The organism is Klenkia sp. AC732, assembly GCF_979256525.1.
Genome location: NZ_CEEDOS010000030.1, coordinates 1 through 56,638, shown reverse-complemented (window position 1 = coordinate 56,638; position 56,638 = coordinate 1). Strand labels below are relative to the sequence as shown.

The following is a 56,638-nucleotide window of genomic DNA, read 5'->3' as shown; positions in this document are numbered from 1 at the left end:
CGGTGTCCTCCCCAGCATCCACGGGTCTCCCCACCCGGGTGGCGGGCGGTCAGCCGCCGGTGGTGCAGGGGGCGGGCGTGCCGCCGTCCCGGAAGACCTCCAGGGCGGTCAGCGCGTCGTCCAGCGTGGCCACCCGGGCCATGGTGAGGCCGGGCTGCGCGGCGCCCAGTGCCTCGGCGCAGTTGTCGGCCGGGACGAGGAAGAGCGTGGCGCCGATGTCCCGGGCCGCGACCAGCTTGAGCGGGATGCCGCCGATCGGGCCGACCGCGCCCGTGGCGTCGATGGTCCCGGTGCCGGCGATGACCGCGCCCTCGGTCAGGTCGGTGTCCCCGACCAGGTCGATGATCCCCAGGGTGAGCATCAGCCCGGCCGAGGGGCCGCCGACGTCGTCGACCCGGATGTCGACGTCGAAGGGCGCCGACGGCGCCTGTAGCACCGACACGCCCAGCAGGGCGCCCTCGCGCTGGTCCGACGAGGTCGAGGTGATCGTGGCGGTGCCCGGCTCGCCGAGGCGCGTGTAGGACACGGTGACGTCGTCCCCCGCGGGGATCGCGGTCAGCGCGGCGTCCAGTGCGGCCTGGTCGGGGGTCGCCGTCCCGTCGACGGCCTCGATCGCGTCGCCCTCCTCCAGCTGCCCCTCCGAGGGCGAGTCCTCCGGGACGTCGGCGACGACGACCTTCTCGGGGTAGCCGAGCTGGGTGAGTGCCGCGGCGTTGGCCGACTGCTCCGAGGTGAGGAAGGCCTGCCGGTTCTCCGCCTGGGTCTCCTCGACCGACTGGTCGGGGGGGTAGACGGTGTCGCGCGGGACCACCGACACCTCGCTGTCGAACCAGCCCTGCACCGCCCCGACCAGGGTCAGCGGCCGCTGCGGGACCCCGACCGTGGTCAGGTTCAGGTTGCCGCTGACCTCGTTGCGGTCCCGGCCCTCCACGGTGATGATCGGCGTCCCGTCGAGGTCGCCGAGGGTGTTGTAGGTCGGGCCGGGCACCTGGGCCACGTAGGGCACCGGCAACAGGGTGCCGACCAGACCGAAGCCCAGCAGCAGGACCACACCGGCCACGAGGACGGTCACGCGACGGCTCACGGACGACGACAGTAGGTGACCCGGACCGCCGGGGCCCGCTGCTGTGCGGCGCCCCTGACCTGCCCGGGTGTCCGCCCAGGGCGTAGCGGCGGCCCGCCGGGGCACCCCGGACGCGGTTACCGTGGGGTGCATGAGCGACGTGCCCTTCGGATTCGGCCTCCCCGACCGCGACCCGGAGCGCCGTGGCGACTCCGACCCGAACGACCCGTTCGGCTTCGGAGCCCTCTTCGGCGCCGGCGGCCTGGGCGGCGCCGGCGGCGGGTCCCCCGAGGACCTGCTGGGCAAGATGCCGCTGTTCGCCGAGCTGCAGAAGCTGATGACCTGGAAGGGCGGCCCGGTCAACTGGGACCTGGCCCGCCAGGGCGCGATCAGCCAGCTCGCCGCCGGCCACCAGCCCACCTCCGCCGCCGAGCGCAGCGAGGTCACCGAGGCCCTCCGGCTGGCCGACCTCTGGCTGGACCAGGCCACCGAGCTGCCCTCGGGCGTCGAGCGCACGCTGGCCTGGTCCCGGGTGGACTGGCTGGAGCAGACGCTGCCGGCCTGGGGCGCCCTGATCGACCCCCTCGCCGAGCGCGTGGTCGCGGCGATGACCTCCGCGCTGCCCGCCGAGGCGCAGGCGATGGCCGGTCCGCTGGCCGGGGTGATGGGCCAGATGGGCGGCGTCATGTTCGGCGCCCAGGTGGGCCAGGCGCTGGGCCGGCTGGCCGACGAGGTCGTCACCAGCACCGACGTCGGCCTGCCGCTGGCCCCCGCGGGCACCGCCGCGCTGGTCCCGCAGAACGTCGACGCGTTCCGGGAGGGCCTGGACCGTCCCGAGGAGGAGGTCCGCCTCTTCCTCGCCCTGCGCGAGGCCGCCCACCACCGGCTCTACGCGCACGTGCCGTGGCTGCGCCAGCAGCTGACCGACGCGGTGCACGCCTACGCCCGCGGCATCCACGTCGACGCCGACGCCCTCCAGCGGGGCCTCGAGGACGCGATGGGCGGCATGGAGGGCGGTTTCGACCCGCAGGACCCGGAGAAGCTGCAGCAGCTGCTGGGCTCGGGTGTGCTGGAGCCCGCGGAGACCCCCGAGCAGCAGATGGCGTTGCGTCGGCTGGAGACCCTGCTGGCCCTGGTCGAGGGCTGGGTCGACGTCGTCGTCGCCGAGGCCGCCGGCAAGCGGCTGCCCGGGCACGGCGCGCTGGCCGAGACCATGCGCCGCCGGCGCGCCTCGGGCGGTCCGGCCGAGCAGACCTTCGCCACCCTGGTGGGGCTGCAGCTGCGGCCCCGCCGGCTCCGGGACGCCGCGACCGTGTGGGCCGCCATGGGCGCCCAGCACGGCAGCGACGCCCGCGACGCGCTGTGGTCGCACCCGGACCTGCTGCCCACCTCCGAGGACCTCGACGAGCCGATGGACTTCGTCGGCCGGCAGGGCCGTGGCGGCGAGCGGGACGCCGAGGGCCGCGACGAGTTCGACCGGCTGACCGCCGGACTGACCTTCGACGACCCGGACGGGACCGACGCCGGGGACCAGACCCCCGGTGCTGACGGTCCCGGTGCTGACGGTTCCGGGGACGACGCCGGGTCCGACGGCCCGGACCCCCGCCCGGGCGCCTGAGCTCAGTCGGTGTCGTCCCCGTCCGCGGGGGCGGCACCGAGCCGGGACTCCACGCCCTCGAGGAAGCCCAGCGCCCGCTCCGCACGCGGGTAACGGCCCACCAGCGCCCAGAAGGCGTCGTCGTGGGCGGGCTCGAGCAGGTGCGCGAGTTCGTGGACGAGCACGTAGTCCACGACGTACTCGGGCATCCCGCGCAGCCGGCTGGAGAGCCGGATGGTGCGGTCGGCGGGGGTGCAGGAGCCCCACCGGCGGTTCTGGTTGTCCACCCACCGCACGCTGGCCGGCAGCACGCCGCTCAGGTGGGCCTGCGACAACACCCGGGCGCGGGCCATCAGGTCCTCGTCGCTGCCCAGCGTCCGGCGCCGGCGGTCCTCCCGGGTCTCCAGCTTGGCGACCATCTGGGCCACCCAGCGCCGCTCCTCGGCCGCGCTGAACGAGGCCGGGATGAGCACGATGGTCCGGCCCTCCTGGCGGTAGGCGGTGACCGTGCGGCGCCTGCGGTGGCTGCGGCGCACCTCCACGGCCGCGTGCCCCGGGTCCCCGGGGTGTGCCGGGCTGCCGTGCGCGCCCGCGCCGGCCCCCCGGGTGTCGCGCCGGCCGCTGGTGACCCCCGCGTCGGCACCGCGCAGGGCGGCGGGAGCCGTCGGCGGGACGGTGGAGGGCGAGGCGGGACCGGGGTGCACGCACGCACGGTAACCGCGGTCGGGCCGTGCGCCCACACGCTGGACACCCGGTCGTGTGCAGGTGCACACCGTCGGTGGACATTCGGCACCGGACCGGTCCGCTCATGGGTCGTCCACAGGCCCGGACGGGCGTCTGCCCCGGCCCAGCAGGGGGGCGGCCCCGGGCGGGGCCGGCGGGCGGGCCGTCGTCCCCGGGCCGTGCACAGCGCCACGCCGAGCACTCCCCACCGTGTCCACAGGCCCGTCCACAGGCTGTGGGTTCCCGGGGGCCCGGGAGACCCCGGTGCCGCGACCGCTCGCCGGAGCGTCGTCGACGATCCGCTCGGGCGATGTCACGCACCGTGGTCGTGCTGGCCGCCTGTGGACGACGGACCGGCCGATGCGCCCCCAGGTGCCACCCTCGCGGCGTGACCGACAGCGCCCACCCTCTCCTGCCGCCGACCACCCCCCTGCTGCGGCTGGACGGCGACTGCCTGCAGGTGGGCGGCGCGGACGGCGGGCCGGGCCTGCGGGTCGGCCCGGTCGACCCCGGCACGAGCGCCGGGCTGTCCCGGCTGCTGCGCTCCCTGGACGGGTCGCGGACGGTCCGCGCGGTGCACGCCGGGGCGCTGGCCGAGGGGCTGCCCGCCGACCTGGTGCACGACGTCCTGCACGAGCTGCGGGCCGCGGGACTCACCACCGAGGTGTCCCCCGCCGACCTCCTCGCCGCCGCACCCGGTCCCGCCGACCGGGCCCGTGCCCTGCTCGAGCTGCCGACGGCACTGGCGTCCCGGGGTGGCGGCCGGTGGCGTGACCGCGCGGGCGCCGTCGTGGTCGTCGAGGGCGCGACCCGGGTCGGCGTCCCGCTGGCCGGCCTGCTCGCCGCGGCCGGCGTCGGCCGCGTGCACGTGCGCGACCGGGGCACCGTGCGTGCCGAGGACGCGGGGGTCGGCGGGCTGGGCGCCGCCGACGAGGGCCGCCCGCGGGCCCTGGCGGCCGCCGACGCCGTCCGGCGGGTGGCACCGCACGCCGACCTGCGCCCCCCGCCCGCCGGGCGGGTGCCGGACCTGGTGGTGCTGTGCCACCCGTGGGCCGCCCTGGACCCGCTGCACGGGGTGCTGCAGCGCGACGGGGTGGCCCACCTGGTCGCGACGGTGCGCGGGGAGACCGGCGTGGTGGGCCCGCTCGTCGTGCCCGGCCTGACCGGCTGCCTGCGGTGCGCGGAGGCCACCCGGCGGGACGAGGACCCGGCCTGGTCCCGGGTGTCCGCCCAGCTCCGCGAGGGGCCCGCCGCCGGCCCGGACCGGTCACCGTCCCCGGGCAGCGGGTCCAGCGCGGCCTGCCTGGCGACGGCGCTGACCGCGGCGGGTCAGGTCCTCGCCCACCTGGACGGCGAGCCCGGCCCGGTCGTGGTGGACGCCGTCCTGGAGCTGCACGCCCCCGACCTGCTCCCCCACCGCCGCGCCTGGCCCCCGCACCCGGACTGCCCGTGCCGGCCCGCGCGGCGGTGACCGGGCGCCCCCCCGGCACCGCCGGACCGCACGCACCCGACACCGGACGTGCAGAACAGGGACACTGGGGGCGTGACGGACACCGGACGGGGAATCCCACGCGGCTCGGTGTCGCGGACCGCTCGACTGGCCTCGCTGCCCCTGGGTGCGGCGGGACGGGCGACGCTGGGCATCGGCAAGCGGCTCTCGGGCCAGTCGGCCGAGGAGGTCTCGGCCGAGCTGCAGCAGCGCACCGCCGAGCAGCTGTTCGCCGTGCTCGGCCAGCTCAAGGGCGGGGCGATGAAGCTGGGCCAGACGCTGTCGGTCTTCGAGGCCGCGGTGCCCGAGGAGATGGCCGCCCCCTACCGGGAGGCGCTGGTCAAGCTCCAGGAGGAGGCCCCGCCGATGCCGGTGCGGACCGTGCACGCGGTCCTCGCCCAGCAGCTGGGCGGCAGCTGGCGCAGCCGGTTCGCCCACTTCGACGACACCCCGGCCGCCGCGGCGAGCATCGGTCAGGTCCACCGGGCCACCTGGCGCGACGGCCGCGACGTCGCGGTGAAGATCCAGTACCCGGGTGCGGCCACCGCGCTGATGGCCGACCTGAACCAGCTCTCCCGCTTCGCCCGGATGTTCGGCGTGCTGTTCCCGGGGATGGACGTCAAGCCGCTCATCACCGAGCTCAAGGCCCGGGTGGTCGAGGAACTGGACTACGGCATGGAGGCCGACGCGCAGCGCGCCTTCGCCGCCGCCTACGCCGGTGACGAGCAGATCGCCGTCCCGCGGATCGTGGCCAGCGCCCCCAAGGTGATCGTCTCCGAGTGGATGGACGGCACCCCGCTGTCCAAGATCATCAACGGTGGCACCCGTGAGCAGCGCGACCGCGCGGGCGTGCTGATGTCTACGCTGCACTTCTCCGGGCCCCCGCGCGCCGGGCTGCTGCACGCCGACCCGCACCCGGGCAACTACCGGCTGCTGGACGACGGCCGGCTCGGTGTCATCGACTTCGGCGCCGTGGCCCGGTTGCCCGAGGGCTACCCCGAGCCGATCGGTCGACTGGTCCGCTGGGCGCTGGAGGGCAAGGCCGACGAGGTGCTGGCCGACCTGCGGGCCGAGGGGTTCGTCCGGCCCGGGGTCGACGTCGACGCGCAGAGCGTCCTGGACTACCTGCTGCCCCTGCTCGAGCCGGTCGGGAGCCACCGCTTCCGGTTCACCCGGGCGTGGATGCAGGAGCAGGCCACCAGGGTCGGCGACCCGCGCAGCGAGGTCAGCCGGCTGGGCCGCCAGCTCAACCTGCCGCCGTCCTACCTGCTCATCCACCGCGTGACGATCGGCTCCATCGGGGTGCTGTGCCAGCTCGACGCCGAGGGCGACTTCCGCAGCGTCATCGAGGAGTGGCTGCCCGGCTTCCGGGAGTGAGCACCCCGGCTCCTCGGTGACCGGTCCTGCTCACGGGTCGAGCCGGCACTCGATCTCGCGGACGTGCCGCCGGGCGCAGGCCGCGCACAGTGCCGTGACCACGCCGTCCCGGTCGGTCTCCCGTGACCAGCCCAGGGCCACCTCGGCCCGGGTGCCGTGTGCACCGCAGAGTCGACACGTCGACTCCTCGACCGCCATCCCGGCAGTGTGCCCGACCGGTGGGCCGCGGACACGGCACACGCGGCCCCACCGTCGTGGCCGACGGGTGGAGCCGCGTGTGGTGGTGCCGCGTGTGGTGGTGCCGCGTGTGGTCGTCCCGGGTGCCGGTCGTGCTGCGTTCCCGGGCCGGGCGCGGTCTCGCCGGGTCCGGTCGTGCCGGGAGTCCTCCGGCGCGCCGGTGTCGCCGGGGCCGGCGGGTCACCACGGGCTCACCGGACGGCCGCGCTGGCGCGCGCGGCGCGACGGGTCGCACGCTCGGCCCGGCGGGCCCAGCGCCGGGCGGCGACGACGCGGCGGGCGCGTGCCGCCGCGTCGGCGTCGGCCCACAGCGCGGCCTGGTGACGGCGCGCCAGGTACAGCGTGCCGTCCCAGGGGTCGGTGCGGTCGATCTCCACGGCTCCTCCTCTCGGTCCTACGTCCTCGGTGGTGCCGGTCCCCGGGCGGGTGCTGGCGGCGTCGGTCACGCGGCCACCTTGCGGGGACGACCCCGCGGGCGCTTGCGGGCGATGACGACCCCGTGGTCGAAGATCTCCCCGCCCCAGACGCCCCAGGGCTCGCCCCGGTCCAGGGCCCCCGCCAGGCAGGCCACCCGGAGCGGGCAGTCCGCGCACAGCGCCTTGGCCTCCTCCAGCCGGGCCGGTGCCTCGGCGAACCACAGCTCGGGGTCGGTGACCCGGCAGGGCAGTGCCGTCCGATCGGCCCGGTGAGCAGGACCCGGGGTCCTGCCGTCGGCTGGTGCGTGCGGTCCGTCGAGCCCGGGGCGCAGCCTGGGCGCCGGTCGCTCGATCGTGTGCTGCACGGCCGTTCCTCCTCGTCTCCGTCGTGCCGTGTCCGGTCGACGGAGGTCCCGCCGACCGGGAGGTCGGTGGGATCGGCGGCTCTGGCGCAACGACAGAGGCCGCGGATCCCGGGTGGTGCTCCGGGTTCCGCGGCCTCTGGGAGGGCCGTCCGAGCTAGTCGCTCGGCGGTCCTCCCGGGGGCAGGTCACCCGGGGTGGTGTTGGTGGTGGCGTTGCTGGTGGCGTCGTAGGCAGCGGCTTCGCCGGCGGTCTCGACGCCGATCGGCAGGCCGGTCATCGGGACACCCAGGGGGCGCAGCCGGAGGGCAGCGGGCAGACCGGTCCCGACGTGGGGGACTGCGGGGCATGCCGTGCCGGGCAGGAACCAGCTGACGACACCGCGGGCAGCGCGGGCGCCACGCACGACGAGGACCCCGGCCTGGAACGGGGTCTGCGACGTCATCACGGTCGACGTGTTCATCAGGGACCCCTCCTCTCGGGGCTCGGGGACCAGCCGGTGGGCCGGTCCCGGGTGCGGGTGCTGCTCGGACGGTGGTGCGTGCTCTCCGTCACCGGAGGGCGTGGACAGGAGGTTAGGGGGCGCCCCGCAGGGGGGTCAACGCAATTAACGCGGTGTTCTCCGGAGGCTCCGACCTCAGTCGTCGGAGCCGACCGCCGCGAGCACGTCCGGGCCGTACATCTCCAGCTTCCGGCTGCCGATCCCGGGCAGCGCGGCCAGCTCGGTGAGGGAGGAGGGCCGGGTCTCGGCGATGGCCTGCAGGGTGGCGTCGTTGAAGACCACGTAGGCCGGCACGGAGGCCGCCGCCGCGGTCTCCCCGCGCCAGGCCCTCAGCCGCTCCAGCAGCTCGCCCGCGGCGCCCTCCAGCGCGACGACGGCCCGCTGGACCGGCTTGTCCCGGCGTGCCGACACCTGCTCCGGGGCGATGCCGGTGAGGAAGCGGCTGCGCGGGCGGGACCGCCGTCCCCCCGGGTTGCGGGCCAGGGACCAGGACAGCGTCAGCTGCTCGCGGGCCCGGGTGATCGCGACGTAGAGCAGCCGGCGCTCCTCCTCCACGGCCTCCGGGCGGGCCAGCGACTGGGCGATCGGCAGCACCCCGTCGACCAGGCCGACGACGAAGACGGCATCCCACTCCAGGCCCTTGGCCGCGTGCATCGAGGCCAGCGTCACGCCCTGGACGGTGGGTGCGTGCTGGGCGTTGGCTCGTTCGGCCAGGTGCGTGACGAAGCCGGCCAGGTCCAGGGTGGGCTGCTCGGAGACCAGGTCCACGGCCAGGTCGACCAGCGCCGACAGCGACTGCCACCGGTCCCGGGCGGCCCCGCCGGGCGGCGGGCGGTGCTCCACCCAGCCGGTGGAGGCCAGCACGTCGCGCACGGTGGGGACCAGTGGGCCGTCGTCCCGGCCGGCGGCGGCACCGCGCAGCAGCAGGACCGCCTCGCGCACCTCGGGCCGCTCGAAGAACCGCTCGCCGCCCTTGAGCACGTAGGGCACGCCGGCATCGGCCAGCGCGGACTCGTACACCTGGGACTGGGCGTTGATCCGGAAGAGCACCGCGATCTCCGCGGCCGGCAGTCCCCCGTCGACCAGCTCGCGGCAGGCGGCGGCGACCGCGGCGGCCTCGGTGGGCTCGTCGGGGTGCTCCAGGAAGCGCGGCTCCGGGCCGGCGGCACGCTGGCCCAGCAGCCGGAGCCCGGGCAGGCCACGCCGCTTCGGCGCCATGCCGATGACCCGGTTGGCCAGCCCGACCACCTCCGGGGTGGAGCGGTAGTCGCGCTCCAGCTTCACCACCTCGGCGTCGGGGTAGCGGTCGGCGAAGCCGAGCAGGTGGTCGGGGTCGGCACCGGTGAAGGAGTAGATGGTCTGGTGCGGGTCGCCGACGACGCACAGCTCGGCGCGGCCCCCCAGCCAGGCGTCCAGCAGGCGCTGCTGCAGCGGGTTGACGTCCTGGTACTCGTCGACGACGAAGTGCCGGTACTGGCCGCGCACCTCCCGGGCGACGTCCCGGTGCTCCTCCAGGGCGTAGGCGGTCACCAGGAGCAGGTCCTCGAAGTCCAGCGCACCGTCCCGGCTCTTGGCCGACTCGTAGCTGGCGTAGACCGCGGCCACCGCGGCCGGCTCGAACGGCGCCTCGCGGCCGGCCGCCTTCGCCCGCGCCGGGTAGTCGTCCGGGGTGGCCAGCGTGGTCTTGGCCCACTCGATCTCACTCGCCAGGTCACGCAGCACCGTGCGGTCGGTGGACAGCTTGTGCCGGGTGGCGGCCGTGGCGACCAGCCGCAGCTTGTTCTCCACCAGCTCGGGCATGGGGCCACCGAGCACGCGGGGGGCGAAGTAGCGCAGCTGGCGCATCGCCGCGGCGTGGAAGGTCCGCGCCTGCACACCGCCCACGCCCAGGGCCGACAGCCGCCCACGCAGCTCGCCGGCGGCCCGGGCGGTGAACGTCACGGCCAGCACCTGCTCGGGCACGTAGACCCCGGCGTGCACGCCGTAGGCGATGCGGTGGGTGATCGTGCGGGTCTTGCCCGTCCCGGCGCCGGCCAGGATGCACACCGGCCCGGTCACCGCGGCCGCCGCAGCCCGCTGCTGCTCGTCCAGGCCCGCGAGGACCGCCTCCGCGCCCGTGGGCCCCTGCCGCTCGTCGGTCCCGACCACTCCTGCGCCACCCACGTGCGCAGTGTCCCAGTCGGGTCCGACAGGACGGGGAAGCATCCCCCGGGGGTGCACGTTGGTGCATGGGTGCGTCACCACGCACCCGCGAGGGCCCCGAGTGGCCGTCGTCCGCACCGACGTTGGAGGATCCCCCAGTGAGCGCAGCGACCGCAGCCGTGACGATGTACACCACCACCTGGTGTGGCTACTGCGTGCGGCTCAAGAAGCTCATGCAGCGCGAGGGCATCGAGTTCGCCGAGGTCAACATCGAGACCGACGAGGACGCCGCCGTGCTGGTCATGAAGGCCAACGGGGGCAACCAGACCGTGCCCACGCTGGTCTTCCGCGACGGCAGCGCCCTGACCAACCCGAGCATCGACCAGGTCAAGACCCAGTTGTCGGGGCTGTCCGGCGCGTGATCCCGCACCCACGGCCCTCCGCGGGCGATGATCGTCCCCGTGCGGGCCGTGGGGGACCCGTGCCCCCACGGCCACCCGGGTCGCGGAGACCCCAGGAGGACGTGGTGGCGAGCAGTCCGGTCGACCCCCAGCTGACCGGCGCCGCACCACCCGCGACGCCCGGCGCCACACCAGGCGGCCGGCACCCGGCACCCGGCGACGACGTCGTCCGGACGGCGGCCGGTGAGCCTGCCTTCGTGGTGACCCGGACGACCCGCGGCTGGGCGGTGCTGACCCCGGCCGGCGCCGAGGACACCGCGGACCTGGTCGAGGCGATGAGCCTGGCCGACCTGATCGCCGAGGACCTCGGCGCCTCCCCCGAGCCCGGCCGGGACGCCCGCCGCGCCGCTCGCGGGAGCACCGACGACGAGGCCGCCGACCCGCGTGACGCCCAGATCGCCGCGTTGCGGCGGACGGTCGGCCAGCTGGAGCACGCCCTGGCCACCCGGGTCTCCACCGAGCGGGCCATCGGGGTGCTGGCCGCCCGCAGCGGCAGCACACCGCGGGAGGCCTTCGAGGAGATGCGCCGGCAGGCCCGCTCCGAGGGTCGCGCCGTGCACGACCTGGCCCGCGAGGTCCTCGACAGCCTCACCGCAGCTCCCGCCGTGCCCGCCCCACCACTGCCCGGTGACGCCGTCGTGGCCCCGTCCGGGCGGTCCCGCCGGGTGGAGCGCAACCGCGGCCGGCACGTGGGCGCCGAGGGCGAGCGCTGACCAACCCGCTCCCGCTCACCCCCGACGCGCTGGCCGACCGGCTCGCCGTCCTGCTCGCCGACACCCCGGCCGAGGACGGCGCGGTGGCCCTGCGGGTGGCCCTGGACGGTCCCGACGTGGCCAGACCCCGTGACCTCGCCGAGGCCGTCGCCGGACGGCTGCCCGCGCTGGGCAGACCGTGCACCGTGGTCCCGGCCGAGGGCTTCCTGCGGCCGGCCTCGACCCGGCTGGAGCACGGGCGGACCGACTCCGACGCCCGCTACACCGACTGGCTGGACACCCGGGCGCTGGCCCGTGAGGTGCTGGACCGGGTGGGTCCCGGCGGTCCCGGTGACGTCCTCCCCCGCCTGTGGGACGCCGAGCGCGACCGGGCCACCCGGGCCGCCCGGGTGCCCGCGCGCGGGGTGGTGCTCGTGCCCGGGTCGCTGCTGCAGGGCGTGGGGCTGGCCTTCGACGTCGTGGTGCACCTGCGGGTGAGCGCGGCCGCGCGCCGGCGGCGGACCCCGCCCGAGCAGGCCTGGGAGCTGCCCGCCTTCGACCGCTACGACGACGAGGTGGACCCCACGGCGTGGGCCGACGCCGTCGTGCTGGCCGACCACGCCGACCGCCCGGCCCTGGTGCTCCAGGGCCGGTTCAGCGCCTGAGCGACCCCTCCGGGCGCCCCGGGACAAGCCGGCTCAGGAGAACTCGCCGGCCACCCAGCGGTCGACGATGTGGCGGGCGATCGAGACCGGCGGCGGCAGTGCCGCGGGGCCGGCACCCGAGCGCAGCTCGTCCCGGGTGAACCAGCGCGCCTCCTCGATCTCGTCGTGGTCGACCTGCAGGTCGGTGGTGACCGCGCGCGCGACGTAGCCCAGCATCAGCGACTGCGGGAAGGGCCAGGGCTGGCTGGAGACGTAGCGGACGTCGGTGACCTCCAGCCCCACCTCCTCGGCGACCTCCCGGGCGACCGCGGCCTCGGCGGACTCCCCAGGCTCCACGAACCCGGCCAGGATGGAGAACCGACCGGCCGGCCACACGGCCTGGCGGCCCAGCACGCACCGGTCACCGCCGTCGTGGACCAGCATGATCACCGCGGGGTCGGTGCGCGGGAAGACCTCCTGGCCGGTGGTGGGGTCGCGCTGGGTCCAGCCGGACTTCTCGATGGTGGTGGCGGCGCCGGTGTAGGGGCTGAACCGGTTGCGCTCGTGCCACTCGACGATGCCGACGGCCTGGGCCAGCAGGCCCGCGTCACGGTCGCCGAGGTCGGAGCCGACCTCGCGCAGCCCGGACCAGCTGTCCACCGGGGTGCCGCTGATGGTCAGCGAACGCGGCCCGCGGACCACGGCGTAGGGCACGTCGTCGGCGACCCCGAGGTAGATGCCGCCGGTGGGGAACTCCGGCTGGGTGTCCCAGAGCAGCTCGGGACCCCCGGCGCCCTCCCGGACCGGGACCTGGCGCTTCTCGTCGATGGTCAGCACCCGCACCGGGCGGCCCTTGGCCGGGTCGTCCAGCAGCCGGTCCAGGTGCCCGCGGTCGTGCGCCACCCGGGACAGCACCGGGCCCTCGGCGCCGGAGGAACCGGTCGAGGTCAGCCACACGGCGTCGTCGGCCGGGGTCTCGGTCGGCGGGTGCTCACCCAGGGCGGGAGTCGGGTTGTCCGCGGCGTCGCTGCCGCCGGGGGGCACGGTCACGAGGGCTCCGTCGACTCGGTGGTGGTGGCGCGCGTGGTGGTGGTCGGGCGCACGGCGGAGGCGGTGACCTCCACCGGGCCCAGCGCGCGCAGCTGCTCGGCGACCTGCTCGGCGTCGCCGACCACCACGGCGGTCAGCCCGGCCGGGTGCATGTGGCGGCGGGCCGCGGCTGCGACCTCCTCGAGGGTGACCCTGGCCAGCGCGGCCTGGTGCTCGGCCAGCCACTCCGCGGGCAGCCCGGCACCGATCAGCGCCGACAGCGTGCTGGCCAGCCCCGCGTGGGTCGCGGTGGCCAGGGCCATCGTGCCCAGCACGTAGCGGCGGGCCCCCTCGAGCTCGGCCTCGGTGACCGGCAGCAGTGCGATCCGGCCCAGCTCGTAGGTGGTCTCCAGCAGCGCCGGCCCGGTGACGCCGGTGGCGACGTCGGCCTCCACGACGAAGGAGGACCCCGCCGCCAGGTGGTCGACCGAGCTGCGCGGGCTGTAGGTGTACCCGCGGCGCTCGCGGATGTTCTCCACCAGCCGGGAGGAGAAGTACCCGCCGTAGACCATGTTGGCCAGCCGCAGCGCGGGCAGCTCGGGGTCGGTGCGGCCGGGTGCCGGACCGCCGAGGCGGATGTTGGACTGCACGGCGCCGGGTCGGTCCACCAGCTGCAGCGGGCCCACCCGCAGCTCGGTGAGCGGCGGGACCCCGGTCTGCCCGGCAGTACCGGTCCACTCGCCGAGGGCGTGTGCGACCGCCTCGACGGCACTCGCCGGGTCGACGTCGCCGACCAGGGTCAGCGTGCTGCCCGCGGGCAGCAGCCGCTCGCGGTGCAGCTTGCGCAGCGCGGCCGGGGTGACGGCGGAGACCAGCGCCGGGTCGGGCAGCTGCACCGCGTAGGGGTGCACGCCGTGCCGGCGGGTGGCCAGGGCCGTGCGGGCGACGACGCCTGGCTGGGACTTCGCGATGCCGATCCGCTCGACCACCCGGGCGCGCTCAGCAGCGACCTGGGCCTCGGGGTACGTGGCCCGGGTCAGCAGCTCGGCCAGGACGCCGAGCACAGCCGGCAGGCCGGCCGGGAGCATCGTCGTCCCCAGCAGGAGGCGGTCGGGGTCGGAGGAGACCGACAGCTCGGCGCCCTCGGCCTGCAGCAGCTGGGCGATCTGCACCTGGTCGTGGGCGGCGGTGCCCAGCAGCACCGCGCCGGACAGCACCGAGGTGCGGGCCACGTGGGTGCCGGCGGCCCGCGCGGTGGTGGCCGCGAACGGGATGCGCAGCCGCAGCTCGACCAGCGGGACGCCAGCGCGGGGCACGACGGCGACGCGGAGCCCGTTGGGCAGCGTCGTCTCGTGCACCTGCGGGACCGGCTGCGGGCGGGGCTCGCCCAGCGGCGGGACGAGGGAGAGGTCGAGCACGGGCGCGCTCACAGGTGTCCTCCGGTGGGGTGGGTGCGGGTCACGCGGCGCCGTCCCCGGTCCGCAGCTCGAGCACGGCGGCGGTGTCCGGGCGCAGCCCGCGGGCGGCGAGCTGGACGGCCTCGGGGGTGACGGCGGCCAGCCGGGCGGCCAGCTCGCCGGCGAGCTCGGCCCGGCCGTGCACCAGCTCGGCGGAGGCGAAGCCCAGGGTGCGGCCGAGCACGGAGTCGGCCTGCCGGAGCAGCTGGGCGCTGGTGCGGGCCTGGACCCGGGTCAGCTCCTCGCGCCCGACGCCGTCGACGGCGATCTTCTCGACCTCCTCGTGCACCGCGGCCAGCACCCGCTCGGGGGTGACGTCGGCCGGGTGGTGCACCTGGGTGGTGAGCGTGGTGGCGTCCCGGACGTCGAAGGGGTCCCCGAACAGGCCCACGTAGGAGGACTGGGCGACGGCCAGGTGGTCGCGGTGCACCAGCCGCAGCTCCAGCCGGGAGGCGTCGCCCTCGCTGAGCAGCTCGGACAGCAGCACCGTGCCCAGGTAGGTGTCCAGGTCCCCGACCGGGTCGGGCACCCGCCAGGCGACGGCGACCGCGGGGGCCGGGGCGAGCCGGTCGACGACCACGCCGTGCCGCGGCCCGGTCGGCGAGGGCTCCCCGGTGTAGGGCGTGGGCGGGGCCGGGCGGGCGGCCACCGGGTCGAACCAGCGGCGCACCAGCCGCTCGGTCTCGGCGACGTCGAGGTCACCGCCCAGGCACAGCACCGCGTTGGCCGGGGCGTAGTAGCGGTGGAAGAAGTCCTGCGCGTCCTCGACGGTGGAGGACTCCAGGTCGACGAAGGAGCCGTACCCGTCGTGGGTGTTGGCGAAGGACTCGAAGGCGATCTGCGGCAGCTGCAGCCACGGGAAGGCGCCGTAGGGCCGGTTGAGCACGTTGACCCGGATCTCCTCCTTCACCACGTCGATCTGGTTGCGGAGGTTCTCCTCGGTGATCGCCGGGGCGGCCATCCGGTCGGCCTCGAGGAACAGCGCGCGCTCGAGGGCCTCGGCGGGCAGTGCCTCGTAGTAGTTCGTGTAGTCCTGGTGGGTGGACCCGTTGAAGGAGCCGCCGGCGGCCTGCACCAGGCGGGCGTGCTCCATCTTCGGCACGTTCGCCGACCCCTGGAACATGACGTGCTCGAACAGGTGCGCGAAGCCGGTGCGGCCCTCGGGCTCCGAGCGCATCCCGACGTCGTAGAAGACGCTGACCGCGACGACCGGCACGCTCCGGTCGGGGGCGAGGACGACGCGCAGCCCGTTGTCGAGCGTGAACCGCTCCACCGGGTGCCGCAGGGTCAGATCGGCACCGGCTGAGGTCACGTCCCGACCCTAGTCGCGGGGTACGACAGCTGCTGCCCGCCCGTCGGACACCGGTGTCAGAGGACGTCGACCGCGCCGACGACCCGGTCGATGACGCCGTAGAGCTCGGCGTGGGTGTTGGGGATGGACAGGTACAGCAGCGCGGGCGCGGGGCGGCCGGTGTCCACGACCAGCATCGCGGCGCGCTCGCCGCTGGCCTCGTAGCCCTCGACGTCCCAGCTGAGCACGAACTCGTACAGGTGGGCGGGGGCGCCGTCGACGGTGAGGTCCTCGTCGCGGAGCACCTCGATCTCGTTGGGCGCCGGGTAGTAGTTGCCGCGGGCGCTGTCGGCCACCGCCTGGGTGGTCACGGCCAGCGAGCCGGGACCGGCCCAGCCGTACCCGGCGGCGACCGGTCCCGAGGTGATCTGGGCGATGAACTGGTCACCGCTGGGGACGCTGTCCTGGGTGACGAAGTACTGCCCGCGCACCGCCGTGGTCTCCAGCGGCACGCCCATCACGTACTCGTACCAGCCCTCGCCGAGGAAGGGGTAGGCGATGCCGGCGTCGGGGTCGACGATCTGCACGGTGCCCGGGGCGAAGGTCGGACCGGTCGCGGTGGGGCCACCGCCCAGACCGGCGGTGGGCTGGGCGACCCCTCCCCCGCCGGCGCCCCGCCCGACCAGCACGACCACGACGACCAGCAGGACGACGGTGGCCACCGCGCCCAGCACGATCGCGAGCGTCCGCCCCGTGGAGGACCGTGGCGCCGGCGTCCAGACCGGAGCCGGGGCGGCCCGCTGCGGCCCGGGGCCGAACGCGGTGCCCACCGCCACACCCGGCCCGGCCGGGGTGGTGACGTCGGACCAGGTGGCGCCGTCCCACCAGCGGACCAGGCCGGGACCGCCGTCGGGGTCGGGGTACCAGCCCGGTGCGACGCCGGACCCGCCGGACGTCACAGCTCGGCCCGGTCGGCGTTGTCGCGGTACCAGGACATCAGCCGCGTCACCCCGTCGGTGTCCCCGCCGCGCAGGCTCACCGTGGAGAAGCCGGGTCGGTCGTCCCAGGTCCAGCTGACGACGGTGTCCCGGTCCTCCTCCACCGAGCAGGACAACCGACCGATGGGCTGGTCGTCGTAGTCGAGCAGCCGCACCCAGCCCTGGTCGCCGTCGGAGCTGCTGCAGGCGAAGTCGTCGTCGCCGTCCAGCTGGGGCAGCTCGCGCCGGGCGACGTCGGCCTCGAACTCCGCTGCGGCCGCCGCGGGCGAGGCGAGCAGCTGGTAGGTCTGCGAGGTGGGCCCGTCCTCGGTGTCGCTGCTGCCGCAGTCCAGGGCCAGCAGCGCCCCGTCGGTGCCGCCGGTGGCCGGGCAGTCCCCCGCGTCGACGTCGGCCGGCAGCCCGACCTCCAGCAGCTGCAGCTGCGCGCGGTCGGCTGCCGAGCGGGCCTCGTCGGCGCGGCGGTCGGTGACCACCAGCAGCACGGCCAGGGCGACCGCGGCCAGCAGGGCGACGACGGCCACCGCGACCCACGCCCAGGGCGTCCGGCGGGCCGGCCGGGGTGCGGCCCCCGGCCCTCCCCCGCCGGCCCACGGTGGTGCACCCGGGAAGGGCGGCGGACCGGCGGGCGGTTGCGGCGCGCTCTGCCCACCCGGCGGCGGTCCGACGGCGGTCGCCCCGGGCAGCGGCCGGACCCGGGTGTCGGGACGGTCGCCGGGACCGCCGGTGAGCCCGATCGTCGTGGGAGCGGTGCCCTCGATCGGCCCGCCGGGGGGTGCCTCGGCGGGGCGGGGCACCTCGACGCCGCTCACGCTCAGCGCGGCCCGGGCGGCGGCGGCCATCCCGCCGGCCGACGTCCAGCGTTCGCCGGGGTCCTTGGCCAGCCCGCGGGCGACGATGCCGTCGAGCAGGTCGGGGACACCCGGGCGCAGCGAGCTCACCAGCGGTGGCGGGGTGTTGACGTGGGCGTACATCTGGCTGGCCGCGTCGGCGGCGGGGAAGGGCCGCTCGCCGGTGAGCGCCTCGAAGAGCACGCAGGCCAGGGAGTAGACGTCGGCCCCGGCACCGAGCTGGCTGCCCAGGAAGCGCTCGGGGGCCATGTACTCGGTGCTGCCGACGGTGAGCCCGGTGGCGGTCAGCGAGGGCCCGGTGGAGCTGTCGACGGTGCGGGCGATGCCGAAGTCGACGAGGTAGACGAAGTCGTCCCCGGGGGCGGAGCCGGCCAGGTCCCGGCCGTCCGGGCGGGCCACGAGCAGGATGTTGGAGGGCTTGACGTCCCGGTGCACCAGGCCGTCGGCGTGCGCGGCGTCCAGCGCCCGGGCCACCTGACCGACGACGTCGACGGCGCGGGCGGGCTCCAGCGGCCCGGTGCGGCGCAGCAGCGAGGCGAGGTCCTCGCCCTCGACCAGCCGCATGTCCAGGAACAGCCGCCCGTCGATCTCCCCGTAGCGGTGGATCGGGACGACGTGCGGCTCGCGCAGCCGGGCGGCGACCCGGGCCTCGCGCCGGAAGCGCTCGCGGTAGGACTCGTCGCTGGCCCACTGCGGGTGCAGCACCTTGAGCGCGACGTCCCGTTCGTGCTCGGCGTCGTGCGCCCGGAGCACCTCCCCCATGCCGCCCCGCCCGAGCACCCCGAGCACCCGGTAGGGACCGAACTGCGCACCCTGCTCCACGGTCGTCAGCGGGCCGGCAGCGGGATGGTGGCCAGCTCGCGCCACAGGTGCGCGGTCGCCTCGGCCCCGCGGTACAGCATGGGCAGCAGGACCCGCTCGTTCGGGGAGTGGATGCGGTCGGTGGGGAGGCCGACGCCCAGGAAGAGCAGCGGGGCGCCCAGCGCGGCCACCAGGTCGGCCTCGGGTCCGCTGCCGCCCTCACGGGTGAAGAGGACGTCGTCCGCGGGGACGTCGAAGGCCTGGCCGATGGAGCGCAGCAGGGCGTCCATGGCCGGGTGGTCCAGGTCGCTGGCGCAGGGGCTGACGCCGCCGGCCGGGACGTGCACGTCGGCCTCGATGCCCTCGGGGGTGTTGGCCTGCACCCAGGCCCGGACCTGCTCGGCGAGGTCGGCGGGCACCTGGTCGGCGACGAGGCGGAAGGTGACCTTGGCGTGTGCCTCCGCGGGGACGATCGTCTTGTGGCCGGGGCCGGTGTAGCCGCCCCACATGCCGTTCACCTCGGCCGTGGGCCGGGCCCCGACCCGCTCCAGCGTGGAGAACCCGGCCTCGCCGGTGGCCGCGCGGGATGCTGCGGGACCGGCCAGCCAGGCGGCCTCGTCGAAGGGCACCCGGCCCATCAGCTCGCGCTCCCGGTCGGTCAGCGGGCGCACCCTGTCGTAGAACCCGGGCAGGGTGACCCGGCCGGTGTCGTCGTGCAGGCTGGCCAGCAGCGTGGCCATCGCGTGCAGCGGGTTGGGGACGGCGCCGCCGAACGAGCCCGAGTGCAGGTCGACGCCGGGGCCGCGCAGGGTGATCTCGGCGTCGGCCAGCCCGCGCATCGCGGTGACGGCGCTGGGCACGTCGGGGGCGGCCATGCCGGTGTCGCTGACCACGACGACGTCGCAGTCCAGCCGGTCCCGGCGCTCGCGCAGCAGCTCGACGAAGTGCGGCGAACCGGACTCCTCCTCGCCCTCCACCAGCAGCTTCACGGTGACGGCGGGGGTGTCCCGGCCGGTGGCGGCCAGGTGGGCGCGGATGCCCAGCAGGTGGAAGGCGACGTTGCCCTTGTCGTCGATCGCGCCGCGGGCGTGCAGCTCGGGGCCGGCCGGGGTCTCCACCCGGGTGGGCTCGAAGGGCGGGTGCGTCCAGGCCTCCTCCGGGTCGACGGGCTGCACGTCGTGGTGGCCGTAGACCAGCGCGACGGGCGCACCGGCGTCCGCGGAGGGCCACTCGGCGTAGACGGCGGGGGCCCCGGCGGTCTCCCACACCTCGACGGTGGGGAAGCCGGTCCGCCGCAGGGCCTCGGCCAGCCAGCGGGCACTGGCGTCCACGTCGGCGGCCCGTGCCGGGTCGGCCGAGATCGAGGGGATCCGCAACCAGGCGTCGAGGTCGGCGTGCAGGTCCTCGAGGTGGGCGGTGACGAAGTCGCGTTCGGCGTTGCTGCTCACGCCGCGACCGTAACGCGCCGGTGCGACACGGCCGGGCTACGTTCGGCGCCATGCCCCCCGGACAGCTGCAGGTGGACGTCGGCGACCTGACCTTCGACGTGCGGACCGACGGTCCCCCGGACGGTCGGCCGGTGCTCCTGCTGCACGGCTTCCCGCAGACCTCGCTGAGCTGGGCGGCCGTCACCCCGCTGCTGGCCCGGGCCGGGTTGCGGACCTACGCCCCCGACCAGCTGGGCTACTCCCCCGGCGCACGCCCCCAGGAGTCCGAGGCCTACGCCCTCACCTCCCTGGCGCAGGTCACCGCCGACCTGATGACGGCGCTGGACGTGCCGGTCGCCGACGTCGTCGGGCACGACTGGGGCGCCAACGTCGCCTGGGCGCTGGCCGGCTGGCACCCCGACCGGGTGCGCACGCTCACCGCGGTCTCGGTGCCGCACCCCACGGCCTACACGCTGGCCTACCGCGCCGACCCGGAGCAGAAGGAACGGTCGGCCTACATCAAGCTCTTCTGGCAGGAGGGCAAGGCCGAGCGGGTGCTGCTCGAGGACGACGCCCGCCGCCTGCGCCGGCTGCTGGAGGGCGTGGACCCCGAGGCGGTCGGGGCCTACGTGGCCCACCTGTCCGCGCCGGGGGCGCTCACCGCGGCGCTGGACTGGTACCGGCAGATGAGCTCGGGCACCCCGGTGGACCCGGTCGGCGTGCCCACCACCTACGTGTGGAGCGACGCCGACGTCGCCATCGGGCGCACCGCGGCCGAGGCCTGCGCCGACCAGGTCACCGGCGACTACCGGTTCGTGGAGCTCCCCGGGGTGTCGCACTGGGTGCCCGAGCACGCCCCGGAGGACCTGGCCCGGGCCGTGCTGGAGCGGGTGGCGGGCACGCCGGCCTGAGCGCCCCGGCCTGAGTGCCCCGGCCTGAGCCGCCCGGCCTGAGCCGCCCGGCCTGAGCCGCTGGCCTGCGCTCACCGCGCCGGCTCTGCCGGTCCGTCGTCGGCACCCTCGACCAGGGCCAGCAGGCCGGCCTCGTCGAGCAGGTCGACCGGACGCAGCGTGACCCCGGCCGGCACGTGGTGGAACCCGGCGCTGACCCGGTCCACCGGCAGGCCGACCAGCCGCGACCAGCCCAGCCGGTAGGCGGCCAGCTGCACGCTCGCCGCGGCCAGCTCGGTGGGACCGGGGACCGGTCCGGTCTTCCAGTCGACCACCTCGTAGCCGCCGTGGCCGTCGGCGAAGACGGCGTCGATGCGGCCGCGCAGGGTCAGTGGGCCCAGCGGGGTCTCGAAGGGGGCCTCGACGTCGACCGGCTGCCGGTCGGCCCAGGGGCTGGCCAGGAACGCCTCCTGCAGCGCGGTGAGCGTCTCGTCGGGGGCGGCCGCGGCGTCCCCGGAGCCGGGGAGCTCGTCGAGGTCGATCAGCCGGGACGCACCGAACCGTTGCTCCAGCCACAGGTGGAACGCGGTGCCCCGGCGGGCCAGCGGTGCCGGGGCCGCCGGCATCGGACGGCGCAGCCGGCGGGCGAGCTCGGCGGGGTCCCGGCGCAGGGACACCAGCGCCGACACCGACAGGTGCGCCGGCAGCGCCACCTCGGTGGCGCCGCGGCCGGACTCGGCCCGCTCCCGCAGCAGCAGCTCGGCGTCGCGGACCCAGTCGGTGACCACCGGGTCCTCGACCGCGCCCAGGCCCGGCTCGCCCAGCGGGTGCGCCCGGGTGGCGGTCACCAGCTCGGCCGCCGCGGTCAGCGCCCGTCGGCGGTTGGCCGACAGCGGGTCGGCGGGCCACACCCCGACCGGCCACTCGGCCAGGGCCGGGTTGGCGGCGTCCTCCGGCGGCGCGGGCTCCCACACGTCGACGACGCCCCGGCCGCTGTCGGCCAGCACCTCGACGGCCTCCCGCACGGCCTGCAGCAGGGTGGAGGGGCCGTTGGGCTTGACCCCGTCCCGCCACCAGCTGCCCGAGCACAGCAGCAGGCGCTTGGCCCGGGTGACCGCCACGTAGCCCAGCCGGACCTCCTCGGAGAGCCCGAACTCCTTCCACTGCGCCACGTACTCGCCCAAGGCGTCGCGGACGACGGACTGGTCCCCGGAGCCGGGCACCGGCAGGTGCAGCCGGGGCAGGTCCTCCCGGTCGGTGAGCCGCAGGTCGACGGGCACGGCGCCCGGGTCGTTGATCCAGGAGTCCGACGTGTCGGACTTGCTGGGGAACTGCCCGACGGTCATCCCGGGCACCGCGACGACGTCCCACTCCAGGCCCTTGGCCGAGTGCCCGGTGAGCAGCTGGACCGCCTCGGGGTTGACCGCCACCTCGCCGGGCTCCAGACCGCGCTCGCGGACCTCGGCGTCGGAGAGGTAGCCGAGGAAGGCCGGCAGGGAGGGCAGCTCGGCCAGGTCGGCGAACTGGGCGGCCACGGTGTGCAGCGCGTCCAGGTGGGTGCGGGCGCCGCCGGGACTGGCGTCGGGGTGGCTGGCCAGCTCGGTCTCCAGACCCAGCGTGCGGACCACCTCGTCCACCAGGTCCGGGAGCGGCTCACCCAGCCGGGTGCGCAACTGACCCAGCTCCGCGCCGAGACGGCGGAGCCTGCGGTGGCCGTCGGCCGAGTAGGTGTCGGGGCGGCCGAGGTCGTCGAGGGCCTCCACGATGCTGCCCCGCTCGGGGGCGAGCTCCACCACCGGACCCTCGAGGACCGGCCCGTCGGCTCCCCCGGCCAGGGGCTCCGGCCGGCGTTCGCGGACCAGCTGCCGGGCGCGGGCCTCGAGGGCGGCGAGGTCCCGGGGCCCGATCCGCCACCGGGCACCGGTCAGCAGCCGGCCCAGGGAGTCCCCGGCGGTGGGGTCGACGAGCACGGTCAGGGTGGCGACGACGTCGGAGACCTCGGGGACGTCGAGCAGCCCACCGAGCCCCACCACCTCGACCGGCAGCCCCCGCTCGCGGAGCGCGGCCGCGATGCCGGGCAGCTGGGCCCTGCGGCGGGCCAGCACGGCGATGGTCGGACGGCGGTGCGCCGTCGCCTGTACCCCCTCCGGGCGGTCACCGGCCGCGGCCGGACCGTGCCACTCGGCGGCCAGCCGGTCGGCGAGCGCCGCGGTCTCCGCCGCGATCGTCTCGTAGAGGCCCACGTGCACCCGGCCCGGTCCGGCCGTCGGCGCGGCGGTCAGGTCGGGCAGCGGGTCGGCGTGCTCGGGCTGGGGCAGGTCGCCGGCGACCCGGTTGGCGATCGCCAGCACGGCCTCGTCGTTGCGCCAGCTGGTGGACAGGGTGAGCCGCTCGGCGCGCCGGTCGGGGGCGCCGGGGAAGGTGCGCGGGAACCGCTCGATGGTCCCCGAGGAGGCCCCCCGCCAGCCGTAGATGGACTGCCGGGGGTCACCGACGGCCAGCACCGGGTGGTGGGCGTCCCCGCCGAAGAGGGCCTCGAGCATCCGGAGCTGGCCCACCGAGGTGTCCTGGTACTCGTCGAGCAGCACCACCCGCCAGCGGGCCCGTTCCCGGCGGCCGACCTCCGGCGAGCTGGTCGCCGCGCGGGCCGCGTGGGCGACCTGGTCGGCGTAGTCGATGGCCCCGGCGGCCCGCTTGCGCGCCTCGTAGGCCTCGACCACGGGCAGCAGTGCGACCCGGGCACGCTGCCGGCCCAGCACCTTGAGCACGTCGGCGTAGGCGCCCTTCTTCCGCGGCGCGTCCGGGTAGGACCGGACCTGGTGCTCCAGCTGCGCCGTCCAGGCACGCAGCCGGTCGGGGCTCACGTCGTGCTCCCCCAGCTCGGCGGCCAGCTGCAGGACGTCCTCGGTGGTGGTGACCAGACCCAGTGCCACGTCGCTCATGTCCCCGGTGTGGGCAGCCACCGCCGTCGCGGCCTGCCCCCAGCACATGGCCGGGCCGAGCACCCCGGCACCGGGCTCGACGCCGATCCGCAGGCCGTGCTCGGCGACGATCCCGGCGGCGTACCCGTGGTAGGTCGCGACCGTGGGCGTGGCCACGCCCAGCCGCTCGCGCAGCCCCGGGTCGGTGTCGGGGTGCTCGGCCAGCGCGGTCAGCCGCAGCCGGATGCGGGCGCCGAGCTCGCTGGCGGCCTTGCGGGTGAAGGTGAGCCCCAGGACCGCCTCGGGGGCGACGAGCTGGTTGGCCACCAGCCAGGCGACCCGGGCGGCCATCGTCTCGGTCTTGCCCGACCCGGCGCCGGCCACCACGACCATCGGCCGGTCCACCGGGGCCTGGACGACGGCGGCCTGCTCGGGCGAGGGCGGGTAGGACAGCCCGCACCGCCGGGCCACCTCGGCCGGGTCGAGCAGCTCGGGCACCTCGGCGACCCGGGCGGGCGCCGCCCCGGGCAGGTCGAAGGACAGCTGCCCGTCGACAGCACCGTTGCGGGGGGTCACCGGGTCACCTGCCGGCCGGACTCCTGGACCGGGCAGCTGCGCCGGAAGGAGCAGCGCTCGCAGTCGGTGTCGGTGCGGGCCTCGAAGGTGCTCGCCCCCATGCCGTCGCCGACCCCGGCGACCAGCTCCCCCGCCCAGGTCGTACGCGGGTCGACGTCCTCGGGCAGCGGGGACTGCACGTGCTCCTTGGCCGCCTTCTGGGACCCGCCGACCTGCAGCAGGGAGGCTCCACCGGGCACCGTGCCGTGCTGGGCGAACGCGCCCTCGGCGACGGCGACCTGGTAGGCGGCCAGCTGCCCGTGCTCCTCCACGGTGCGCGGCGCGGTCTTGCCGGTCTTGAGGTCCACGACGACCAGGCGCCCGGCCCCGTCCCGCTCCAGCCGGTCGACCTGGCCGCGCAGCCGGGCCCGGCCCACGGTCACGTCGAAGTCCTCCTCGGCGGCGACCAGCTCGCGGTCGCCGCGGGCGTGCCAGGCCAGGAACTTGGCCAGCATCTCCTGGGCCCGGTCCCGCTGGCGCTGGTCGAACCAGCCCGGGCCCAGGTCCAGCCGGTCCAGCTCCCCGGAGAGGACGTCGGACGCCTGCGCGGCCGGCAGCCCGTCGGCGACCTGCTGGGCGACGTCGTGGACCGCGGACCCCACCGTGCGGGTGGTCTCCGGGGACGCCTCGGCGCCGACCGCGCCGAGCACCCACCGCAACGGGCAGCGCTGGAAGGTGTCGATGGCCGAGGGCCGCACCCGGACGACCTCACCGGGGTCGACCAGCGGCGCGTCGTCGGACAGCGGGGCCAGGCCCCACCAGGACGCCGGGTCCGCCCCGGGCACCCGCTCCTCGGCCAGCCGGCGCAGCAGCGCGGCCGCACTGGACCGGCGCGACGCCGGGGTCAGCGGGTCGGTCAGGGCCCGCCGCAGCTCTGCGACCAGGGCCGGCAGCGTCAGCGCGCGCGGCAGGGGGGTGTGCGGTCGGCTGCCGTCGGCCACGCCGCCCTCCCCGACCGGCGGCGGGACGACGAGGTCGAGGAAGCGCGAGGCGTTCGCGCCGGCGTCGGCCCCCTCCAGGCCACCGTCGACGGCCGTCACCACCAGGCGCCGGCGGGCCCGGGTGACGGCGACGTAGAACAGCCGCCGCTCCTCGGCCAGGGCCAGCGTGCGCCGGTCCAGGCTGGCGGCGTCGGTGCCGGCGACGACCTCGACCAGGTCCTCGGCGCCCAGCAGGCTGGCGCGGGTGCGCAGGTCGGGCCACACGCCCTCCTGCACCCCGGCCACGCACACCAGGTCCCACTCCAGGCCCTTGGCTGCGTGTGCGGTGAGCAGCCGGACGGTCTCCCCCGCCGGTGCGCGGGCGGCACCGCCGTCCCCGGGGAGCTCCTGGGCACCGAAGTGGTCGACGAAGTCGGCGACGGTGGCGCCGGGCAGCCGGTCCACGAACGCCGCCACCGCGTCGAAGAGCGCCACGGCGGCGTCCAGGTCCCGGTCGGCGACCGCACCGGGCGGACCGCCGGCGGCGCTCGCGGCGGCCCACCTCGGTCCCAGCCCGCTGGCTTGCCAGACCGCCCACAGCACGTCCTCTGCCGAGCCCTCCCGCAGCAGGGCGACCCGGCCGGCGGCCAGCACCCGGGCGACCCGCAGCGCCGGTCGGGCCACCGGCTCGGGCAGCGCGTCCAGCAGCGTGGCATCGGCCAGCAGGTCGGCCAGCGGGGCACCCCGCTCGGCGGGGTCGACCCCCCGGGCGACCAGCTCGCGGCGGGCGGCCCGGCGCAACCGGCGCAGGTCCAGCACGGTGGCCCCGCCCAGCGGGGAGGCCAGCAGTGCCTCGGCCCCGGTCTCGGTCAGCCCGGTCTCGGTCGGCCCGGTCTCCCTCACGACAGGGCCACCGGCGTCGGGGGCCGCGTCGGGGACCTCGGTGCCGTCGGGCGCGGCCGCGACCGGCCGGGCCTGGTCCCGGCCGGCCGGGAGCAGTGCCCGCAGCACGGCGAGCAGCGGCTCCACGGCCGGCTGCTGGGCCAGCGCCAGGTCGTCCGCGGAGACCGCGACCGGGACCCCGGACTGGGTCAGCGCGCGCCGGAGGGGACCGAGGGCCACCGAGCTGCGGACCACCACGGCCATCCCCGACCACGGCACCCCGTCCAACAGGTGGGCTCGGCGCAGGGTGTCCGCGACGTGGGCTGCCTCCACGGCGGGGGTGTCGAAGACGTGCACCTCGGCGGCGCCGGGGGCGGTCGCGTCCCCCGCGGCGAGCCGGCGGTGCTCCCAGGGCCCGGGCAGCCCCTCGGCGACCCGCCGGCTGACGGCGAGCAGCTCGGCACCGGACCGGCGGCAGACCCCCAGGGAGAGCCGCTGGGCCGGCCGGCCGTCGGCGTGCCGGAACCGGTCGGTGAACTCGGCGATCCCGCGCGGCTCGGACCCGCGGAAGGCGTAGATGGCCTGGTCCGGGTCGCCGACGACGACCAGGTCCCGGCCGCCGCCGGACAACAGCCGCAGCAGCTCGACCTGCGCCGGGTCGGTGTCCTGGTACTCGTCGACGAAGAGCCAGCTCGCCCGCTCCTGCTCGGCCCGCAGCAGCGCGTCGTCCGAGCGCAGCTCCTCGATGGCCTCACGCACGAGCTCCGCGGGGTCGTAGCCGCTGCCCGACCCGCCGAAGGCCGTCTCCAGGAACGTGACGTCGTCGTACTGGCGGGCGAAGCGGGCCGCGGCCACCCAGTGCGGGCGGTCGCCATCCCGACCCAGCTGGGCCAGCCGCTCGGGACCCACCCCCCGCTCGGTCGCCCGCAGCACGAGCTCACGCAGCTCACGGCGGAACCCCGCGGTGCCCAGGGCCGGAGCCAGGTCCTCGGGCCAGCGGACCCCGTCGTCCTCGGCGTCCCCGGCCAGCAGGCGACGCACGGTGAGGTCCTGCTCGGCGGAGGTCAGCAACCGCGGCGGCGGGTCCCCGCGCAGCGCCGCCGCCCGGTGCAGCACGCCGAAGGCGTAGGAGTGGAAGGTGCGGGCCACGGGCTCGCGGATGGTGCGTCCCACCCTGGCGGTGATCCGGGTGCGCAGCTCGGCGGCGGCCTTGCGGCTGAAGGTCAGGACCAGCACGCGTTCGGGGTCCAGCCCGGCCTCGATCCGGGCGGCGACGGCCTCGACCACGGTCGTCGTCTTGCCGGTGCCCGGGCCGGCCAGCACCAGCAGCGGCCCCCCGGCGTGGTCGACCACCGCCTGCTGGGTGGGGTCCAGCACCGGGCGGGCTGCAGCGGGCGCCGGCGCACGCACCAACCGGTAGGTCGGTGCCGCCGTCGTCGTCGTGCCCCCTGCTGCCATGTCGTCGATCAGACCACGCGCCACCGACAGTCCGGTGTCACAGCAGGTCGTCCCGGGTCGGGCCAACCCACCGCAGCCAGGTCCACCCGGTTCCCGCGCACCGGCACGCCCTCGGATGCCAGCAGCTCCAGCTGACGGACCCGGACCGGCTCCGCCGCGGTGCCGTCGGCCCGCACGACCCGGTACCAGGGCACGGCCGCACCGCCCTGGGACAGCGCGCGGGCGACCCGCCGGGGACCCACCCCGACGAGCCGCCCGATGGCGCCGTACGTGCTGACCCGACCGGGCGGGATCGCCTCGACCGCGTCGAAGACCGCCTCGTCGACGTCCGCCGACGGGCCGGTCACCGGGTCACCCGACGTAGTCGCTGTTCTCCAGCCACCAGTTGTAGAGGTCGGCGACCTCGGTCTGCGAGGTGCCCGGGGTCTGGACCAGGCCCTCGACCAGGAACTCGTCGTCGGTCCAGATCAGGTAGACGCTGCCGTTGTCGGCGATGCCGCAGGCGATCTGCCCACCGGGGACGGTGCCGCGCACCCAGGTGCCGCTGCCGGTCGTGGTGGTGCAGTCCTGGCCGTCGGCGATCGGCTGCAGGCCCTGGCCGGAGGCGTCGGCCTGGAACACCGAGTCCAGGGTGCCCTGGTCCGGGTACAGGTAGAAGCTCGCCCCCGAGGGGCCGGGCTGGGTGTCGGCCGGGCCGCAGTCGGCGGCCGCGGTGGCACCGTCGGAGGGCAGGTCACCGGCGACGCAGTCGGAGAAGTCCGGAGGCAGCTGGGCGATCAGCTCGTCATCGCCGTCCGACGTGGGCGCCGAGGAGCTCGAGGACGAGCTGCTCGACGACGACTCCGAGGACGGCGACGCGCTCGTCGTGCCGGCCGAGGACGTGGTCGGGTCGGCGACCGGGGTGGGGTCGTCGTCACCGCCGAGGGTGAAGAAGAGCAGCGCCGCGACCGCGATGACCACGACCAGCCCGGCCACGCCGGCGATGACGAGGTTCCGCTTGCCACCACCACCAGCGGGGCCCTGGGGTCCACCGCCGTAGGGACCACCAGGACCGCCGGGCCCGGCGGGTCCACCGGGGCCGCCGTAGCCGGGCGCCGCGAACTGTCCAGGCTGGCCGGGCTGGCCCGGCATGCCGTAGCCGCCCACGGGCTGGCCGAACTGCTGGGTCGGGGGCTGACCGCCCGGGGCCGGCTGACCGGACTGGCCGGGCTGCTGGCCGAACTGCTGGGTCGGCTGCTGACCCCACCCGCCCTGCGGGCCGGGTGCCTGCGGACCCGGGCCCTGCTGACCGGGGCCCTGCTGGCCGAAGACCTCGGTGGGCTGGTCGCCACCGGGAGCGGGCTGCCCGTAGGGCGGCTGACCACCGGCCGGGCGGCCGTGGGGGTTGTCGCCGAAGGGCGGCTGACTCATGGGTGTGACCTCCAGCTGGGGACGTGTGCCGCCACGCAGCGTAGGGCCCACCTGCGGTCCCGTCGCGTCACGCAACCTCTCTCGCGCGCCGCCCCGACCCGTCCGAGGGGGTCAGCCCCGGCGGCCCCAGCGGGCCAGCAGCCGGGTCTGCGGGTCGGCGTCGGCCGGCACGGCGACTGGCTCACCGGCATGCGCGGGCGGGCCGTCGGGCACCCCGCGCAGCTCGCTCACCAGCAGCGCAGCCGACACCAGCTCGCCGTCCAGCTCGGTGTCCCCGCCGGTGGCCCGGGCGACGTCCCAGGCGTGGACGGTGAGGTCGGTGGTGAGCTCGACGAGCAGGTCGGTGGCCGGGCCCCCGTCGGCCAGCGTCGCGTCCAGCGCGTCGGGCTGGGCCGCGGCGGTGAGCGCGTGGTCCGCGGCGTCCTCCCACGACCCCAGCGGGTCGCCGTCGAGCAGCTCCTCGGTGCCGACCGGCAGCGCGGTCCCCGCCGCCGTGGCCCCGGCGAGCAGGGCGGGCACCAGCAACTGCTGGCGGGTGGCGTGGGCGACCAGGTCGGCGACGGTCCAGCCCGGGAGCACGACGGCGTCCCAGCCGCCGGCCTCCACGGCGTCCACCCGGTCGGTGAACTGGGCCTGGGCCCGTTGCAGTCGCTCGATCAGCTCGGCCTGGGTGCGGTCCACGACCCCAGTGAAACGAACGGGACCCGGCCCCCTGGGGGCCGGGTCCCGTCGCGACGAGCGAGGGCGGTGCTCAGTAGGTCGGCAGCGCCTTGTCGATGCGGGTCGCCCACGCGGTGACGCCGCCCTGCACGTGCACGGCGTCGGAGAAGCCGGCGGCCTTGACCGCGGCCAGCGCCTCGGCCGAGCGGACCCCGGTCTTGCAGTGCAGCACGATCGGCTTGTCCTGCGGCAGCGAGGACAGCGCCCGACCGGAGAGGATCTCGTCCTTGGGCACCAAACGGGCGCCGGGGATGGAGACGATCTCGTACTCGTTGGGCTCCCGGACGTCGATCAGCTCGAAGTCCTTGCCGGCGTCCATCATGTCCTTGAGCTCGTCGACGGTGATCGTCGAGCCGGCGGCGGCCTCCTGGGCCTCCACGGACACGACGCCGCAGAACGCCTCGTAGTCGATGAGCCCGGTGATCGGCTCCGCCTCGGGGTCCTTGCGGACCTTGATGGTGCGGAAGGTCATCTCCAGGGCGTCGTAGACCATCAGCCGGCCCAGCAGGGTGTCCCCGATGCCGGTGATGAGCTTGACGGCCTCGGTGGCCTGGATGGCGCCGATGGTCGCGCACAGCACGCCCAGGACGCCGCCCTCGGCGCACGAGGGCACCATCCCCGGCGGCGGCGGGACCGGGTACAGGTCGCGGTAGTTCGGGCCGTGCTCGGCCCAGAACACCGACACCTGGCCGTCGAACCGGTAGATGGAGCCCCAGACGTAGGGCTTGCCCAGCAGCACGCACGCGTCGTTCACCAGGTAGCGGGTGGCGAAGTTGTCGGTGCCGTCGACGATGAGGTCGTACTGGCTGAAGATCTCCTCGACGTTCTCCGAGTCCAGCCGCGTCTCGTGCAGCCGCACGTCGATGAGCGGGTTGATCTCCTTGACCGAGTCACGCGCGCTCTCGGCCTTGGACCGGCCGACGTCGGACTGCCCGTGGATGATCTGGCGCTGCAGGTTGGACTCGTCGACGGTGTCGAACTCGACGATGCCCAGGGTGCCGACACCGGCCGCGGCGAGGTACATGAGGACCGGGGAACCCAGCCCGCCGGCGCCGACCGCGAGGACCTTGGCGTTCTTGAGGCGCTTCTGCCCGTCCATCCCGACGTCGGGGATGATCAGGTGGCGGCTGTAGCGGCGGACCTCGTCGATGGACAGGTCGGCGGCGGGCTCCACCAGGGGTGGCAACGACACGAGCGCTCCTCGGGGTGGTCGATCCCGGCCGGTGACCGGGTTCCTGTGCTGACCAACAGCCTGACAGGTCCCCCTCTTCCCTCCCGGCGCGGTGCACTCAGGGGGAGGGCCAGGCGTTCTTCTGGCATCCCTCCAGGCCCAGGGTCTGCTGCTGCATCACCGGGGCGAGCTGACCGGGCCCGGGGCAGGGCTGGTGCCCGTTGCCCAGCGCGTGGCCGACCTCGTGGTTGACCACGTACTGCCGGTAGGTGGCGATGTCGCCCTCGTAGTCGGGGACGGCGGTCTCCCAGCGGGCCAGGTTGATGACGGCCCGCTCGCCGTAGCGGCAGGAGGTGTACCCGCCGGTGCCCACGCCCGGGCAGTAGGTCTCCATGCTGCCCGGGCTGACCAGGCTGACCCGGAAGTCGTAGTCCCCGGCGGCCGCCTCGGCGGCACCGACCCGCTGGAAGCTCATCGCGCCGCCGCTGCCCCAGGACCGCGGGTCGCCCAGGGTGGCCTCGACCGCGGCGGCGAACCCGGCACCGTCGACACCGATGCCGTCCTCCACCTCGACGACGAAGCGCTCCAGCGGACCGCTGCCGTAGACCTGCGAGGAACCGTCCACGACGGACACGGTGCCCGCGCCGGTCTCCACGTAGCTGGCCGGTCCGGTCGTGGCGGGGAGCTCGGTGGGGTTCGCGTCGCCCTCGGCGGGCGCCGGCTCCGGGGTCGCCGCGACCGTCGGGGTGGCCGGGGCCCGGCCGGGCTCCAGCGCGGCGGCCAGCCCGGAGGCCGAGGCGGCGGCCGACGTGGCGGTGTCCGAGGCGGGGCCGCCCTCGGTCCCGGTGACGGCGACGTCGACCACGGTGAGCACGGTGAGCACCGCCAGCAGCGGGACGGCGTAGGCACGCCAGCCCCACCGGCTGGCGAAGGCGGCCCACCGGCCGTGCGCTCCGCTGCCGACCGGCGCGCCGGGCCGACGGCGGCGTCGCCCCACCGGGTCCCGGCGGGCGACCAGCGGGCCGGTCGTCGTCCGCAGCCCGGTGTCGGGCAGCGGGCGCGGCAGGGGCTCGGGGACGCGGGTGGACCGGGACCGCCGGGACTGCGGCGGGCGCGGTCCCACGAGGGGACGGTCCCCCACCGGACGCCGGGCGGCGAGGGGTGCCGCCGCGTCCTGTCGACGGCCGACCGGGGGGTCGACGTCGTGGTCCGGGCGGGTCACACCGGCCAGGTTCTCACGGGCCACGGGGCCCTCCCGTGACCACCGACGGGCGGGCGGCGTGTCGGACCGTCCCGTCCCACTCGTCTCACCGGACCCGTCCGGCGGCCTCCTCGAGCAGCCCCAGGACGGCGCGGGCGGTGTCCTCGGGGGCCTCGGTCATGGCGACGTGGCCGATGCCCGGTTGCAGCTGCAACCGGGCGTCGGGCAGCGCCAGCGCCAGCCGGGGCGCCAGCCGCGGGTCGACCAGCTTGTCCTCCGCGCCCCACACGACCAGCGCCGGGACGTCGACGGACCGGGCCGCCCGCCAGGCGTTGGCCCGCCCGACCCGCAGGTAGGAGGTCATCAGACCGCGCATGCTGCGGGTCAGGGCCCGCCCGGCCCAGGGCTGCCCGTCCCGCTGGCGCATCTCTTGGACCGCCTCGGCGAACCGGGTCGCCGGGACCCGGGCCGGGTCGCCGAACACCATGGCGAGCATCCCGCGCACCCGCTCCTCCGGGGTGCCCAGGGCGATGCGCTTCTCCGCCAGCGTGGGGATGCCCGGGAGCAGCAGCAGCGCGATGGCCCGGTCGAAGGCCGGGGGCACCCGGTAGACCGGCATCGCCGGGGACACCAGCGTCAGGGTGGCCACCAGGTCCCGGCGCCGGGCGGTGGCCAGCAGCCCGACGAGGCCGCCCAGGGAGTTGCCCAGCAGGTGCACCGGTGCGCCCTGGCCGGGGCCGGGCCGGTCGCGCACCCACTCCAGCGTCGCGACGACGGCGCTCACGTGGTCGGCGATGGACCAGCCGCCCCGGGCGGGCGGCTCGGACTGGCCGAACCCGGGCAGGTCGATGGCGAACCCCTCGCAGCGCACCGCCAGCAGGCCGGCGAGGTCGGTCCAGTTGGTCGCCGCGCCACCCAGGCCGTGCACGTAGAGCGCGCGCTCCCGCGGGGCGTCGGCGGCGGGCCCGTCCAGCGGTCCGGTCCACGGGGTGTGCCGCAGGTACAGCGGGATGCCGTCGACCTCCACCTCGCTGCCCGGCCAGGCGGGCGTGGACTCGCTCAGCGGGGGCAGCGGCACGGTCGACAGCACCGCGGGACGGGGCTCCCCCACGCCGGGCGCACCGGTGTCGGGGCCGGCCGGGGTGCCGGCGCCGAGGTCGTCGTCCCCCGGGCCGGGGAGGACGTCGCGGGCGGGGGCGTCGGCGGGCCGCCGGGCGTCGGGCACCCGGCGACGGTAGTCCGTCACCGCTGCAGCGCACCGGGGCGGTGAACCCGCCGGTAACATCTGCCGGGCCATGCAGCCGACGCGACCGACCTCCCCCGCCCCGAGCCAGGCCGCCGCGGCCGCCCGGCGCACCTCCCGGCTGCCCCGGGGCGCCCGTCGGCTACAGCTGCTGCACGCCGCCCAGGAGGTCTTCGTCGCGCAGGGGTTCCACGCCGCGGCGATGGACGACATCGCCGTCCGGGCCGGGGTCAGCAAGCCCGTGCTCTACCAGCACTTCCCGGGCAAGCGGGAGCTGTACCTGGCGCTGCTGGAGCAGCAGGTGGGCGAGCTGACCGAGCGGGTCCGCCAGGCGATGAGCGGCACCGACGACAACCGGACCCGCGTCGACGGCGCCGTCGGTGCCTACTTCGACTTCATCGACGCCGACGGCGAGGCCTTCCGGCTGGTGTTCGAGTCCGACCTGCGCAACGACGAGGAGGTGCGCCGGGTCGTGGACCAGGGCGCCCGGGCCTGCGTCGAGGCGATCGCCGAGGTGATCGAGGCCGACACCGGCGTCGACGCCGAGCGGGCGCAGCTGCTGGCCTCGGGCATGACCGGCCTGCTGGAGACCAGCGCCCGCTGGTGGCTGCCGCGCAAGGGCACCGTCTCCCGCGACGAGGCGGTCGCACTGGTGAGCTCGCTGGCCTGGCGCGGCATCTCCGGGTTCCCGCGCATCGGCGACGACGACCACCCGACACCCACCGCCTGAGCCACCGCCCGAAGCCACCGCCACAGCCCGCCGGGGATCCCGTTCGCTGAGGGCGCACCCCGGTCGGGGGCCAGGCCGCGCGGGCTCGGCTAGCGTCGTCGGTGAGCAGCCGTCACCACCCGCCAGACGTGCAGCCAGACCTGAGGAGGCATCTCCAGCGTGGAAGTCAAGATCGGTGTCCAGCACTCCCCCCGCGAGCTCGTCATCGACAGCCCGAAGACCCCTGACGAGATCGCGGCCGAGGTTTCCGCGGCGATGTCCTCGTCCAAGGACGGCCTGCTGACCCTCGTCGACGAGCGCGGCCGCCGCGTCGTCGTGCCGGTCGACCGGATCGCCTACGTCGAGATCGCCGAGGCCGACACCCGCCGCGTCGGGTTCATCGCCGGCGGCAACTGACACCAGCACCCCGACGGGGCCCGGGACCACACGGTCCCGGGCCCCGTCGGCGTCGGTGGGTCCGTGGGTCCGTGGGGATCAGGGGTTGAGGCCCAGGGCCTGCATCCGGACGGTGTGCCCGGCGGTGATCCGGCCGATGAGCTCGGCGACCCCGTTGAGCGACCCGCTGCCGGTGATCAGCAGCTCGCCCAGCCCGTCGCGCTCGGCGATGACCGCCTGCGACTGGGTCAGCGCCTCACCGACCAGGCGGCGCGCCCACAGCGCGAGCCGGCCGGCGACGGCGCGGTCGGCGACGATCGCGGCCCGCACCTCCCGGACGGCGAAGTCGGCGTGGCCGCTGTCCTCCAGCACCTCCAGGACCAGGTCGCGGTCCTCCGCGGGCAGGAAGGCCGCGACCTCGCGGTAGAAGTCGGTGGCCAGACCGTCGCCCACGAAGGCCTTGACCAGGCCCTCCAGCCAGGTGCCGGCCCGGGTCGAGTCGTGGAAGGCGTCCAGCGGCGCGACGAAGGGGGCCATCGCGTCGGCCGGGGCGACCCCCAGCTCGCGCAGCCGGGCGGACAGCCGCTCGTGGTGGGTGATCTCGGCGGCCGCCATCCGGGCCAGGGCTGCCCGGCCCTCCAGCGTGGGGGCCAGGCGGGCGTCCTCGGCGAGCCGGTCGAAGGCGGTCAGCTCGGCGTAGGCCAGCACCCCGAGCAGGTCCACCACGGCGGCCGGGTCGACGGTGCTGGGCTCGGCGGCGGTCGTCAACGGGTGCCCCTCCCTGGTGCTGGTGGTCGTGCGGACGTCGGTCTCGCCGAGGGCGGTGGTGGTGCCGCGGCGTGTCCGCCCAGCCCCGGGGCCGGGTCCGCTCGCCCGCCGCGGACGCGGCGGGACCTGTGCGCACCGTAACCCGCGCTACCATGGGCGACGGCGAGCCGCACGGCTCGCTCTCCGTGTGCGCTGATCACCGCTGGACGACGACCACCAGAGTCCCCCTCACGGGGTGGGGCACGGGTCGGTCTCCTCGGGCAGTCCTCCCCGACGCCCGGGTCTGCTGGCCGCGTCGGCGCTGGACCGAGATCCCACACCGGGACCGCGAGACGTCGGCGCCGCCGATGCACGCAGGTCCCCCTCCAGACCGAGGCGAGTGCACTGACCTCCACCGAGAACACCCCCGAGAACACCCCCGTCGAGAGCCCGGCCACGACCCCCGAGGTCGACCACGCCGAGACCGGGGCCCCGGCCCCCGAGCAGCTCGAGGCGCAGATCGACGAGCTGGGCGGTGCCCCCGTCACGCCCGACGCGCCGCTGTTCAGCGACTTCGACGTGCACCCCGACATCATCGCCTCGCTGGCCGACGTCGGGATCACCCGCACGTTCGCCATCCAGGAGCTGACCCTGCCGCTCGCGCTGGCCGGCAACGACCTGATCGGCCAGGCGCGCACCGGCACCGGCAAGACCCTCGGCTTCGGCGTCCCGCTGCTGCAGCGGGTCGTCCCGCCCTCGGAGGGCGGCGACGGGGTGCCGCAGGCGCTGGTCGTCGTCCCGACCCGTGAGCTGTGCGTGCAGGTCTCCCGCGACCTGGCCGCCGCCGGCACCCGCCGCGGTGTCCGGGTGCAGGCCATCTACGGCGGCCGCGCGTTCGAGCCGCAGGTCGCCGCGCTGCAGGCCGGCGTCGAGGTCGTCGTCGGCACGCCCGGCCGGCTGCTGGACCTGGCCCAGCGCGGGGACCTGGTGCTGGGCAAGGTCCGCGGGCTGGTGCTCGACGAGGCCGACGAGATGCTGGACCTGGGCTTCCTGCCCGACATCGAGCGGATCCTGGCGATGGTCCCGGACAAGCGTCAGACGATGCTGTTCTCCGCGACCATGCCCGGCCCGATCGTCACGCTGTCCCGGTCGTTCATGACCCAGCCCACGCACATCCGGGCGCACGGCAACGACGAGGGCTCGACGGTCCCGCAGACCACCCAGTTCATCTACCGGGCGCACAACCTGGACAAGCCCGAGCTGCTGTCCCGGGTGCTGCAGTCCCGCGACCGCGGCCTGGTCATGGTGTTCTGCCGCACCAAGCGCACCGCCCAGAAGGTGGCCGACGACCTCGTCGAGCGCGGCTTCGCCGCCGCCGCGGTGCACGGCGACCTGGGGCAGGGCGCCCGCGAGCAGGCGCTGCGCGCCTTCCGGGCCGGCAAGGTCGACGTGCTGGTCGCCACCGACGTCGCCGCCCGCGGCATCGACGTCACCGGCGTCAGCCACGTCGTGAACTACCAGTGCCCCGAGGACGAGAAGACCTACGTGCACCGCATCGGCCGCACCGGCCGCGCGGGCAGCACGGGTGTCGCCGTCACGCTGGTCGACTGGGACGACATCCCCCGGTGGCAGCTGATCAACAAGGCCCTCGAGCTGGACTTCACCGACCCGCCGGAGACCTACTCCACCTCGCCGTGGGTCTACACCGACCTCGACGTCCCGACGACGGCGACCGGCCGCCTCCCGCGCGCCCAGCGCACCCGCGAGGGACTGGGCGCCGAGACCCTCGAGGACCTCGGCGAGACCGGCAAGCGGCAGAAGACCGGTGGCCGAGACGGCGCGCGCGACGGTGGCCGTGGCGACCGTGACCGTGCCGACCGCGGCGACCGCGGCGGGCGCTCCGGCCCCGGTCGGGACGACGCCCCCACCGCCGACGAGCCCACCACCGTCGGCCCCCCCAAGAGCCGTCCGCGCCGGCGCACCCGGGGCAACGGCGAGGCCGCTGCCGGTGCCGCCGCCGCGACCGACGGCCCCTCCGCCGACGCGCCCGCCACGGACGCCGGGGACGGTGCGGCCAAGCCGCGTCGCCGCCGACGCCGGGGCGGGGCCAACCGCGGGGGCGGCAGCTCCGAGTCCGTCAGCTGATGGCTGTGCGGCGCCCGCCGCTGCGCGCGCTGGTCTGGACGGCGGCCACCCTCGTGGTGGTCGTCGTCCTGGCGTTGCTGTGGCGCGGGTCGGACGCCGCCGCGACCGACAGCACCACCGCCGCCGAGCCGGCGCCGGCCTCGGGCAGCCCGGCCGCGGCGCTGGACCGCGGCTGGTCGGCCGACCCGACCGGCCCGGCCCCGCGGCGGGTCGTCGAGTCCGGCCGGGTCGTGCTCGCCCTCGCCGACGGCGTGCGGGTCCTGGACCCGGCCACCGGCGAGGAGGCCTGGCGGTACACCCGCAGCAACGCCCGGCTCTGTGACGTGACCGCCGTCGAGGGCGCTGTCGTCGCGGTGTTCTCCACCGGCGGGCGGTGCAACGAGGTCGTGGCCCTGGACGCCGGCACCGGCGTCCGCTCCTGGTACCGCACGGTCGGCTTCCGGGCCGACGTCGCCCTGGCCAGCACCGAGCGGATCGTGCTGGCCAGCAGCCCGACCGGTCTGGCCACGATCGACCCGACCGGCAACAACACCCGCTGGCGCTACGAGGTGCCCGGGGGCTGCCGGCTCACCGGCGCCGACGTCGGCAGCACCGGTGTCGTCGCCCTGCAGGTCTGCGACGGTGGGCCGGTGACGGCGCTGCTGTTCGACGGCTTCGACGGGTCCCAGACCTGGAGCCGTGACCTGGGCGTCGACTCGGCGCGGCTGGTCGGCGTCGACCGCCTGGTCGACGTCGTCGTGGGCGACTCCCTGCAGGTGCTCTCCCCGGCCGACGGCGCCACCCTGCAGACGATCCCGCTGCCCGCGGCGGCCGGCGCCGACGACGAGCCGCTGCAGCAGGCCGGGCTGGCCGACACCGCCCTGGTCTGGGTGCGCGGCACCGCCTACGTGCTGGACCAGACCACCGGCGCCGTGCGCTGGTCGGTCCCGGCCACCGGGCTGCCCGCGGTCGGCGACGGCGGCAAGACCACCGACGGCGCGGTCCTGGTGCCCGAGAACGGCGCGTTCGTCAGCCGCGACCTGGCCACCGGCACCGAGCTGGCCCGCTCCACCGCACCCGAGGACGTCCCCCGCGGCGGACGGGCCTCCGTGGTGGGCGGGACGGTCGTCGTCGCCACCCCGGGCGAGGTCGTCGGCTACCGCTGACCGTCCCGGCCGCGATCGGGGGACACTGGGTGCCATGCTCCCCGGCGGCTCCGAGAACACCGCGTCCGACGACCTGCGCCAGCTGACCCCGCACGGCGCCGCGCCGCTGACCCTGCGCGGCACGGCCGGCCCGCTGGCCGCGCTGGACACCGGGCCGGGCAGCCGGGGCACGGTGCTGATGGTCGCCGGGTTCACCGGCACCAAGGAGGACTTCGCGCCGCTGCTGGCCCCCGTGTCCCGGGCCGGTTGGCGGGTCGTGGTGGTGGACCAGCGCGGGCAGTACCAGTCCCCCGGCCCCGACGACCCCGCCGCCTACACCGTCGAGCTGCTGGCCGCCGACGTCGTCGAGGTCGGCCACCAGCTCCGTGGGGACGGCCCGCTGCACCTGCTCGGGCACAGCTTCGGCGGCATCGTGGCCCGCGCCGCCGTGCTCGCCGAGCCGGGCCTGTTCGCCTCGCTCACCCTGCTCAGCAGCGGACCGGTCGGGCTGACCGGTCCGCGCGCCGACCTGCTCGAGCACCTGGCCCCGCTGCTGGAGGCCGGCGGGGTCCGGCTGGTGCACGACACCCTCGAGCAGCTGTCGCTCACCGACCCGCGCAGCGCCGCCGTGCCGGCCCCGGTCCGGGAGTTCCTGGCCACCCGGTTCCTGGCCAACACCGAGGCCGGGCTCACCGGGATGGCCGCCGCGATGACCGGTGAGCCCGACCGGACCGCCGAGCTGGCCGCCACCGGGGTCCCGGTGCTGGTCGCCCACGGTGCCGACGACGACGCCTGGACCCCGGCCGCGCAGACCGACATGGCCGCCCGGCTGGGTGCCCGGCACGTCGTCCTCGACGGCGCCGTGCACTCCCCCGCCATCGAGACACCCGCGGCGACGATCGGGGCGCTCACCGGCTTCTGGTCCGCCGTCCCCGCCGTCAGCGACGCCCAGGAGGCCTCCGCATGACCTCGATCAAGGACTTCACCGCCACCGAGGACCTGGCCGGCTTCTTCGGCCCGGACTCGGTCACCTGGCGGATCCACGCCGACCCGGCCTTCTCCGTCGGCGGCATCCGCGCCCTGCTGCTGCAGGCCCTGCACCCGGTGGCCATGGCCGGCGTCGACACCTTCTCCGAGGGCTTCAAGACCGAGCCGTGGGCCCGGCTGACGCGCACCGCGGAGTACGTCGCGACGCTGACCTTCGGCACCCGCCGGGAGGCCCTGCGCGCCGTCCGCCGGGTGCGCGGGGTGCACCGCGGCAAGACCGACACCGAGGTCACCACCGGCCGCACCTACCGGGTCGACGACCCGGACCTGCTGCTGTGGGTGCACGCCTGCGAGGTGGACTCGCTGCTGTCGGTGGCCCGGCGCGCCGGGGTGCCGCTGACCGACGCGGACGCCGACGCCTACGTCGCCGAGCAGGTCGTCGCCGGCGAGCTCATCGGCTGCACGCCGGGGGAGGTGCCCTCCTCCGTCGCCGAGCTGGACGCCTACTTCGAGCGGGTCCGCCCGCAGCTCGCGCTGACCGAGCCCGCCCGCAAGGCGCTGCAGTTCGTCGTCGTCCCGCCGATGCCGGGCTGGGTGCAGGTGCTGACCCCGGCCCGCCCGGCCTGGGCGGGACTCGCCTCGCTGGGCCTGGCGACCCTGCCGCGGTGGGCCCGGGCGATGTACGGGCTGCCGGCGTTCGCGATCACCGAGCCCGCGACGACGGCCGCCGTCCGCGCGTTCCGGGCCACCACGCTGGCGGTGCCGCACCGGGTGCGGGACAACCCGACGCTGCGCGCCGCCCGCGAGCGGGTCGCCGTCGCCACGCCCGTGGTCGCCTGACCCCAGCCCGGTCGCCTAACGAGCGTCCAGGTCCCGCACGGCAGCTCGACCCTCCGGGCAGGACCGGCGGAACGAGCAGCCGGCGCACTGCCGGCCGGTGACGACGGGGAACGCCGCACCGGTGTCACCGCCCGCGGTGACGGCGGCGGTGGCCGCGGTCGCCGCCGCCGCGGTCGCCTCGGCCCGGCGGACGTGCTCGGCCAGCGTGGCCTCGGTGTGGTCGAACCCGGCGACCGTGCCGGTGGGCAGGTGGTGCAGCTCCACCCGGGAGCACGGCCGGCGCAGCGTCCGCCGCACCCCCAGCACGTACAGCGCCAACGCCGGGGACGACGCCGCCTCCTCCTCCGTGCTGGGACGGCGGCCGGTCTTGTAGTCCACGACGACCAGCTCCTCGCCGCGGTCGTCGATCCGGTCCACCCGGCCGGAGACGCTCAGGGTGGCGGTCCGCACGGTCACCTGGCGCTCGGTGGCCAGCGGCGGGTCCGCGGGGTCCAGCCCGGCGACGTGCTCGTCGACCCAGCCGGCCGCCCGGGCCCGCCACTCCGCGGAGTCCACTGCGCCCGCCGTCCCCACGTCGGACCAGTGCCGGTCCAGCAGCTGACGCGCCGCGGCCGGGGTCCGCCGGGACTGCGGCAGCTCCCACCAGGACCGCAGCGCAGCGTGCACCGCGGCACCCACGACCGCGTTCACCCGCGGCAGCGACTGCGGCGGCGTCGGGCGGTCGACGTAGCCGAACCGGTAGCGCCGCGGGCAGGCGTCGAAGGCGGCCAGCTTGCTGGGGGTGGCGGCGAAGAGCGGCTCGGGCATCCCGGGCAGCTCGAGCTCCAGCTGGCTCACGCGTCGTCGGCCATCGGGTGGTTCCCGGTGCCCAGCGCGACCAGCCGCTCGTACTGCGCCGGGTCGGTGGTGCAGGCCGCGATCGGGGTGCGCTTGTTGGTGCCGTGGTAGTCGCTGGACCCGGTGGTCAGCAGGTCCAGGTCCGCGGCCAGCGTCCGCAGGTGCGCCCGGTCGGCCGGCTCGTGGTCGGGGTGGTCGACCTCCAGGCCCAGCAACCCGGCGGCGGCCATGGCGCCCAGCGCGTCGTCGCCGACGACCCGGCCGCGGCTGCGCGCCAGGCCGTGCGCGAAGACCGGCACCCCGCCGGCCGCCCGGACCATCGCGATGCCCTCGAGCACGTCGGTGTCGGCCTTGGCCACGTAGTAGGGGCTGGTGTGGTGCAGCAGCCCGGCGAAGGCCTCGTCGACCGAGCCGACCACACCGGCCTCCACTAGGGCACGCGCCACGTGCGGGCGCCCCACCACCCCGCCGCCGCTGCGCTCCACGACCGCGGCCCAGCTGACCGGGTGCCCGTCGGCGGCCAGCGCGTCGACCATCCGCTCACCCCGGGTCAGCCGCTCGGCCCGCAGCCGACCGCGCTCGGCGGCGAGCTCGGGGGCGTGGGGGTCGAACAGGTAGGCCAGCAGGTGCACGCTGATCGGCGACTCGTCGGCCGGGAACCAGCGGCAGGACATCTCCATCCCCGGCACCACGGTCAGGCCCGGGGGCCGGGCGGCGGCCACCGCGGCCCAGCCGTCGGTCGTGTCGTGGTCGGTCAGCGCGACGACGTCCAGCCCGGCCGCGACGGCGGCGGTCAGCACCTCCGCCGGGGTGTCGGTGCCGTCGGACACCAGGGAGTGCGTGTGCAGGTCGATGCGCATCGAGGCCAGCCTGCCCCATCGCCGACCCGCCGACCGCCCGGACCGGCTCAGTGCGTGCGCGGGTACCGGCTCCGGAAGCCCGGGATCGGCCCCGTGCCGTGCCGGCCGTCCGCGGGACCCGGGCCCGGTGCGGCTCCCGGGAACGGACCGCCGCCGTCCTCCTCCTCGCGGCCGCGGCGCGCCCCGGCCGCGTCGGAGGGGAACAGCAGACCGCTGATCTGGTCGTAGAGGGTCTTGGCGTCGGGCAGGTAGCTGACGCTGGACAGCGCCTGGTCCTGACCGGCGGACTCGAAGCGGAAGCCGCCGTAGCCCAGCAGCTGCCCGACCAGGGACTCCGAGTAGGTCAGGTCGGTGATCCGGCGCAGCGGCATCACCGCCACCGTCCGCACGACCACCCCCGACGTCATCAGCACCCGGCGCTTGGTGACCAGGAAGTGCCGGACCCACCACTCACCGACCGCCAGGCCCAGGTAGGCCAGGGCGCCCAGACCCACCAGCAGGCCCAGCAGGCTGGTGACCCGGTTGTCCGGGGCGAGGACCAGCAGCCACAGGCCCAGCGCGAGGAACGGCACCCCCCGGACCGCCGGCCGGGCCAGCACGGCCCAGTGCCGGCGCTGGTTGATGATCGCCTCCTCGCCGGGGAGGAGGTACTTCTCGGCGTCCCTGCCGGTGCGGGAGACCGGACGGGCGGTCGTCACGACGGACCGGCCGGACGGCTCAGACGAGCGAGCCGACGAAGGAGGCCAGCGACGACGCGGCGTCGCCCAGGGCGACGCCTGCAGTGCGCACGATCTCCGCCGACGACTCGGGCTGCTGGATCACGTAGAACAGCACGAAGGCGACGACGAGCCAGGTGAGGACCTTCTTCAGGTTCACGCGGTCACCTCGGTCTGGGCGGGGGCAGGCGCAGGACGCCCGCACGGCCGGGGAAGAGCCGCGTCACATGAGTAACACAGGCCGCACGCGTCACGGGCACGCCACGCCGGACCGGCGTGTCAACGCCCGGGCAGCAGGTGCTCCCCCACCGGCCCCAGGGGCAGGTCGGCGGGCACCCGCTCGCGCAGGTCCAGCAGCACCAGGTCCTCGGCCAGCAGCCAGGCCGCGGTCGCGGGCCAGGTCACCACCCACAGCCACACGCCGTAGGCCTCGCCGACGAACACGGCGCGGTCCTCGGAGGTCGGCACCTCCCACAGCGGGGCCCGCTGCCCGGCGGCCTGCACCGCCGCGGCGGACAGCCCGTCCACCAGGTCCCCGGGGTCCAGCCACGGCAGCCCGGCGTAGCCGGCGCCCAGCCCGGTCCCGGGCTCCTCGGCGATCAGCAGCACCTCCGCGGTGCCGCCCAGCGGCGCCGGCCCCACGCAGTCCACGACCGTGCAGCGGGCCCCGGGCTCCCCGCCCCACGCCAGCCCGGTGACCGCCCAGCCGGTGGGCAACGGGTCGGGCACCCAGGCGGGCACGCGGGCGTCGGCGCAGACCGCGCGGATCGCGTCGTGCGCCAGCACGGCGGTGTGGTGCAGCGGGGTGACGGCGGCGTGCAGGTGGCACCAGGCCTCGTCCGAGCCCGGCCGGACCACCAGCAGCTCACCGCACCGGGGACACACGGGGCTCATGGTCATCGGGGATCACCGTCCAGGCCCGGGGGCCCGCCGTCAAGCACCGGCCGCATGCTGGGGTGGTGACGACGACCCGGGTGCCCTGTGTCGGAGCCGTCGTGCACGACGCTGACGGCCGACTGCTGGTGGTGCTGCGCGCGAACGACCCGGACCGGGGCTGCTGGTCGGTGCCCGGCGGGCGGGTGGAGGCCGGGGAGGACGACGCGGCCGCCGTCGTCCGCGAAGTCGCCGAGGAGACCGGTCTGGACGTCGTCGCCGGCGCGGTGGTGGGCCGGCTGGAGGTCACCGGCCCGGACCGGGTCTACGCGATCACCGACCTGGCCTGCACGCTGGTCGACCCCGCCCAGGTGCCCGTCGCCGGGGACGACGCGGCCGACGTCGCCTTCGTGACCCTGGCCGAGCTGACCGCGCGGCCGTGCACGCCGGGGCTGGTGGACACCCTCGGCGCCTGGGGCGTGCTGCCCGGCTGAGCCCACCCCGGCCGCCGGGGTGGCGGACGGGGTGGGGCGGCTCAGCGGCGGACCGGCTCCGGGCGGCCGGGCTGCTCGCCGCCGCGGGCCTCCCCGTAGGAGCGCTTGGGCACCATCACCTTGCGGCGGAACACGCACACCACGGTGCCGTCCTGCTTGTAGCCGATCGTCTCGACGTACACGACGCCCCGGTCGTCCTTGGACCGCGACTCCGTCTTGTCCAGCACGGTGGTCTCGCCGTAGACGGTGTCCCCGTGGAACGTGGGCGCCACGTGCCGCAGCGACTCGACCTCCAGGTTGGCGATCGCCTTGCCGCTGACGTCGGGGACGCTCATGCCCAGCAGGATCGAGTAGACGTAGTTGCCGACCACCACGTTCTTCCCGAACTCCGTGGTCTCCGCCGCGAAGTGGCTGTCCAGGTGCAGCGGGTGGTGGTTCATCGTGATCAGGCAGAACAGGTGGTCGTCGTACTCGGTGACCGTCTTGCCCGGCCAGTGCTTGTAGACAGCGCCGACCTCGAACTCCTCGTAGTACCGCCCGAACTGCACGTGTCTGCTCCCGGTGTCGTCGTCGACTCAGTGGCTGGTGCGGTCCGGACGGGTCACCTGCGCGCGGGGCCCGGCCTGGACGTGGCGGCGATCCTACGATGGGCCGGTGCCCCGACCGTCCGCCCCCGAGCTGCAGCCCGACCGGCAGCCCGACGTCCAGGAGCCGGCCGAGGTGCTCCGGCTGACCACCACCGGCCGGCGTGCCCGGCTCGCCGCCGCGGCCCTGGTCCTGGCGCTGCTGCTGGGCGGCAGCCTGTGGGGGGACGACGACGAGTTCCCCTTCGGCCCCTTCCGGATGTACTCCACGCGGGCCGCGCCCGACGCGCCCGTCGTCTCCACCCGGGTGGTGGGGCTGACCGCCGCCGGGGACGAGGTCCGGCTCTCCGGGGGCGAGGTGGGCCTGCGCCGGGCGGAGTTCGAGGGTCAGCTGCCCCGCTTCGTCGCCGACCCCGCCCTGCTGGGGCTGGTGGCCGAGACCTACGAGCAGCAGCACCCGACCGACCCGGCCCTGGTGCGGGTCGAGGTCGTGCAGCGCCGCTTCGTCCTGGAGGACGGAGCCAGCACCGGGGCGTTCACCGACGACGTGCTGGTCGCCTACGACCTGGAGGGGACCCCGTGAGCCGGTCCACCGTCGACCGCTCGGCACCCGACCGCCCGGCGCCCGACCGTCCGGAGACCGCGGCGGCCGTGCCGCTGACCCCACGCTGGTGGACCCGCCCCGTGCCGCTGGCCCGGATCGCGGTCTTCCGGGTGATCGCCTACCTCTTCGTGCCCGTCGACGTCTTCGTGACGACGTCCTGGGTGCGCGCGCACGCCGACGTGCCGACGGAGTTCTACCAACCGCTGCTCATCGGCCGGCTGCTGCCACTGCCCACGCCGACGCACACCGTGGTGCTCCTCGTGCAGTGGGCGCTGGTGCTGGCCGCGCTGGCCGCGGCCTCGGGCCGGGCACCCCGCCTGCTGGGCTGGACGGTCTTCGCGCTGTACGCGGAGTGGATGGTCATCGCGATGAGCTACGGCAAGGTCGACCACGACCGGATCGCCTTCCTCGTCGCGCTGGCCGTGCTGCCCACCATCGGGCACGCCCGCTGGCGGGACCGGCGCTCGTCGGAGGCCGCGGGCTTCGGCACCGCCGCGGTCCTGGTCACCGTCATGCTCACCTACTTCCTGGCCGCCTGGGCCAAGATGCGCTTCGGCGGCTGGGACTGGGCGACCGGTTCCACGCTGACCCGCGCGGTCATCCGCCGGGGCACCGACCTGTCGCTGTGGACCCTGGACGTGGCCTGGCTGCTGCCCGCTGCCCAGTGGCTGATGCTGGTGTTCGAGTTCGCCTCGCCGCTGGTGCTGCTGGTGCGCAGCGACCGGGCCCGGGCCGGGCTGGTGGCCTTCCTGCTCGGCTTCCACGTGATGGTCTACGCCGGTGTCGGGATCGTCTTCCTGCCGCACTGCATCGCGATCCTGTCGATCCTGCCGTGGGAGCGCCTGCGCGGGGTGCGGTTGCCGGGGCGGGCCGACACCCCGTCGACGGACCGGGACGGTGCCCGGCCGCCTGCCCCCGACGTCGTCCCGGGAGGCCGGGACGGGGGCTGAGCCCCGCGTCCCGACCGACCCGCCGCTCAGATCATCGCGCCGATCCGGGCCGCCATCTCCGCCTCGTGCTGCTGGTAGGCCCCGGCCACGTCGGTCAGCAGCGTGCCCATGCCGGTCAGTGCATCGCTGATGCTCTGGCTCGACGCGCGCCACTGCTCGTAGAGGGCCCGGAACTGCTGGGCGGCCTGGCTGTCGGTCCACCCGTCGGTCACCCCGGCGTCGATGGACGCCGACAGCGTGCCGAGCCGGGCCGACTGGTCGGCCGCCTCCCCCTGGCACTGCGCGGACATGGCCTGCAGGGTCGCGATGTCGACCTTCACGGTTCCTCCTCTGGTCCGGGCACCTCCCGGTCCGGGCCGACGCTAGGGACCCGGGCCGGCCGGCGGGCCCCGTCGTCCACAGGGCCGGCGACCGTCCACAGATCCCGTCCGGGCCCCCCACGGAGGGCCCGCGGCGGCCACCCTCGTCCGCGTGTCCGCACCCACCACCGAGCCGCCCGCCGACCGTGAGAGCGGCGTGCGCTGCTGGACGCTGCACTCCTCCGACGGCGCCCGGGACGTCGTCGTCCGGGCGCCGGGGCACGCCGTGCTCGGCGACCTGCTCCCGGCGCTGCCCGGCGGGGGGCTCTGGGCCGGCTCCCGCACCCTGCGGGCCGACACGCCGCTGACCGACCCCGACCTGGCGCACGGCGCCGAGCTGGGGCTGGGGCGTCCGGGTCCGCGCACCACCCCGGCCACGGGCGCCCTGGAGCTGCACGTCGCCGGGGGCCCCGACGCCGGCCGGGTGCTGCCGCTGACCCGGGGCCGGGTGACCGTGGGCCGCGGACGGGGCCGCACGTTGGCCCTGGACGACCCCGACGTGTCCCGGCACCACGTCACCGTCGCGGTGACCGGCACCGGGGTGACGGTGGCCGATGCCGGCTCCTCCAACGGCACCCACCGGGCCGACGACGGGCACCCCCTCGACCCGGCCCCCCTCGGCCCGGCCCCCCTCGGTGCGGACCCGCTCGGTGCGGACCCGGAGCCCTGGCACCTGGGCACCCTGGTCCGGCTGGGGGCCAGCAGCCTGCGGCTGGCCGCGCCCGGCGGTCGGCCACTGCCGGTGACCCCTGCCGCCGGGGGCCGGCTGGCGGTGCGACCGGCCCGCCGTCCGGTGCCCGCCGCCCCCGCCGTCGTGGCCGTGGCGGTCCCCGCTGCCCCGACCGAGCGACCGCGCCGGGCCCTGGCCTGGATCGCCGTCGCGGTGCCGGCGGTGGCGGGCGTGCTGATGGCCTGGCTGCTGTCGGCGCCCCAGTTCCTCTTCTTCGCCCTGCTCAGCCCGGTGGTGGCGCTGGGCACCTGGACCTCGGACCGGTGGTCGGGACGCCGCGGGCACCGCCGTGCGGTCACCGACCACGCGCTCGCCCTCGTCGACGTCGAGGTCCAGGTGGCGGCCGCCGTCGCGGCCGAGGTCGCGGCCCGCGAGCAGGCCGCACCCGACCTGGCCGCGTTGCTGACGGCCGCCCGGCGCCGCAGCGACCCGCTGTGGGGACGCGGGCACGGCGACCGGCGGGCCCTGGTCGTGCGACTGGGCAGCGGCCCGGGCGCCACCGGCGTCACCCGGCTGCTCGAGGGCGCCGTGGTCGAGCCGACGCACCACCCGCACCTGCCGGTGGCCCTCGACCTGCGCGGGGGCGGACTGGGCGTCCAGGGGCCCCGGGAGGCCGGGCTGCGGACCGCCCGGGCGCTGCTCTGCCAGGTGGCCGCCCTGCACCCGCCCGGTGACGTCCGGGTGGAGCTGCTCTGCCCCCCGTCGACCGCCCGGGACTGGGCTTGGGCGCGGTGGCTCCCCCACCTGGGCACCGGGCCGGGCGCGCCCGGCACCCTCCGGCTGGTCGTCGTCGACCTGCCGGTGGACGCCTCCGCCGTGCAGCAGGTGCGGGAGCTGCGGGCCGCCGGGGCCTCCTGCGTGGTGCTGTCGTCGGAGCCCACACCCCTGGACGCCGACGGATCGCCGGTGCTGGCCCTGTCCGGCGAGACCGGCAGCGCGGGGCGGCTGTCGCTGCCCGGCGAGCCCGACAGCGAGCTCACCGTGGACGGCGCGTCCACGGGCACCGCAGCGGAGCTCGCGCGGCAGCTCGCCCCGCTCTGCACCCCGGCCGCGCCCGGCGGGCTGCAAACGGGGGTGCGGTGGCGTGACGTGGCACCGCGACGGCCGTGGTCCCGGTCGCGCTCCACCCTGACGGCGACCCTCGGCGTCGGGCCCCGCGGACCCGTCGAGCTGGACCTGTGCGCTGCCGGCCCGCACGCCCTGGTCGCCGGCACCACCGGGTCGGGCAAGTCCGAGCTGCTCCGCACCCTGGTGCTCGGCCTGGCCGCGGCACACCCGCCGGACCGGTGCAGCCTGCTCCTGGTCGACTACAAGGGCGGGTCGGCCTTCGCCGAGGCGGCCGCGCTGCCGCACACCGTCGGGCTGCTCACCGACCTGGACGGCGCCTCGACCGCCCGCGCCCTCCGGTCGCTGACCGCCGAGCTCACCCGCCGGGAGACGGTCCTGGCCGAGCACGGCGTCCGCGACCTGACCGCGCTGCCCGAGGACGTGCTGCTGCCCCGGCTGGTCATCGTGGTCGACGAGTTCGCGACGTTGTCTGACGAGCTGCCCGGCTTCGTCCCCGGCCTGGTCGGGATCGCCCAGCGCGGCCGGTCGCTGGGCGTGCACCTGGTGCTGGCGACCCAGCGGCCCGCCGGGGTGGTGAGCCCGGAGATCCGGGCCAACTGCACGGTCCGGCTCTGCCTGCGCACCACCGACGAGTCCGGGTCCCGGGACGTGCTGGGCCTGCCCGACGCCGCCTGGCTGCCGGTCGACACCCCGGGGCGGGCACTGCTGCGGGTCGGCGCGGAGAGCCCCGTGCCCGTCCAGGTCGCCCGGGTGGCCGTCCCCACGGCCACCGCGGCCGGGGACGTCGCCGTCGGCCCGTGGTCGTGGCCGGCGCCGCCCCGGCTCCCGGTGGCTCCCGCGGCCCCGGACGGTGGACCCACCGACCTCGCCGCGCTCGTCGCCGAGCTGACCACCCGGGCGGCGGCGGCCGGGCTCGGGTCACCACCCCGCCCCTGGCTCCCCCCGCTCCCGGACCGGGTGCCCCCGCGGGCCGGACCGGCCCGCCCGGGACCGGTCGTCTGGGGGCTCCGCGACCGGCCCGACCAGCAGGCCCAGGACCCGCTGCTGCTCGACCTCGCCGAGGGCGGCAGCTGGCTGCTGCCCGGCGGCCCGGGCAGCGGGCGGACCACCGCGCTGCGCACGGTGCTCGGCGAGGCGGTGCACGCCCTGCCGCCGGAGCGGCTGCACGTCCACGTGGTCGACCACGGCGGGGGGACGCTGGCCGCGGCGGCACTCGGACTGCCGCACACCGGCACGGTGCTGGGGCGCGACGACGGCCACCGGCTGGTCCGGCTGCTGACCCGACTGCAGGAGGAGGTCGACCGGCGCCGCGCGGACGGCACCCCCGGCGCACTGCAGCTGCTGCTCGTCGACGGGGTGGACGGCGTGCTGACCGCCCTGGAGGAGCTGCTGCCGGGCACCGGCACCGGGCTGCTGCTGAGGCTGGTCCGCGACGGGGCGGCCGTCGGCCTCACCACGGTGCTGACCGCCGACCGGGTGCTGCCCGGGGGCCGGCTGGCCGCCGCGGTCGGACGCCGCCTGGTGCTGCCCTTCGCCGACCGGGCCGACTACGTGGTCGCCGGGGTGCCGGCCCGCGCCGTGCCCGGGCACCGCCCGCCGGGCCGTGCCCTGTCCGGCGAGGACGCCGACCTGGTGCAGCTCTCCCTGCCCCGGCCGCTGTCGTGCGCCCCCGGGCAGGTCGCCGACCCGCGGCGGATCCGCGTGGTGGAGCTGCCCGCCGACCCCCGCCTCCCGGTCGGGGACGGCCCGGTGAGCGGCTCACCCGTCGTCGACCTCGGCCCCGGCGGCGACGGAGGCGAACCGGTGCGGGTGGACCTGGCCCGCAGCGGTGGCCTGCTGGTGTGCGGGCCGGCCGGGTCGGGCCGGACCAACACGCTGGCCGCCCTGGCGGCCCGGTTGCTCCGCTCCGGCACGCCGGTCGCCGCCCTCGTGCCCCGGGCGGACAGGACCTGGAACGCGGCCGGCGGCCCCGCCCCCACCGCGGACCTCGCCGGCTGGGCCGCGGGGCTCGGCGGACGGGTCGGCGTGCTCGCCGTCGACGACCTGCACCTGCTGGACGACGTGACGGCCGACCGGGTCACCGCGCTCTGCCGTCCCGGCGGCGCGGTCCTCCTCCTCGCGGCGTCCACCGCCGCCGACGTCGCGGCGGCCTTCCGCGGACCGGTGGTCGCGTTGCGCCGGGCCCGCAGCGCGCTCGTGCTGCGCCCGGGCCGGGGCGACGCGGAGCTGCTGTCGCTGCGGCTGCCGCGGGCCCCGCTGCCCGTCCGGCCGGGGTCGGGCTGGCTGGCCACCGACGGCACCATCACCCGCGTCCAGGTCGCCCGGGAGCCGGTGCCGGTGCCAGTGCCGGTGCCGGTCGTCCAGCCGCGGGCCGGGGTGCGGACAGCACCACCCCCGGCCGGCACCCGGGGCGGCCGGCACCGCGCCGCGTGAGAGGCGGGTCCCGCCGACGCCCCACCCCGGACTCAGAGCAGGTCGAGCGCCGGCCCGATCTCCTGGGTGGCGTACCAGGCCAGCTCGTGGCCCTCGGCCTGGTCGACGACGAACTGGGCGTCCTCGCTGCCCAGGTCCGCCTCCAGCACGACCGACACCGCCTTCCGGACGTCGGCCTCGGCCTCGGCGACGTCGATGTGGGCGCTGGCGATGTCGGCCGCGGTCAGGTCGGCGTCCGTGCGGGCCGCCCCCCGGTCGGTGTCGGGGTCCCCGAGCGGGGTCACCGACCCGTCGGTCACGTCGGCGGCCAGCACCACCCGGCGGCGGGCGGCACCCGGGTCGACGTCCACGAGCCGCAGGCTGGCCCGGGCCGCGGCCAGCAGCGCCGCGTACTCCAGCTCCTCCTGGTCGACGTCGGAGTCCGACAGCTCGTAGAACGAGCGCAGCTCGGGCGTCACGGCGAAGACCGTGTGCGGACCCACCAGCCGCCCCTCGTCCAGGAACTGGCGCAGGACGGTGGTCGTCGCCGGCAGGTACACGCGCACGCAGGAACTCCTCGATCGGTGGTCGGACAGACCGCCCAACGTACGGGGGCGGTCAGACCATCCCCTGGTCCCCGGCAGCCGGGGCCGGGCGCGGCACGACAGGGGTCGGCCGCACCGTCTCGACGAGCTGGCCGACCTCCTGCTCGATCAGGTCGGCCAGCACCTCCACGTCGCTGACGGAGTCCCGGTCGGCGTTGAGCCCGAAGTAGACGGTCCCGTCGTAGCTGGTCAGCCCGATCGCCAGCCCCTGCCCCTGGGCCAGCGGGACGACCGGGAAGACCTCCAGCATCCGGGCCCCCGCCGCGTACAGCGGGACCTGCGGGCCGGGCACGTTGGTCACCACCAGGTTGAACAACCGGCGGGACAGCCCGCTGGCCGCCCGTGCCCCCAGCGCGTGCAACGTGGGCGGCGCGAAGCCGGAGATGGCCACCAGGGTGTCGGCCCCGACGGACTGGCCGCTGCTGGAGACCCCCCGCATCGCGTAGCCGATCCGGGCCAGCCGCACCCGCGGGTTGGACTCCCCCACCGGCAGGTCCACCAGGAAGCTGGACACCCGGTTCCCCGGGGCGTCCTCGTCCTCCCCGGCGCCGCCACGCACCGAGACCGGCACCAGCGCCCGGACCGAGGTGGACCCGACGACCGGTTCGCCGCGGGACATCAGCCACTCGCGCAGCGCGCCGGTCACCGTGGCCAGCAGCACGTCGTTGACGGTGCCGCCCAGCTCCTTGCGCACCGCCTTCAGGTCGTCGAGGTCCGCCCGGGCCACCGCCACGCGGCGCTGCCGACCGATCGAGCCGTTGAGCGGGCTGGTCGGGGCCGGCCGCACCGTGGTCCGGGCCAGCGCCTGCAGCACCGTCCCGGCGGTGCCCAGCAGCCGGCCGGCCGTGGCCCGGACGTCCCCGGCCGCCGTCCGGACGGTCTCCACGACCGCGGTGGGCCGCTGGACGTACTCCTCGACGGCCTCCCAGACCAGCGCGGCCGGTCCCGGCGGACGACGGGGCCGCCAGTCGTCCGGCGGGGCAGGACGGTCGGCGGGCACCGGGGCGTCGTCCAGGATGACCTGGCCGATGTCGATGGCGCCCAGGCCGTCGACGAGCGCCGGGTGGGTCTTGGTGACCACCGCGATCCGGTCGCCCTCCAGCCCCTCCACCAGGTACATCTCCCACAGCGGCCGGGCGTGGTCCAGCGGGCGGGCGGTGAGCCGCGCGACCAGGTCCAGCAGCTGCTCCTGGGTGCCCGGGCGGGGCAGCGCGGAGCGCCGCACGTGGTAGGTGACGTCGAAGTCGGGGTCGTCCACCCAGGCCGGGTTGGCCAGGTGCCCGGGCACCTCGACCACCTTCTGCCGGTACCGGGGCACCAGCGGCAGCCGGGAGCTCACCAGGTCGACGAGGTCCTCGTGGTCCAGCCCCCCGCGCGGGGACTCCAGCACCAGGACACCCCCGACGTGCATGGGCGTGTCCGCGTCCTCCAGGTAGAGGAACGAGGCGTCCAGCGAGGTCAGGCGGTCGACCACAGTGCTCCCTCCGTCGCAGGTCCCCAACCTACGGGCGCCACGTGATCGAGGACACCCGGCACCGCTCGGACCGGCCCCTCGCCGGACTGCGTGCGCTCAACCTCGGCGCCGGGCACCCCGTCGGGCCGGCGCCGGCACCCCGGCCAGCTCGGCGGCCAACCCGCGCAGCGCCGTGCGCAGCGGCGACCGCTCCGCCACCTCGGCGAGCGTGCGACCGGCCGCCAGGGCGGCGTCGGTGGCCCTGCGGTCGGCCGGCAGGAACCCACCGACCCGGGTGCCGGCGAAGCGGCTGAGCGCGGCCGCGATCTCCTGCTCCGGGTCCCCGGGCACCGGTCCGCGGCGGACCTGGTTGACGACCACGACCGGCTCGACGTCGGGCAGCACCTCGCGCAGGTGCCCCAGCGCTCGGACCGTCCGCTGCAGCGCCACCGGGTCGGCGCCGCTGACGCACAGCACGGTGTCCGCCTGCTCGAGCACGGTCGTCGTCGCCCCGTTGCGGCGGGGGGCTGCGGTGTCGAAGGACAGCTCCTCGTCCTCCTCGACGCAGAAGGCGCAGTCCACGACGGTCAGCTCGGACAGCCGCCGCGCCTGGTCCAGGACGGTGGCGACGGCCTGCGGACGCAGCTCCGGCCACCGTTCGGCCCGGGCCAGCCCGGTGAGGACCCGCAGCCGGGGCGACACCGCCCACGCCAGGCGGGCCAGCCGGGCGACGTCCAGCGTGCCGGCCGTGGCCTGCCGGGCGGCCGCCGCGACCCCGGGCGCCTCGTCGAGCAGACCCAGCACCTGGGCGACCACCCCGCCGTAGACGTCGGCGTCCAGCAGCAGCGTGGAGACGCCCAGCCGGGCCGCCTCGTCGGCCACCCCGACGGCGACCGTGGTCCGGCCCGGCGCCCCGGTCGGGCCCCAGACCGCCACGACCCGGCCCCGGCCGGCCGGGCGGTCTGCGGGGTCCTCGGGCACGCCCAGCGCGGGCAGCGCCGCCCGCGGGTCACCGACGTCGCGCCCGGTCGCCGGTGCCCCGGTGACCGCCTCGCGCAGCGCGGTCGCGATCCGGGCGGCGTCGGCGTCGGCCGGGAGGACCCGGGACACCCCGAGCTGCCGGAGCCGTCCGGCGGCGTCGTCGTCCCCCGGCTCGACGAGACCGACGACCGCGACCCCGGCGGCCAGCAGCCGGGACACCGCGTCGCCGTCGAGTCGACGGAGCTCGGCGGACAGCAGCGCCGCCTGACCGACCCCGGTCGCCGCCGCGGCCAGCAGGTCCGCGACGTCGACACAGCGGCGGACCACGGTCACCCCGTGGTCGGCCCGGTCGAGCGCGCCGACGAGCTCGGACTCCCAGGGCGCCCCGGTGACGGCGGTGAAGACCTGCAGTGCCATCAGCCGGTCGGCCCGGCGGTGGCGGGTGCGACGGGGGTGGCGGCCGGGGCAGGGACCGTCGCCGAGGCCGTGGCCGGGGGCACGCCGGGCGCGGGCGTCGGTCCGGCGTCCAGGGCGTCCCGGACGACGACCACCAACGCCCGGCCGCCGATGCCGGCCAGCACCTCCTGCACGTCGTCGGCGGCCACCGCGACCACCACCTGCACGGTCGTCGTCGCGGTGGACAGCACGCCCTCCCCACGGCCGGAGACCGCCTGCACCGGAGCACCGCCCACGACGAGGGACACGTCCCCGGCGACCTGCCCCGCGCCGGCCGCGGGGTCGGCCACCGCGTAGACGTCGATCAGCTGGCCCCGGGCCAGGCTCGGCGGCACGTAGCCCGCCTGGACCGGGAGCGCCAGCTGCACCAGCTCCGACGCCGGGTCCAGCGCCGCACGCGGCAGCAGGTCGCCGGCGGACACGGAGCGACCGAGCACCTGACCGGCGGGGCGGGTCGTCGTGGACAGGTAGGAGCCGGCGGCGTCGTCCAGCCGCACCGAGACCGCCACCAGGTCCTCGGCGCTGAGCACGGTCCCGGCGGCCAGGTCCCCCGAGGCGGCCCACACCGGGACGGTCGCGTCGGCGGCGGTGACCACCCGGGCGCCGACCAGGACCGAGCCCAGCACGAGGAGCACCCCCAGCACCAGCCGCAGGTCCAGCCACCGGGGTGGCCGGACCCGGCGCGGAGCCGGCCCCGCGATCTCCTCGGGGGCCGTCGTGGTGCCTGTCGTCATGCCGCTCCCCGGTGGTCGACCCGACCCGTGCGGTCGGTGGCCCGACCGCCTCCGGTGGCCGATGGGGTCACTGACCTGCGATCGGACGCAGATGATGCCGTAGGAGACCCTTCGCGTGCGGTCGCTGTCCACACCCGGGCCTGTGGACCCACCCCACGGGGGCAGCGCCGGACTGCCACACTGGGGCCCATCTCTGGAGGGAGACGACCGACCCGATGGCCACCCAGCGCTTCCTGACCCTCGACGACGTCGCCGAGATCCTCAACGTCTCGTGGGCGCAGGCCTACGCCCTGGTGCGCCGCAAGGACCTGCTGGCCATCCAGATCGGTGGCCGTGGCCAGTGGCGGGTGGAGAAGGACGAGCTCGAGCGGTTCATCGAGCAGAAGTACGCCGAGGCCCGCGGCAGCACGCCCCCGTCGGCGTCGGCAGCCCGGTCCGACGCCGCGGTCGACGTCGAGGCCGAGGTCCCCAGCCAGGGCTGACCCGTCCGGGTCGGACGCGTCCGGCTCAGCCCGACGCGGGCACCTCCCCGACGAGCGCCGCCACCGCCTCCAGCGGCACGAGCCGCACCTGACGCACCGCGCTGCGACGTCGGGGCTGGTCCAGCGGGTGTTCGGCCAGCTCCAGGAAGTCCGCGCCCACCCGGTCGACCGTGCCGGTCAGCACCGTGCCCTCGTCGAGCAGGCACCGGACCGGTGCCCGGTCGCGGGCCAGCGCCCGCACCGACCGCCGCAGGTCCCAGGCCCGGGCGACCGGTCCGTCGTCCTCCCCGGGCCCGGTCTCGCGCCCCGGCCCGGCGACGGCTCGGACGGCTGACCGGGCGACCAGGACGTCGCGGCGCTGGTCGTCGACGAGCAGCAGCCAGTCGACGCCGATGTCGGCCAGTCGACCCCGCAGGTCACCCGCCCCGCGACACGTCAGCAGCACCGGGTGGCCCACGGCGCCGCGCAGCCGGTCCACGAGCAGCACCCCGCCGGCCTCGGCCCTCGCCCGGGACCCTGCCGACGCCTGCACGGCCGCCTGCTCCTCGACGTCGAACCGTGCCTCGAGGTCGGCGAACAGCTGTTCCCAACGCATGGCGCGGAGCCTAGCTCGTCCACAGATCATCGCGTTTGGTTGTGTTTGGTGTGTCCAGTCGTGTTCAGTGCTGTTCATGACGACGACGAGGTGGTGGGCGTGACGGTGCGCCGGTGGGCGTCGACGACGCTGGCGATGGCCCTCGTGGGAGCGGGGTTGCTGACCCTCGCCCCGGACCTCGAGCTGGTCCGGGCCGCGGTCGCCGGCCCGCAGGCACTGGCCGACAGCCGCGGGCCGGACAGCCTGGTCGTGCTGCTGGCCTGGGCGCTCGCCGCGTTGACGTGGGCCTGGGGTGTGCTCGGTCTGCTCCTGACCGGCCTGGGGACACTGCCCGGCGTCGCCGGTCAGGTGGCCCGGGTCGCCGCGGTCGCGGTGGTGCCGGCGACCCTGCGGCGCGCGGCTGCCGTCGCGGTCGGGCTCTCGCTGGTCGCCGGCCCCGCGGCCGCGGCGACGGGCCCGGCGGCAGCGTCCGCCACCGTCACCGTCACTGCCGCCTCCACCGAGCAGGCGGCGCCCGCGGCTGGGGCCCCCGACTGGCCGGGGACGGCACCGGCGACCGAGCAGGCACCGGCCGTCGACCCCACCCCGGGACCCGGCTCGGACCCCGTCCCCGACTGGCCCGACGCCCACCCTCCCGGGGCGCACGTGGTGGTGCGCGGGGACACCCTCTGGCACCTCGCCTCCGACTGGCTGGTCGACCGGCACCCGGGATCGCCGCCGTCCCCCGCGGCGGTCGCCGCGGCCGTGCACACCTGGTGGCAGACCAACGCCGACGTCATCGGTGCCGACCCCGACCTGCTGCTGCCGGGCCAGGTCCTGCTGCCCCCGGCAGCGCCGTGACACCGCCACCGGTCACGGCCGCAGCGCCCGCACCTCCCCCGCCGACGGCCCGAACGGCCCGGCCCACGCC

At 76.5% G+C, this 56,638-nt stretch carries 53 protein-coding genes; 19 read left to right on the top strand and 34 right to left on the bottom strand.

Translation table 11 applies throughout. From position 1 onward, the window contains the following. Positions 1-49: 49 nt before the first annotated feature. Positions 50-1,084 (bottom strand): YlbL family protein, encoded by a 1,035-nt coding sequence (locus AC0IVP_RS14975; RefSeq protein WP_471757517.1) that lies wholly within the window; start codon positions 1,082-1,084, stop codon positions 50-52. A 130-nt stretch (positions 1,085-1,214) separates the two neighbouring features. On the opposite strand from AC0IVP_RS14975, the gene AC0IVP_RS14970 reads away from it, so the two are divergent. Beyond that, on the top strand, positions 1,215-2,681 hold the full coding sequence (locus tag AC0IVP_RS14970; RefSeq protein WP_471757515.1) for a zinc-dependent metalloprotease: 1,467 nt from the start codon (positions 1,215-1,217) through the stop codon (positions 2,679-2,681). Between the two features lie 2 nt (positions 2,682-2,683). Here the strand turns inward: AC0IVP_RS14970 and AC0IVP_RS14965 are convergent, their stop codons facing one another. Beyond that, complete coding sequence (locus AC0IVP_RS14965; RefSeq protein WP_471757513.1) at positions 2,684-3,364, bottom strand: M48 metallopeptidase family protein; 681 nt, start codon at positions 3,362-3,364, stop codon at positions 2,684-2,686. A 407-nt stretch (positions 3,365-3,771) separates the two neighbouring features. Here AC0IVP_RS14965 and AC0IVP_RS14960 point away from each other — a divergent pair, with 407 nt between their 5' ends. Further along, positions 3,772-4,854, top strand: coding sequence for a ThiF family adenylyltransferase (locus AC0IVP_RS14960; RefSeq protein ID WP_471757511.1), 1,083 nt, complete (start codon positions 3,772-3,774; stop codon positions 4,852-4,854). A gap of 72 nt (positions 4,855-4,926) precedes the next feature. After that, positions 4,927-6,249 carry an ABC1 kinase family protein gene (locus tag AC0IVP_RS14955; RefSeq protein WP_471757509.1) on the top strand — a complete coding sequence of 441 codons (1,323 nt, stop codon included), beginning with the start codon at positions 4,927-4,929 and terminating at the stop codon, positions 6,247-6,249. Between the two features lie 30 nt (positions 6,250-6,279). Here the strand turns inward: AC0IVP_RS14955 and AC0IVP_RS14950 are convergent, their stop codons facing one another. The 5 genes from AC0IVP_RS14950 to AC0IVP_RS14930 all read right to left on the bottom strand — a co-directional run bounded on the left by AC0IVP_RS14950 (position 6,280) and on the right by AC0IVP_RS14930 (position 9,929). Then, entirely contained in the window at positions 6,280-6,447 is a 168-nt protein-coding gene (locus tag AC0IVP_RS14950) for a hypothetical protein (RefSeq protein WP_200938669.1), read from the bottom strand. A 230-nt stretch (positions 6,448-6,677) separates the two neighbouring features. Beyond that, a complete protein-coding gene (locus tag AC0IVP_RS14945; protein ID WP_471757507.1) occupies positions 6,678-6,932 on the bottom strand; it encodes a hypothetical protein in 255 nt (84 codons plus the stop codon). After that, positions 6,929-7,267, bottom strand: coding sequence for a WhiB family transcriptional regulator (locus AC0IVP_RS14940; RefSeq protein ID WP_235564310.1), 339 nt, complete (start codon positions 7,265-7,267; stop codon positions 6,929-6,931). Before AC0IVP_RS14940 ends, AC0IVP_RS14945 begins: the two co-directional genes overlap by 4 nt. A gap of 154 nt (positions 7,268-7,421) precedes the next feature. Beyond that, positions 7,422-7,727 (bottom strand): hypothetical protein, encoded by a 306-nt coding sequence (locus tag AC0IVP_RS14935; protein WP_056288640.1) that lies wholly within the window; start codon positions 7,725-7,727, stop codon positions 7,422-7,424. 174 nt (positions 7,728-7,901) lie between these two features. After that, entirely contained in the window at positions 7,902-9,929 is a 2,028-nt protein-coding gene (locus AC0IVP_RS14930; RefSeq protein ID WP_235564317.1) for an ATP-dependent DNA helicase UvrD2, read from the bottom strand. A 137-nt stretch (positions 9,930-10,066) separates the two neighbouring features. Between AC0IVP_RS14930 and AC0IVP_RS14925 the strand changes: the two genes are divergently transcribed. The 3 genes from AC0IVP_RS14925 to AC0IVP_RS14915 all read left to right on the top strand — a co-directional run bounded on the left by AC0IVP_RS14925 (position 10,067) and on the right by AC0IVP_RS14915 (position 11,726). After that, on the top strand, positions 10,067-10,330 hold the full coding sequence (locus AC0IVP_RS14925; protein ID WP_235564318.1) for a mycoredoxin: 264 nt from the start codon (positions 10,067-10,069) through the stop codon (positions 10,328-10,330). 104 nt (positions 10,331-10,434) lie between these two features. Then, the gene (locus AC0IVP_RS14920) at positions 10,435-11,082 is read left to right on the top strand and encodes an ANTAR domain-containing protein (RefSeq protein WP_471757505.1); all 648 of its coding nucleotides are present in this window, start codon (positions 10,435-10,437) and stop codon (positions 11,080-11,082) included. An 83-nt stretch (positions 11,083-11,165) separates the two neighbouring features. Further along, positions 11,166-11,726 carry a nucleoside/nucleotide kinase family protein gene (locus tag AC0IVP_RS14915; RefSeq protein ID WP_471757503.1) on the top strand — a complete coding sequence of 187 codons (561 nt, stop codon included), beginning with the start codon at positions 11,166-11,168 and terminating at the stop codon, positions 11,724-11,726. Between the two features lie 33 nt (positions 11,727-11,759). On the opposite strand, the gene nudC is transcribed toward AC0IVP_RS14915, so the two are convergent. The 6 genes from nudC to AC0IVP_RS14885 are packed head-to-tail and all read right to left on the bottom strand — an operon-like array spanning position 11,760 to position 19,577. Continuing rightward, the gene (nudC, locus tag AC0IVP_RS14910) at positions 11,760-12,755 is read right to left on the bottom strand and encodes an NAD(+) diphosphatase (protein ID WP_471757501.1); all 996 of its coding nucleotides are present in this window, start codon (positions 12,753-12,755) and stop codon (positions 11,760-11,762) included. After that, positions 12,752-14,164, bottom strand: a complete 1,413-nt coding sequence (locus AC0IVP_RS14905; RefSeq protein ID WP_471757499.1) for a M16 family metallopeptidase — start codon at positions 14,162-14,164, stop codon at positions 12,752-12,754. Before AC0IVP_RS14905 ends, nudC begins: the two co-directional genes overlap by 4 nt. Positions 14,165-14,192: 28 nt before the next feature. Further along, positions 14,193-15,503 (bottom strand): M16 family metallopeptidase, encoded by a 1,311-nt coding sequence (locus AC0IVP_RS14900; RefSeq protein ID WP_056288654.1) that lies wholly within the window; start codon positions 15,501-15,503, stop codon positions 14,193-14,195. Positions 15,504-15,559: 56 nt separating this feature from the next. After that, a complete protein-coding gene (locus tag AC0IVP_RS14895; protein ID WP_471757497.1) occupies positions 15,560-16,441 on the bottom strand; it encodes a DUF2510 domain-containing protein in 882 nt (293 codons plus the stop codon). Next, positions 16,438-18,150 carry a serine/threonine-protein kinase gene (locus AC0IVP_RS14890; protein WP_056288662.1) on the bottom strand — a complete coding sequence of 571 codons (1,713 nt, stop codon included), beginning with the start codon at positions 18,148-18,150 and terminating at the stop codon, positions 16,438-16,440. The genes AC0IVP_RS14895 and AC0IVP_RS14890 overlap by 4 nt, the downstream gene beginning before the upstream one ends. 5 nt (positions 18,151-18,155) lie before the next feature. Further along, complete coding sequence (locus AC0IVP_RS14885; protein WP_471757495.1) at positions 18,156-19,577, bottom strand: M20/M25/M40 family metallo-hydrolase; 1,422 nt, start codon at positions 19,575-19,577, stop codon at positions 18,156-18,158. 50 nt (positions 19,578-19,627) lie between these two features. Between AC0IVP_RS14885 and AC0IVP_RS14880 the strand changes: the two genes are divergently transcribed. Beyond that, complete coding sequence (locus tag AC0IVP_RS14880; RefSeq protein ID WP_471757493.1) at positions 19,628-20,467, top strand: alpha/beta fold hydrolase; 840 nt, start codon at positions 19,628-19,630, stop codon at positions 20,465-20,467. Between the two features lie 71 nt (positions 20,468-20,538). Here AC0IVP_RS14880 and AC0IVP_RS14875 read toward each other — a convergent pair whose 3' ends face one another. From AC0IVP_RS14875 to AC0IVP_RS14840, 8 genes are all read right to left on the bottom strand, one after another. Continuing rightward, on the bottom strand, positions 20,539-23,943 hold the full coding sequence (locus AC0IVP_RS14875) for a UvrD-helicase domain-containing protein (protein WP_471757491.1): 3,405 nt from the start codon (positions 23,941-23,943) through the stop codon (positions 20,539-20,541). Then, positions 23,940-27,242, bottom strand: coding sequence for an ATP-dependent helicase (locus AC0IVP_RS14870; RefSeq protein WP_471757489.1), 3,303 nt, complete (start codon positions 27,240-27,242; stop codon positions 23,940-23,942). The genes AC0IVP_RS14875 and AC0IVP_RS14870 overlap by 4 nt, the downstream gene beginning before the upstream one ends. A gap of 8 nt (positions 27,243-27,250) precedes the next feature. After that, entirely contained in the window at positions 27,251-27,589 is a 339-nt protein-coding gene (locus AC0IVP_RS14865) for an MGMT family protein (RefSeq protein ID WP_471757487.1), read from the bottom strand. Between the two features lie 4 nt (positions 27,590-27,593). Next, positions 27,594-28,652, bottom strand: coding sequence for a flagellar basal body-associated FliL family protein (locus AC0IVP_RS14860; protein ID WP_056288678.1), 1,059 nt, complete (start codon positions 28,650-28,652; stop codon positions 27,594-27,596). A 111-nt stretch (positions 28,653-28,763) separates the two neighbouring features. After that, a complete protein-coding gene (locus AC0IVP_RS14855) occupies positions 28,764-29,333 on the bottom strand; it encodes a TIGR03086 family metal-binding protein (protein ID WP_471757485.1) in 570 nt (189 codons plus the stop codon). Positions 29,334-29,403: 70 nt separating this feature from the next. Beyond that, positions 29,404-30,564, bottom strand: a complete 1,161-nt coding sequence (moeZ, locus tag AC0IVP_RS14850; protein WP_471757483.1) for an adenylyltransferase/sulfurtransferase MoeZ — start codon at positions 30,562-30,564, stop codon at positions 29,404-29,406. Positions 30,565-30,661: 97 nt separating this feature from the next. After that, positions 30,662-31,789 (bottom strand): DUF3152 domain-containing protein, encoded by a 1,128-nt coding sequence (locus AC0IVP_RS14845; RefSeq protein WP_471757481.1) that lies wholly within the window; start codon positions 31,787-31,789, stop codon positions 30,662-30,664. Positions 31,790-31,850: 61 nt separating this feature from the next. Continuing rightward, positions 31,851-32,990 carry an alpha/beta fold hydrolase gene (locus tag AC0IVP_RS14840; protein ID WP_471757479.1) on the bottom strand — a complete coding sequence of 380 codons (1,140 nt, stop codon included), beginning with the start codon at positions 32,988-32,990 and terminating at the stop codon, positions 31,851-31,853. Between the two features lie 49 nt (positions 32,991-33,039). Between AC0IVP_RS14840 and AC0IVP_RS14835 the strand changes: the two genes are divergently transcribed. Further along, on the top strand, positions 33,040-33,717 hold the full coding sequence (locus AC0IVP_RS14835) for a TetR/AcrR family transcriptional regulator (RefSeq protein WP_056288688.1): 678 nt from the start codon (positions 33,040-33,042) through the stop codon (positions 33,715-33,717). A gap of 159 nt (positions 33,718-33,876) precedes the next feature. Then, a complete protein-coding gene (locus AC0IVP_RS14830; protein WP_056288692.1) occupies positions 33,877-34,113 on the top strand; it encodes a DUF3107 domain-containing protein in 237 nt (78 codons plus the stop codon). A gap of 78 nt (positions 34,114-34,191) precedes the next feature. Here AC0IVP_RS14830 and AC0IVP_RS14825 read toward each other — a convergent pair whose 3' ends face one another. After that, entirely contained in the window at positions 34,192-34,860 is a 669-nt protein-coding gene (locus tag AC0IVP_RS14825; RefSeq protein ID WP_235564332.1) for a ferritin-like fold-containing protein, read from the bottom strand. A 558-nt stretch (positions 34,861-35,418) separates the two neighbouring features. Here AC0IVP_RS14825 and AC0IVP_RS14820 point away from each other — a divergent pair. Genes AC0IVP_RS14820 through AC0IVP_RS14805 form a run of 4 tightly spaced genes read left to right on the top strand, consistent with a single transcriptional unit; the run spans position 35,419 to position 39,935 of the window. Beyond that, complete coding sequence (locus AC0IVP_RS14820; RefSeq protein ID WP_471757477.1) at positions 35,419-36,984, top strand: DEAD/DEAH box helicase; 1,566 nt, start codon at positions 35,419-35,421, stop codon at positions 36,982-36,984. Next, positions 36,984-38,129, top strand: a complete 1,146-nt coding sequence (locus AC0IVP_RS14815) for an outer membrane protein assembly factor BamB family protein (protein WP_471757475.1) — start codon at positions 36,984-36,986, stop codon at positions 38,127-38,129. The genes AC0IVP_RS14820 and AC0IVP_RS14815 overlap by 1 nt, the downstream gene beginning before the upstream one ends. A 34-nt stretch (positions 38,130-38,163) precedes the next feature. Then, positions 38,164-39,075 carry an alpha/beta fold hydrolase gene (locus AC0IVP_RS14810; RefSeq protein WP_471757473.1) on the top strand — a complete coding sequence of 304 codons (912 nt, stop codon included), beginning with the start codon at positions 38,164-38,166 and terminating at the stop codon, positions 39,073-39,075. Continuing rightward, positions 39,072-39,935 carry an oxygenase MpaB family protein gene (locus tag AC0IVP_RS14805; protein ID WP_056288708.1) on the top strand — a complete coding sequence of 288 codons (864 nt, stop codon included), beginning with the start codon at positions 39,072-39,074 and terminating at the stop codon, positions 39,933-39,935. Before AC0IVP_RS14810 ends, AC0IVP_RS14805 begins: the two co-directional genes overlap by 4 nt. A 15-nt stretch (positions 39,936-39,950) precedes the next feature. On the opposite strand, the gene AC0IVP_RS14800 is transcribed toward AC0IVP_RS14805, so the two are convergent. The 5 genes from AC0IVP_RS14800 to AC0IVP_RS14780 form a co-directional block, all read right to left on the bottom strand. Further along, positions 39,951-40,772 (bottom strand): RecB family exonuclease, encoded by an 822-nt coding sequence (locus AC0IVP_RS14800; RefSeq protein WP_471757471.1) that lies wholly within the window; start codon positions 40,770-40,772, stop codon positions 39,951-39,953. Then, positions 40,769-41,632 carry a PHP domain-containing protein gene (locus tag AC0IVP_RS14795; RefSeq protein ID WP_471757469.1) on the bottom strand — a complete coding sequence of 288 codons (864 nt, stop codon included), beginning with the start codon at positions 41,630-41,632 and terminating at the stop codon, positions 40,769-40,771. Before AC0IVP_RS14795 ends, AC0IVP_RS14800 begins: the two co-directional genes overlap by 4 nt. 47 nt (positions 41,633-41,679) lie before the next feature. Beyond that, the gene (locus tag AC0IVP_RS14790) at positions 41,680-42,330 is read right to left on the bottom strand and encodes a PH domain-containing protein (RefSeq protein ID WP_471757467.1); all 651 of its coding nucleotides are present in this window, start codon (positions 42,328-42,330) and stop codon (positions 41,680-41,682) included. Between the two features lie 19 nt (positions 42,331-42,349). Then, entirely contained in the window at positions 42,350-42,508 is a 159-nt protein-coding gene (locus tag AC0IVP_RS14785) for a hypothetical protein (protein WP_200938671.1), read from the bottom strand. 119 nt (positions 42,509-42,627) lie between these two features. Beyond that, positions 42,628-43,248, bottom strand: a complete 621-nt coding sequence (locus AC0IVP_RS14780; RefSeq protein ID WP_471757465.1) for a DUF6758 family protein — start codon at positions 43,246-43,248, stop codon at positions 42,628-42,630. A 56-nt stretch (positions 43,249-43,304) separates the two neighbouring features. Between AC0IVP_RS14780 and AC0IVP_RS14775 the strand changes: the two genes are divergently transcribed. Beyond that, a complete protein-coding gene (locus AC0IVP_RS14775) occupies positions 43,305-43,715 on the top strand; it encodes an NUDIX hydrolase (protein ID WP_056288722.1) in 411 nt (136 codons plus the stop codon). A gap of 41 nt (positions 43,716-43,756) precedes the next feature. On the opposite strand, the gene AC0IVP_RS14770 is transcribed toward AC0IVP_RS14775, so the two are convergent. Next, positions 43,757-44,263, bottom strand: coding sequence for a MaoC family dehydratase (locus tag AC0IVP_RS14770; protein ID WP_471757463.1), 507 nt, complete (start codon positions 44,261-44,263; stop codon positions 43,757-43,759). Positions 44,264-44,369: 106 nt separating this feature from the next. Between AC0IVP_RS14770 and AC0IVP_RS14765 the strand changes: the two genes are divergently transcribed. Further along, complete coding sequence (locus AC0IVP_RS14765) at positions 44,370-44,882, top strand: hypothetical protein (RefSeq protein ID WP_235564342.1); 513 nt, start codon at positions 44,370-44,372, stop codon at positions 44,880-44,882. Continuing rightward, positions 44,879-45,853, top strand: coding sequence for an MFS transporter permease (locus AC0IVP_RS14760; protein WP_162245523.1), 975 nt, complete (start codon positions 44,879-44,881; stop codon positions 45,851-45,853). The genes AC0IVP_RS14765 and AC0IVP_RS14760 overlap by 4 nt, the downstream gene beginning before the upstream one ends. Positions 45,854-45,879: 26 nt before the next feature. Here AC0IVP_RS14760 and AC0IVP_RS14755 read toward each other — a convergent pair whose 3' ends face one another. Then, positions 45,880-46,173 carry a WXG100 family type VII secretion target gene (locus AC0IVP_RS14755; protein ID WP_056288727.1) on the bottom strand — a complete coding sequence of 98 codons (294 nt, stop codon included), beginning with the start codon at positions 46,171-46,173 and terminating at the stop codon, positions 45,880-45,882. A gap of 151 nt (positions 46,174-46,324) precedes the next feature. On the opposite strand from AC0IVP_RS14755, the gene AC0IVP_RS14750 reads away from it, so the two are divergent. Then, positions 46,325-50,443, top strand: coding sequence for an FtsK/SpoIIIE domain-containing protein (locus AC0IVP_RS14750; RefSeq protein WP_471757461.1), 4,119 nt, complete (start codon positions 46,325-46,327; stop codon positions 50,441-50,443). Between the two features lie 32 nt (positions 50,444-50,475). Here the strand turns inward: AC0IVP_RS14750 and AC0IVP_RS14745 are convergent, their stop codons facing one another. The 4 genes from AC0IVP_RS14745 to AC0IVP_RS14730 all read right to left on the bottom strand — a co-directional run bounded on the left by AC0IVP_RS14745 (position 50,476) and on the right by AC0IVP_RS14730 (position 54,651). Continuing rightward, positions 50,476-50,988 (bottom strand): DUF6912 family protein, encoded by a 513-nt coding sequence (locus tag AC0IVP_RS14745; RefSeq protein WP_471757459.1) that lies wholly within the window; start codon positions 50,986-50,988, stop codon positions 50,476-50,478. Between the two features lie 52 nt (positions 50,989-51,040). After that, positions 51,041-52,501, bottom strand: a complete 1,461-nt coding sequence (locus tag AC0IVP_RS14740; protein ID WP_471757457.1) for a WS/DGAT/MGAT family O-acyltransferase — start codon at positions 52,499-52,501, stop codon at positions 51,041-51,043. 96 nt (positions 52,502-52,597) lie between these two features. Next, positions 52,598-53,878 carry an AAA family ATPase gene (locus AC0IVP_RS14735; protein WP_471757455.1) on the bottom strand — a complete coding sequence of 427 codons (1,281 nt, stop codon included), beginning with the start codon at positions 53,876-53,878 and terminating at the stop codon, positions 52,598-52,600. Beyond that, the gene (locus AC0IVP_RS14730) at positions 53,878-54,651 is read right to left on the bottom strand and encodes an SAF domain-containing protein (RefSeq protein WP_471757453.1); all 774 of its coding nucleotides are present in this window, start codon (positions 54,649-54,651) and stop codon (positions 53,878-53,880) included. Before AC0IVP_RS14730 ends, AC0IVP_RS14735 begins: the two co-directional genes overlap by 1 nt. A 215-nt stretch (positions 54,652-54,866) precedes the next feature. Between AC0IVP_RS14730 and AC0IVP_RS14725 the strand changes: the two genes are divergently transcribed. Next, entirely contained in the window at positions 54,867-55,133 is a 267-nt protein-coding gene (locus AC0IVP_RS14725; RefSeq protein ID WP_056288741.1) for a helix-turn-helix domain-containing protein, read from the top strand. Between the two features lie 25 nt (positions 55,134-55,158). Here AC0IVP_RS14725 and AC0IVP_RS14720 read toward each other — a convergent pair whose 3' ends face one another. Next, positions 55,159-55,728, bottom strand: coding sequence for a hypothetical protein (locus AC0IVP_RS14720; RefSeq protein ID WP_471757451.1), 570 nt, complete (start codon positions 55,726-55,728; stop codon positions 55,159-55,161). Positions 55,729-55,827: 99 nt separating this feature from the next. Between AC0IVP_RS14720 and AC0IVP_RS14715 the strand changes: the two genes are divergently transcribed. After that, positions 55,828-56,568: a hypothetical protein gene (locus AC0IVP_RS14715; RefSeq protein WP_082556528.1), complete on the top strand. Its 741-nt coding sequence runs from the start codon at positions 55,828-55,830 to the stop codon at positions 56,566-56,568. Positions 56,569-56,638 lie beyond the last annotated feature (70 nt).

Bases quoted from the DNA above. Each gene is read 5' to 3' on its own strand.
- AC0IVP_RS14880 (WP_471757493.1), top strand. From the start codon at position 19,628: ATGCCCCCCGGACAGCTGCAGGTGGACGTCGGCGACCTGACCTTCGAC.
- AC0IVP_RS14720 (WP_471757451.1), bottom strand. From the start codon at position 55,728: ATGCGTTGGGAACAGCTGTTCGCCGACCTCGAGGCACGGTTCGACGTC.
- AC0IVP_RS14725 (WP_056288741.1), top strand. From the start codon at position 54,867: ATGGCCACCCAGCGCTTCCTGACCCTCGACGACGTCGCCGAGATCCTC.
- AC0IVP_RS14870 (WP_471757489.1), bottom strand. From the start codon at position 27,242: ATGGCAGCAGGGGGCACGACGACGACGGCGGCACCGACCTACCGGTTG.
- AC0IVP_RS14795 (WP_471757469.1), bottom strand. From the start codon at position 41,632: ATGCGCATCGACCTGCACACGCACTCCCTGGTGTCCGACGGCACCGAC.
- AC0IVP_RS14950 (WP_200938669.1), bottom strand. From the start codon at position 6,447: ATGGCGGTCGAGGAGTCGACGTGTCGACTCTGCGGTGCACACGGCACC.
- AC0IVP_RS14730 (WP_471757453.1), bottom strand. From the start codon at position 54,651: ATGACGACAGGCACCACGACGGCCCCCGAGGAGATCGCGGGGCCGGCT.
- AC0IVP_RS14835 (WP_056288688.1), top strand. From the start codon at position 33,040: ATGCAGCCGACGCGACCGACCTCCCCCGCCCCGAGCCAGGCCGCCGCG.
- AC0IVP_RS14805 (WP_056288708.1), top strand. From the start codon at position 39,072: ATGACCTCGATCAAGGACTTCACCGCCACCGAGGACCTGGCCGGCTTC.
- AC0IVP_RS14935 (WP_056288640.1), bottom strand. From the start codon at position 7,727: ATGAACACGTCGACCGTGATGACGTCGCAGACCCCGTTCCAGGCCGGG.
- AC0IVP_RS14810 (WP_471757473.1), top strand. From the start codon at position 38,164: ATGCTCCCCGGCGGCTCCGAGAACACCGCGTCCGACGACCTGCGCCAG.
- AC0IVP_RS14735 (WP_471757455.1), bottom strand. From the start codon at position 53,878: ATGGCACTGCAGGTCTTCACCGCCGTCACCGGGGCGCCCTGGGAGTCC.
- AC0IVP_RS14815 (WP_471757475.1), top strand. From the start codon at position 36,984: ATGGCTGTGCGGCGCCCGCCGCTGCGCGCGCTGGTCTGGACGGCGGCC.
- AC0IVP_RS14970 (WP_471757515.1), top strand. From the start codon at position 1,215: ATGAGCGACGTGCCCTTCGGATTCGGCCTCCCCGACCGCGACCCGGAG.
- AC0IVP_RS14780 (WP_471757465.1), bottom strand. From the start codon at position 43,248: ATGACCATGAGCCCCGTGTGTCCCCGGTGCGGTGAGCTGCTGGTGGTC.
- AC0IVP_RS14860 (WP_056288678.1), bottom strand. From the start codon at position 28,652: ATGAGTCAGCCGCCCTTCGGCGACAACCCCCACGGCCGCCCGGCCGGT.